General features: G+C 38.2%; 49 protein-coding genes (1 of these 49 running past the window's edge). 22 read left to right on the plus strand and 27 right to left on the minus strand.

Annotated features, from left to right (window positions below):
- Positions 1 to 227: 227 nt before the first annotated feature.
- From J7K05_00540 to tsaD, 10 genes are read right to left on the minus strand one after another with little or no spacing between them, the layout of a single operon-like run.
- A complete protein-coding gene (locus J7K05_00540) occupies positions 228 to 911 on the minus strand; it encodes a C40 family peptidase (protein ID MCD6194681.1) in 684 nt (227 codons plus the stop codon).
- Between the two features lie 3 nt (positions 912 to 914).
- Positions 915 to 2,096, minus strand: a complete 1,182-nt coding sequence (locus J7K05_00545; GenBank protein MCD6194682.1) for a C39 family peptidase — start codon at positions 2,094 to 2,096, stop codon at positions 915 to 917.
- A 1-nt stretch (position 2,097) separates the two neighbouring features.
- Entirely contained in the window at positions 2,098 to 3,849 is a 1,752-nt protein-coding gene (locus J7K05_00550) for an ATP-binding protein (protein ID MCD6194683.1), read from the minus strand.
- Positions 3,833 to 4,528, minus strand: a complete 696-nt coding sequence (locus J7K05_00555) for a hypothetical protein (GenBank protein MCD6194684.1) — start codon at positions 4,526 to 4,528, stop codon at positions 3,833 to 3,835. Before J7K05_00555 ends, J7K05_00550 begins: the two co-directional genes overlap by 17 nt.
- Before the next feature lie 24 nt (positions 4,529 to 4,552).
- Positions 4,553 to 5,134 carry a PrgI family protein gene (locus J7K05_00560; protein ID MCD6194685.1) on the minus strand — a complete coding sequence of 194 codons (582 nt, stop codon included), beginning with the start codon at positions 5,132 to 5,134 and terminating at the stop codon, positions 4,553 to 4,555.
- Positions 5,135 to 5,149: 15 nt separating this feature from the next.
- Positions 5,150 to 7,711 (minus strand): hypothetical protein, encoded by a 2,562-nt coding sequence (locus J7K05_00565; GenBank protein ID MCD6194686.1) that lies wholly within the window; start codon positions 7,709 to 7,711, stop codon positions 5,150 to 5,152.
- Positions 7,712 to 7,729: 18 nt separating this feature from the next.
- Positions 7,730 to 9,166 carry a hypothetical protein gene (locus tag J7K05_00570; protein MCD6194687.1) on the minus strand — a complete coding sequence of 479 codons (1,437 nt, stop codon included), beginning with the start codon at positions 9,164 to 9,166 and terminating at the stop codon, positions 7,730 to 7,732.
- Positions 9,157 to 9,924, minus strand: a complete 768-nt coding sequence (locus tag J7K05_00575; GenBank protein ID MCD6194688.1) for a hypothetical protein — start codon at positions 9,922 to 9,924, stop codon at positions 9,157 to 9,159. Before J7K05_00575 ends, J7K05_00570 begins: the two co-directional genes overlap by 10 nt.
- Before the next feature lie 20 nt (positions 9,925 to 9,944).
- The gene (valS, locus tag J7K05_00580) at positions 9,945 to 12,050 is read right to left on the minus strand and encodes a valine--tRNA ligase (GenBank protein ID MCD6194689.1); all 2,106 of its coding nucleotides are present in this window, start codon (positions 12,048 to 12,050) and stop codon (positions 9,945 to 9,947) included.
- Entirely contained in the window at positions 12,043 to 13,053 is a 1,011-nt protein-coding gene (gene tsaD, locus J7K05_00585; GenBank protein MCD6194690.1) for a tRNA (adenosine(37)-N6)-threonylcarbamoyltransferase complex transferase subunit TsaD, read from the minus strand. Before tsaD ends, valS begins: the two co-directional genes overlap by 8 nt.
- 94 nt (positions 13,054 to 13,147) lie before the next feature.
- Between tsaD and J7K05_00590 the strand changes: the two genes are divergently transcribed.
- The 4 genes from J7K05_00590 to J7K05_00605 are packed head-to-tail and all read left to right on the plus strand — an operon-like array spanning position 13,148 to position 19,067.
- Positions 13,148 to 14,182, plus strand: a complete 1,035-nt coding sequence (locus J7K05_00590; protein MCD6194691.1) for a peptidoglycan bridge formation glycyltransferase FemA/FemB family protein — start codon at positions 13,148 to 13,150, stop codon at positions 14,180 to 14,182.
- A 4-nt stretch (positions 14,183 to 14,186) separates the two neighbouring features.
- Complete coding sequence (locus J7K05_00595; GenBank protein ID MCD6194692.1) at positions 14,187 to 15,449, plus strand: UDP-N-acetylmuramoyl-L-alanyl-D-glutamate--2,6-diaminopimelate ligase; 1,263 nt, start codon at positions 14,187 to 14,189, stop codon at positions 15,447 to 15,449.
- Entirely contained in the window at positions 15,446 to 18,157 is a 2,712-nt protein-coding gene (gene polA, locus J7K05_00600; protein ID MCD6194693.1) for a DNA polymerase I, read from the plus strand. Before J7K05_00595 ends, polA begins: the two co-directional genes overlap by 4 nt.
- A gap of 7 nt (positions 18,158 to 18,164) precedes the next feature.
- Entirely contained in the window at positions 18,165 to 19,067 is a 903-nt protein-coding gene (locus J7K05_00605) for a hypothetical protein (GenBank protein MCD6194694.1), read from the plus strand.
- Here the strand turns inward: J7K05_00605 and J7K05_00610 are convergent.
- Positions 19,000 to 19,302, minus strand: a complete 303-nt coding sequence (locus tag J7K05_00610; protein ID MCD6194695.1) for a 30S ribosomal protein S20 — start codon at positions 19,300 to 19,302, stop codon at positions 19,000 to 19,002. The two genes, J7K05_00605 and J7K05_00610, sit on opposite strands and share 68 nt — an antisense overlap.
- Before the next feature lie 121 nt (positions 19,303 to 19,423).
- Here J7K05_00610 and J7K05_00615 point away from each other — a divergent pair, with 121 nt between their 5' ends.
- The gene (locus J7K05_00615) at positions 19,424 to 20,521 is read left to right on the plus strand and encodes a hypothetical protein (protein MCD6194696.1); all 1,098 of its coding nucleotides are present in this window, start codon (positions 19,424 to 19,426) and stop codon (positions 20,519 to 20,521) included.
- Here the strand turns inward: J7K05_00615 and lepB are convergent.
- Both lepB and J7K05_00625 read right to left on the minus strand, forming a co-directional pair.
- A complete protein-coding gene (gene lepB / locus J7K05_00620; GenBank protein ID MCD6194697.1) occupies positions 20,513 to 21,052 on the minus strand; it encodes a signal peptidase I in 540 nt (179 codons plus the stop codon). The two genes, J7K05_00615 and lepB, sit on opposite strands and share 9 nt — an antisense overlap.
- Positions 21,049 to 22,578, minus strand: a complete 1,530-nt coding sequence (locus J7K05_00625) for a DUF2207 domain-containing protein (GenBank protein MCD6194698.1) — start codon at positions 22,576 to 22,578, stop codon at positions 21,049 to 21,051. The genes lepB and J7K05_00625 overlap by 4 nt, the downstream gene beginning before the upstream one ends.
- Positions 22,579 to 22,623: 45 nt before the next feature.
- Here J7K05_00625 and rpsO point away from each other — a divergent pair, with 45 nt between their 5' ends.
- The 11 genes from rpsO to ppsA all read left to right on the plus strand — a co-directional run bounded on the left by rpsO (position 22,624) and on the right by ppsA (position 35,720).
- Positions 22,624 to 22,887 (plus strand): 30S ribosomal protein S15, encoded by a 264-nt coding sequence (gene rpsO, locus J7K05_00630; GenBank protein MCD6194699.1) that lies wholly within the window; start codon positions 22,624 to 22,626, stop codon positions 22,885 to 22,887.
- An 8-nt stretch (positions 22,888 to 22,895) separates the two neighbouring features.
- Positions 22,896 to 25,013, plus strand: coding sequence for a polyribonucleotide nucleotidyltransferase (locus J7K05_00635; protein ID MCD6194700.1), 2,118 nt, complete (start codon positions 22,896 to 22,898; stop codon positions 25,011 to 25,013).
- 2 nt (positions 25,014 to 25,015) lie between these two features.
- The gene (locus tag J7K05_00640; protein MCD6194701.1) at positions 25,016 to 25,594 is read left to right on the plus strand and encodes a uracil-DNA glycosylase; all 579 of its coding nucleotides are present in this window, start codon (positions 25,016 to 25,018) and stop codon (positions 25,592 to 25,594) included.
- An 88-nt stretch (positions 25,595 to 25,682) separates the two neighbouring features.
- Positions 25,683 to 27,344, plus strand: a complete 1,662-nt coding sequence (locus tag J7K05_00645) for a ribonuclease J (GenBank protein ID MCD6194702.1) — start codon at positions 25,683 to 25,685, stop codon at positions 27,342 to 27,344.
- Between the two features lie 52 nt (positions 27,345 to 27,396).
- Entirely contained in the window at positions 27,397 to 29,463 is a 2,067-nt protein-coding gene (locus J7K05_00650) for a DNA translocase FtsK (protein ID MCD6194703.1), read from the plus strand.
- Between the two features lie 9 nt (positions 29,464 to 29,472).
- Positions 29,473 to 30,144 carry a helix-turn-helix domain-containing protein gene (locus tag J7K05_00655; GenBank protein ID MCD6194704.1) on the plus strand — a complete coding sequence of 224 codons (672 nt, stop codon included), beginning with the start codon at positions 29,473 to 29,475 and terminating at the stop codon, positions 30,142 to 30,144.
- Positions 30,145 to 30,203: 59 nt separating this feature from the next.
- The gene (recA, locus tag J7K05_00660) at positions 30,204 to 31,190 is read left to right on the plus strand and encodes a recombinase RecA (protein ID MCD6194705.1); all 987 of its coding nucleotides are present in this window, start codon (positions 30,204 to 30,206) and stop codon (positions 31,188 to 31,190) included.
- A complete protein-coding gene (locus J7K05_00665) occupies positions 31,187 to 31,768 on the plus strand; it encodes a regulatory protein RecX (protein MCD6194706.1) in 582 nt (193 codons plus the stop codon). The genes recA and J7K05_00665 overlap by 4 nt, the downstream gene beginning before the upstream one ends.
- Positions 31,765 to 32,100: a hypothetical protein gene (locus J7K05_00670; GenBank protein ID MCD6194707.1), complete on the plus strand. Its 336-nt coding sequence runs from the start codon at positions 31,765 to 31,767 to the stop codon at positions 32,098 to 32,100. Before J7K05_00665 ends, J7K05_00670 begins: the two co-directional genes overlap by 4 nt.
- The gene (gene pyk / locus J7K05_00675; GenBank protein ID MCD6194708.1) at positions 32,101 to 33,489 is read left to right on the plus strand and encodes a pyruvate kinase; all 1,389 of its coding nucleotides are present in this window, start codon (positions 32,101 to 32,103) and stop codon (positions 33,487 to 33,489) included. It abuts the gene before it with no gap.
- Positions 33,486 to 35,720 (plus strand): phosphoenolpyruvate synthase, encoded by a 2,235-nt coding sequence (ppsA, locus tag J7K05_00680; protein MCD6194709.1) that lies wholly within the window; start codon positions 33,486 to 33,488, stop codon positions 35,718 to 35,720. The genes pyk and ppsA overlap by 4 nt, the downstream gene beginning before the upstream one ends.
- A 19-nt stretch (positions 35,721 to 35,739) precedes the next feature.
- Here the strand turns inward: ppsA and rpmA are convergent, their stop codons facing one another.
- Positions 35,740 to 36,051, minus strand: coding sequence for a 50S ribosomal protein L27 (rpmA, locus tag J7K05_00685; protein ID MCD6194710.1), 312 nt, complete (start codon positions 36,049 to 36,051; stop codon positions 35,740 to 35,742).
- Between the two features lie 144 nt (positions 36,052 to 36,195).
- On the opposite strand from rpmA, the gene J7K05_00690 reads away from it, so the two are divergent.
- Positions 36,196 to 39,684, plus strand: a complete 3,489-nt coding sequence (locus tag J7K05_00690) for a DNA polymerase III subunit alpha (GenBank protein ID MCD6194711.1) — start codon at positions 36,196 to 36,198, stop codon at positions 39,682 to 39,684.
- On the opposite strand, the gene J7K05_00695 is transcribed toward J7K05_00690, so the two are convergent.
- The 6 genes from J7K05_00695 to J7K05_00720 all read right to left on the minus strand — a co-directional run bounded on the left by J7K05_00695 (position 39,681) and on the right by J7K05_00720 (position 44,247).
- Positions 39,681 to 40,163, minus strand: coding sequence for a PH domain-containing protein (locus J7K05_00695; GenBank protein MCD6194712.1), 483 nt, complete (start codon positions 40,161 to 40,163; stop codon positions 39,681 to 39,683). The genes J7K05_00690 and J7K05_00695 overlap by 4 nt on opposite strands.
- Positions 40,164 to 40,237: 74 nt before the next feature.
- Positions 40,238 to 41,251 (minus strand): undecaprenyl/decaprenyl-phosphate alpha-N-acetylglucosaminyl 1-phosphate transferase, encoded by a 1,014-nt coding sequence (locus J7K05_00700; protein ID MCD6194713.1) that lies wholly within the window; start codon positions 41,249 to 41,251, stop codon positions 40,238 to 40,240.
- A gap of 4 nt (positions 41,252 to 41,255) precedes the next feature.
- On the minus strand, positions 41,256 to 41,726 hold the full coding sequence (ndk, locus tag J7K05_00705; protein MCD6194714.1) for a nucleoside-diphosphate kinase: 471 nt from the start codon (positions 41,724 to 41,726) through the stop codon (positions 41,256 to 41,258).
- Between the two features lie 3 nt (positions 41,727 to 41,729).
- On the minus strand, positions 41,730 to 43,016 hold the full coding sequence (locus J7K05_00710; protein MCD6194715.1) for an insulinase family protein: 1,287 nt from the start codon (positions 43,014 to 43,016) through the stop codon (positions 41,730 to 41,732).
- A complete protein-coding gene (locus tag J7K05_00715; GenBank protein MCD6194716.1) occupies positions 43,009 to 43,482 on the minus strand; it encodes a small multi-drug export protein in 474 nt (157 codons plus the stop codon). Before J7K05_00715 ends, J7K05_00710 begins: the two co-directional genes overlap by 8 nt.
- A gap of 3 nt (positions 43,483 to 43,485) precedes the next feature.
- Complete coding sequence (locus J7K05_00720; GenBank protein ID MCD6194717.1) at positions 43,486 to 44,247, minus strand: undecaprenyl-diphosphate phosphatase; 762 nt, start codon at positions 44,245 to 44,247, stop codon at positions 43,486 to 43,488.
- 121 nt (positions 44,248 to 44,368) lie between these two features.
- Between J7K05_00720 and J7K05_00725 the strand changes: the two genes are divergently transcribed.
- Positions 44,369 to 44,929 (plus strand): hypothetical protein, encoded by a 561-nt coding sequence (locus J7K05_00725; protein ID MCD6194718.1) that lies wholly within the window; start codon positions 44,369 to 44,371, stop codon positions 44,927 to 44,929.
- 35 nt (positions 44,930 to 44,964) lie between these two features.
- Here J7K05_00725 and J7K05_00730 read toward each other — a convergent pair whose 3' ends face one another.
- Positions 44,965 to 45,504, minus strand: a complete 540-nt coding sequence (locus J7K05_00730; GenBank protein ID MCD6194719.1) for a hypothetical protein — start codon at positions 45,502 to 45,504, stop codon at positions 44,965 to 44,967.
- A gap of 254 nt (positions 45,505 to 45,758) precedes the next feature.
- Here J7K05_00730 and J7K05_00735 point away from each other — a divergent pair, with 254 nt between their 5' ends.
- Genes J7K05_00735 through rpoD form a run of 3 tightly spaced genes read left to right on the plus strand, consistent with a single transcriptional unit; the run spans position 45,759 to position 49,560 of the window.
- Positions 45,759 to 46,631, plus strand: coding sequence for a polyphenol oxidase family protein (locus tag J7K05_00735; protein ID MCD6194720.1), 873 nt, complete (start codon positions 45,759 to 45,761; stop codon positions 46,629 to 46,631).
- Between the two features lie 39 nt (positions 46,632 to 46,670).
- A complete protein-coding gene (locus J7K05_00740; GenBank protein ID MCD6194721.1) occupies positions 46,671 to 48,422 on the plus strand; it encodes a DNA primase in 1,752 nt (583 codons plus the stop codon).
- A 7-nt stretch (positions 48,423 to 48,429) separates the two neighbouring features.
- Positions 48,430 to 49,560: an RNA polymerase sigma factor RpoD gene (gene rpoD / locus J7K05_00745; protein ID MCD6194722.1), complete on the plus strand. Its 1,131-nt coding sequence runs from the start codon at positions 48,430 to 48,432 to the stop codon at positions 49,558 to 49,560.
- Between the two features lie 4 nt (positions 49,561 to 49,564).
- Here rpoD and J7K05_00750 read toward each other — a convergent pair whose 3' ends face one another.
- A complete protein-coding gene (locus J7K05_00750) occupies positions 49,565 to 50,590 on the minus strand; it encodes a hypothetical protein (GenBank protein MCD6194723.1) in 1,026 nt (341 codons plus the stop codon).
- 99 nt (positions 50,591 to 50,689) lie between these two features.
- On the opposite strand from J7K05_00750, the gene J7K05_00755 reads away from it, so the two are divergent.
- Positions 50,690 to 51,247, plus strand: coding sequence for a hypothetical protein (locus J7K05_00755; GenBank protein MCD6194724.1), 558 nt, complete (start codon positions 50,690 to 50,692; stop codon positions 51,245 to 51,247).
- A gap of 33 nt (positions 51,248 to 51,280) precedes the next feature.
- Here the strand turns inward: J7K05_00755 and J7K05_00760 are convergent, their stop codons facing one another.
- From J7K05_00760 to J7K05_00780, 5 genes are all read right to left on the minus strand, one after another.
- The gene (locus J7K05_00760; protein MCD6194725.1) at positions 51,281 to 52,015 is read right to left on the minus strand and encodes a PD-(D/E)XK nuclease family protein; all 735 of its coding nucleotides are present in this window, start codon (positions 52,013 to 52,015) and stop codon (positions 51,281 to 51,283) included.
- A 251-nt stretch (positions 52,016 to 52,266) separates the two neighbouring features.
- Positions 52,267 to 52,998: a hypothetical protein gene (locus J7K05_00765; protein ID MCD6194726.1), complete on the minus strand. Its 732-nt coding sequence runs from the start codon at positions 52,996 to 52,998 to the stop codon at positions 52,267 to 52,269.
- Positions 52,991 to 53,947, minus strand: coding sequence for a hypothetical protein (locus J7K05_00770; GenBank protein MCD6194727.1), 957 nt, complete (start codon positions 53,945 to 53,947; stop codon positions 52,991 to 52,993). The genes J7K05_00765 and J7K05_00770 overlap by 8 nt, the downstream gene beginning before the upstream one ends.
- 123 nt (positions 53,948 to 54,070) lie before the next feature.
- Positions 54,071 to 54,874, minus strand: coding sequence for a hypothetical protein (locus tag J7K05_00775; protein ID MCD6194728.1), 804 nt, complete (start codon positions 54,872 to 54,874; stop codon positions 54,071 to 54,073).
- A 178-nt stretch (positions 54,875 to 55,052) separates the two neighbouring features.
- A protein-coding gene (locus J7K05_00780) for a type I restriction endonuclease subunit R (GenBank protein ID MCD6194729.1) crosses the window boundary here: on the minus strand, positions 55,053 to 57,671 show its 3' portion. 378 nt of this gene lie beyond the right edge of the window; only the last 2,619 of its 2,997 coding nucleotides appear in the window; its start codon lies off the right edge, out of view; its stop codon occupies positions 55,053 to 55,055.

Consider the following 57,671-nt stretch of genomic DNA (forward strand, 5'->3'; position numbering starts at 1 on the left):
AGTTGGTGTTGAAGGGGTCGAGGGAGAAGGAGTTGGGGGAGAGGAGGGAGTGGTGGGAGGAGTGGTAGAAGAGGAAGGCGGTGAAGGAAAGGGTGTTTGCCCAGATGTTTTTGGCTGGGTTTGTTTGGGGTTTTGTTCTTGAAAGGTAGGCTCTGAAGATATAGGCTGGTTGTTTTCTGGCTGGTTGTTTTCTGGCTCTGTTGGGTAGTTTGTAGGCATGTTTTTGATTAAAGACAAGCTTTGGGACGAAAATATCTTTGGTTTTCTCTGGCTTTTCGGGTTGTTTTTCTTACTGCACTGCCACCCGGGTCTCCTCCGCCAGATTCCCAGACCACAAATTTTTTAGTGACGTCTCCTTCTACATATATTACCACATGGCGGGGTCGGTCGGAAGGAGCAGAAACAACCAGATCACCGGGTTGTATGTTTTTTGCTGATACTTCTACCAGATATGGGTCACCAGCTAAAATAGAGGCTGTTCTCATACAATGCCCTTTTGGTGTGAGTCCTAAATCCCACAAAACGCGGCTAACATATCCAGAACAATCTAAAGCTTTAACTCCTGTTCTCCCAGTTGTGTTTGTGGGGCCGCACTGGGAAGCAAGAGAATAAGGAATGCCAGCATAGACTGCGGCTTGGCTAAGAATTTTATCACTGCAGCGGTTGGTGGTAGAATTGATAACCCCCTCTTCTTCGTGATTAAAAACATTGGCCATATGAGCCAAAGGTACTTTTACTAATTCTCCCGGCAAGCCTTTTGCCAGTTCAGACACAACTGTCCCCAAAAGAAGGAAAAAACCCAAAAAGATAACAGCTATAACCAGAGTGGCTGTAGAAAAAAGACTGCCAATAACAGTCAAAGTTTGGCCTTTGTTTATTGGTAGGGAGGAAGTGATATTTTTTTTATCCATTGTTTATCTTATTTTAGTTGGGATTACCATTACTCTTTGCCCGTTAAGATAATCAGGCCAATCCCCCCACTTTCTTTTATAATTAAGTCTACAGCCTCCTCTACGAGGGTTGTTAAAGTAAAAGTATCCTTGGGTGTCGTATCCTTTAGCTACAATTATATGACCAAAACGGTTTCGCGAGCTCTTATAAAGACCTGTATAGACAATAACCGGATAGCCAGCGTCAATTGAACGCATAGCCAATATTTTGTTTTGTTTTACTTTTTTCCACCTAGTGTTAGTAAGTTTGTTAAGAGTGGCAACAACGCTAAAACTGCTTAATCCCGCAGCTCTTAAAAGTTCTGTGGTAGTAAAATATTTGCCAGTTAAAAAAGCAATAACCATAGCTGCAGAAGCTCTGCCGCAGTGCATACTTCTATCTTGGGCTATGCAGGGAACAGGAAGGTGTTTACTGGAGAGAGTAGTGTTTTGTCCAGAACAGCTGATTGGTCCAGGAGTAAGGCTTTGGTCTTTGGCAAAGCCGACAATAACGGTATCTCCATGACCTATGCCTAAAGCAGACAAAACTTCAGGTTGGGCGCCAAAAGTGTGGCCAGTAGAAGCGCTAGGCCCCCACTCGTATCCAGCCACCCCTACTACATATTTATTAGTTCTTGGTGAAAAAACAATAACTTTAGTGCCCGGAGGCGGATTAGTGATTTTTCCATTTTTTGTCCAGCGAGAGTTAACTATCCAAGGTTCTAAACTGGCAGGGGGACGGCTAGTGCTTCCTTGACCGCGCCGGCCATTTTCAGGGGGTGTCCATACTTGGCGAGAGCTATCGCAACCAGAGCAGTTTTCTTTAAAGTTGGTTGTATTTAAATGAAAATCTATTCCCTCTCTGCCTGAGGTGGGCCAGTGCTTAAGATGTTGCCAGTCTTCTTGGGTAACTAGGTGGGATTCAAGTGATATTTTACCTTTAACTGCTGGTGCCCGAATTCCCTCGAAACTTTCTGTTGTTTCGCAATTTCCTGTAGATAAACCATAACTTACCCCAGCTGCATCTCTACCAATTAAAAAACTGTAAATATCAGAAAAAGAGAGAGATTTGACTATACTAAAAGCTAAAACAAAAGCACCGATTAAAAGAGCTACAATAATGCCAAACATCAATGCTGATATAATTAGGTATTTTGAGGCTTGCATACTATTTTGGTGATGCGGCTTCAGATATTTCTTCTGGTTTGGTGGTAATGAGTTTATGTTCGTGATAAGAGGCCAAAATATCAATTACTGCTTTTTGTTTTCCTGCAATCATCAGGGTTTGGCCAACATCTAAATAAACCAAAAGACTCTTTTCACCTTGATGCAGGTGGAATACTTCAGTGACTTTATCTGAGGCCGCTGTTGTTTGTTTTAAAAGCATTGTTAAAGCCGAGTTATAAACTACCGCGCGTCCATATTTAGAATTTAAAAAGTCTTCTACATCTTGACTGATAACTGTTAAACCCAACCAATACTTTCTTGCTCTTTTCGCGAGCGCGTAAATAAATTTAGCTGAGTCTTCATGTTGCATCATTAACCATGCCTCATCAATAATCATTAATCTTTTCTTAAAATTTTGTTTTACCATATTCCAGACATAACCTAAAATCATATACATTGCGATTGGTCTTAGTTCTTCCTCTAAATTTTTAATGCCAAAAACAATAAAGTTTTTGTCCAAATCAACATTGGTAGGGTTGTTAAAAAGTTGGGCAAAAGTTCCCCGAGCATATTTGTCTAAAAGTGTTGCCAGACGCCCTCCCCCCTCCATACTGGCTAAAACCTTTTGCAGGTCTGAGATTAAGGGGGGAGGGTTTTTGTGGCTGGAGACATCAGGACCAATATCTTTTAAAGCATAGGTTTCAAAAAGAGCTTTTTCCAAAATGCCTTCTTCTTCAGCACTAAGTTTTCCACCCACCATTAAAGCAATCAGTCCTTTTATTCTAATAATAGCTTCTCTTAAAATGTTTTCTCCTGATTCTTTGGTGTTTTGGGGCAAATCAAAGGGGTTGATATGGTGAGGAGATTTCAAACTAACATCAACAAAGGTGCCGCCAGCAGCGCCAGCTAAATTTTTATACTCACCTTCAGGGTCAAGAACAATTATGTCTGTGCCCTGGATAAGATAACGCAAGGCTTCTAACTTGGCTAAGTATGATTTTCCTGAACCCGAAGTGGCAAAGATAATTGAGTTTGCATTGGGTAGTTTAAAGCGATCAAAAATCACTAAAGACGAATTAAAGGAGTTTATGCCATAAAGAATGCCTGAGGTAGAGGTGATATTTTGGGAAACAAAAGGGAAAAAGGTGGAAAGAGAACCAGTATCAAAATTGCGCCATACTTGTAACTCGTCTATATTAAGAGGCAGAGAAGAGTTAAATCCTTGCAGGTTGCGGAATATAGCTGGTTTAGTAATTATCATTTTTCCTCCTAGATCTGATTCTATTTCTTCTCTGAAAAGCTTGAGTTTTTTTAGACTTCGGGAGTAGATAGTGATGTAAAAACCGACAAGAAAAAGTTTTACTTCTCCTCTTTGCAGAGAAAAACGGATTTCCTCAATATCTTGGAGCGCGGTTTCTAATTCTGGATCAGAAACAAGCCCTTTTTCTTTTTCCATCCGCCAAGTAGCCTCTAGAGAGGCTAAACGGTGTCTTAATTCTTTTAAAATCTGAGCGTTTTTTTGAGGATAAACAAAGATAGAGATGTCTAAAACAGAGTCTTTGTTAATAATGGAGTTAAACCAGCCGGGAGAGAGATAGCGGGGAAAGCCAAAAGCAAAAAGAGTAGTGATATAAAACTCATTAATTTTTAAGTAATTATTGCTTAGGCGCACAAAAGAAGGGGCAATAATATCTTGTAAAGTTATCTTCCCTTTTTCCAATAGTTTTTTGGCTTGTTTATCTGGTTTTTTCATTATTTTTCTTTAGTGATGTCCAAATGCTTTCCAAGTCTTCCAAAGCTTCACCGTTTCTTACTTGGGCACCCGGGTTATAACAAGAAAAGAAAAGCTCTATTAGTTCAGGGTTAGTGAGTTGCGCTACCTGCAAGCCTATGCCAGCCAGACCAGAAGCAGCTACTTTGGTTCGTTCAAACAACTTTCTTTTAGCTTCTTTATAGCGACGCAAAACTATTTCTTGTGGCGGACCTGATATTTGAAAACTTAGTTTTTGCCAAATACTTTTTGGGTGTATGGGTATAGGAGCATATCCTATAATTACATAAAAAGATTTATCCATAAGAGTGCCTAGGCGTCCTAACTGTTGGATAAAGTTAATGTATTCATAAGTTTCTATTCTTAGGGCATCAGTGGGTTGCTGGGGAGCTAGTGTTTTTAGTTTTTCCAGATAGGGATCCAGGTTTACTGGTCGAGATTGAATTAAAATTTGGATGGGAAAATCCAAAGCATTAAGAAAGGTTTGAAAAGCATATAAAATTTGTTCTTTTTCGCGATTAGCGTAGAGGTCAAAGTTGATCCCCGAAACCTTTAAAACTGCCCGCAGTTCTCCGTTTTGGAGAACCACTAAATTATCCCTAATGTCAGCAATAGGGATAATTTGTTGTGTTGCTAAAGCTGAAGGTGTTTTTTTAACCATCTTTTGCTGTTTATTATACCACTTTTATTTTTTGTTTTTAGATAAAATAGAGTTTTGGGAGTGGGGTGTTGCTAGAAAAGTAGAAGGAACCTCTTGCTTTTCTTTTTGCGGCAGGTTTTTAAAAGGTTTTATTTTTATTTTTATATTTAATTTTTTCTGTCTGGCAACAATCCTTTTTCTGCTTTTCTGCGTTGGTATACCGTATATAGATATTTCTTCATGGAGATTTTGCAGACGGCTGCTCAGGCTTTTGGGGGTAGAGAATTTGTGTCTTTTTTTCTTTTTGCTTAATATTTTGACTCTAGGGGAAACAATTGTTGTTTTCCAAATAAATATCTTTGGACTGCGAAAAAAGCTCAAAAAAGCAACAATGATTTGGTCCATGTTTTGTTCTTGGAACTTGCCAAAAGCCAGAAATGAGGCTGAAAGCCATAGAGGCAGGGTCAAAATTATGCCCACAAATATGCTTAGACCAAATATTTCTAAGGTTTTAATAATAATAATAGCGGGGATGCCGCCAGCCAGCAGATAGAGAAATTGGCGGAAGGTTAAAGGGCCAATAACTTTGTCTTCTAGATTAATTTTTTGTGGGACTTTATAAAGCATAAATTGTTATCTTGGTTAATCTTGTTTAGGTTTTTTCATTTCATATTGTACATATTTATCCCTTCCTTTATCTATTTGTTGATAGTATTCATTTCGACTTTGGGGTAGGGGGCTTGATGAAGGTTTAGATTCTGTTTGGGGAGGAGGCAGTTGGGCTTTGGATTGTGCCTCTTTAACAACACCCTGAACAATCTGTCTTAGTTTTTGTTGTTCTTGATCAGAAAGAGGAGAGACTGATTCTGGGGTTTGGCCTTGGGCTATTTTTTGAATATCATTAGAGCTTAAAGAGACGCCCCTTTTACCGGTTATCCTATTGACTATACGTCTTGTTTCTTCATTAATGGTTCTGTTTGTGATTTCTATTTTGTAGTTATGCATAGCTTGTTGTTCATCTTTTTCTTTGGCAGAACTCTCTAAAAAGAGGAGTGCTTTTTCTAAAATTTCATCCGGTTTCTTGGCAGCAGGAAGATGATAGTTTTGCATTATACTAACAGCATCTTCATAATCACCCCTGCTTAAAAGATCTCTAGCCATTTCTAACTCACTTTTTATAGTACTAATAGCTTTTTCCCTGTTGCCTAGGATTGTTTCTCTTTGACCAATAATAGATCTTATTTGATTTCCCAGAATTTGAGCCTTTCCTATTTCAATGTTGATTTTATCAGCTATTTTATCTCCTAATTCTCTAATTGATTCTGGATTAACAGAGACTGCTTGGGGATTTTCAAACTCCTCATTTGTTTCTTCAATAATTTTTTGCACTTGGGGTTGGTCTGCTACTGGAGAATCAGGGCGAGGGGCAGTTTCTTTGGGCATATTGAAGGTTCTTAAATCAGTCATTAAGAGTTGATCAGAAGTGATATTTGCCGTGCTTGCCAATTCCCCCAGTGCTTTTTCGGCATCATTTTTTTCCTTGACATTAAAGCTTGAAAGCTTTCTGATCAAAGCACTCACAACAGCTCTGATCTCGCCAATGTCTTCTGGTTTGACATCACGCAGTAGTGTTTCGTCACCGTTTTTGATTGCTTCAAATAGTTTTCCGGCATTGAGTTGTTCGAGCCTCTTGGACAAAAAATCAACGGGTTGAGAAGCATAGTCAGAAGCTTTGGCTAAATCTTCGCCACCACTGCGTTTAATAGCATCTACCAAAACAGGATCAATGGCTTTTACATTGCCCTTATTTTTAACTAAAGCAGTGAGATAGCGTTTTTCTCTAAATTCTTTGTCTGTTTGTTCTATTTGTTTGGATAGGCCCTCTTCTAATTCTTTATCTTTACCTATAAGATTATACCTCATTATACCCATTGTTTTTCTGACCTGTGGTTTTTGCAAAAGCCCATAGGCCCCTTTCCGCAGGCTTCTTTGCAGTCCGCTGTATTTATAGGCTTTTTTGCCTATATCTTTTAATGGTCCAGTTATTTGTCCCATTTCATTTAATAAGCCGCTAGCCATACCAAAAGGCACCACTACAGCCAAAAGGCTAATAAGAAAACCCAAGCCAAAAGCAAAGTAATCTAATTTATGGGGTGTTTGTTTTGGTTCAAGAGTTCGGATATTAATAATATTGCTGCTGCCTGTTTCTGTATTAGCAGACTCGCTGCCAGAGGATTCGTTTTGGGTTGATTCTTCTGTAGTTGGGGCTTGTTCTTCATTATTTTCCTCTGCAGCTTGGGCTGTTTTTAGCTTTAGGGGAAATAGTGTAGACACTTCTTTGCTGAACTCTCTAGTTTTATTTTGGATTTTGGCTATAGCTGGTTGTTTAATCTGCTGGCTCATTAATCTGCCTCTGGCGGCATTGTTGAGCATAAAGCCAACCCAAAATATCGCAAAAATTATGGGGCCAGTGATAAGCCATCTAATAAACCAGTCCATCCATTTTTGAGAGAGAGAACTCAAGCCCGGTATTTCCAGTTTGAAAAAATAAAGGAAAAAGGCCAAAGGAGAAAATATCACCAAAGCCAAGATTATATAAGCTCTGGTCCAAAGGATAATACCTACAGCCAAAAGCAAAAGTACGGGTAAGAGAAAAAGTAAAAGGATAAAGAAAACAATAGCTATATCTAATGGCGCTACTATAATAGAAAAAGCACCTGCTCCTATTGCGCCAATCCCACCCAAATACCAGAGCCAGCTGTAAAGATCAACCATATTTTGGATAAACTTTTCTGGAGTGCCAATAAAAAGATTGGTTAAATTTTGGGCAAAATCAATAAAAAAGAGACAAATAGAGTAGCTGAGATTGGCTAAAATAATTCCTACAATCAAACCGGGCAAAACTTTTTTGATTTGGTATTCTTCGTATTTAATATGGAAAATATTAGCTAAAGCAAAAACAATAAAGGCAATAAACACCAAAATATCAAGTATGCCAACTACTGACTGCCAAGCGGTTTTAAAAGCCTCTCTTCCTTTAATAAAGTCAGCCAACCGGTATTGTTCTACTCTTTCGGGCACAATTTCAAATACCTTATTTTCGTTTGGCTGATTTTCTTCTTGTGCGCGAACCGCAGCTGGCAGGAATAAACACCCAGACAATAACAGAATGGCAACAATGATTAAACCTATTTTTTGGTTCATTTTAACTCTTTAATTGGTTTATAAAGGCGCGGAAGCAATTACCCCCCAAGTGATACGCAAAAGGGCGGTAAGCAGGTTGCGGATAGTATTTTTTACATAATCCAGTATTTTGTGGAAAAAGCCACTACCAGAGTCAAATTGGTCGTATCCTTCCTGTATTCCTGTGTTAAGAGCGCTTATTTCTCCCTCAATTCTGTTTTTTTCTCGTTCGATCTTGTCTCTTAAGTCCTTAGGAAGGTCTTGGTAGTTTTCTTGTTTTTGTAAACAGTCAAGATAGTCATAAAGTTTGGCTTCGTAGTAAAGGGCAATTGCTGCTCGAGTGAAAGCTTTAGGTAGGTTGGTGCCTGTTATGGCTCTGGCTATTTTATTAATTGCTGATGCGCCCAAACCACAAGCTATTCCTCCTCCTACAGCGCCCCAAGGTCCTGCGGCTAGGCCTGATGCTATGGCTCCTATAAGGCAGCCTTTTATTTGTTGCTCTGAGACTGTTTCAATGTCTGTTTTGTTCCACATTTGTTGTATAGCACTCCCTAGTTGGTCAAGAACTTCACTTATCGCATTTCTTCTCAAGGAGGATTCAGCGACAGGTTCAGCCGGGTCTTTAGGGATAATGCTTCTGAAGAGACTGTTGTTTTCTTGGCCAAAATTTGCTACCGGCACTTTGTTGGTGCTGTTTTCGTTTTTGGCATAGGTTTCATTCCAAGTGTCAAAAATTTGTTTTACATCTGCCGGAGGGTTGTTTAGATCAATAGGATTATCAGGCAATTTGTTTTGGCAGTTTTTAACTATTTGTGGTGTTACCCGTACATAAGAATCAATGCTTGGATCAGATAAATAGCCAACCTCGATATTAAATCTCCCATTAGCGGATACATATTGGCTGTATAGATTTTTATAAGGGGATAGCATAGAGTCAGCGATTTCTTGTGTTATGGGCACAAAAAATGATCTACTATTCTTTTCTCTTTTTAGAAAGAAAATACTGGTGTTGTTTCGGGCAACTTCTCTTTTGGCTTCTTCAAGACTACCAGCAAATAAAGTTCCTATCCTGGCAATTTCGCCATAGATATTATCAGCTTCAGAGGGGGTTACTAACAAAGACATTCTTTTCTCTACAGGGATAGAGCCACTGAGACGGAATAGTTCAGCTTTTTTTTCTGAACATACTTCTTGCACGCTTGTGCTTATGCCTTCTGGATCAGGGTTATAAAGCAAATAACAAAGTTTTCCTGACGTGCCTGTACTTGTCTTAAAAATAAAGGTTGTGTCCCCCTTTTTTGTTTCTATTGTTTCTGTTTTTTTGTTATAAAACCATTTTACTGTAGTTGGGGTTGGGGTTAGGTCAGCTGCTTGGGGTTTGTGATAACGATTAAGCACAGCAATGCCGCTAAACATAAAAAGTAGTAAAACTATTAGGACTAGAGAAATAACCTTTGTTTTTTTGCTTAAATACATAGACTAAATGTTTGCTGATAGGTTTTTAGTTTTTCCCAAACTTTTTTGTTTTTGTCTTTCAGCTCTTTTACTAATTTGCATCCTGTTTCTTCTTGCCCGCTTTTTATCCACCAATAAGCCAAAAAGGCTTTTTTAAATACAGGATTTTTGGATTGGTTGTAGGTTTGGATGATTTTTTGGCTTTTTTTGAATTTAACCATTTTTATTTTATCAATTTTTTCTACAAAAAGCATTAACAAGGTGTAGACAACTTCATAGTTTTCTTGTTTGTCTTTAATTGAGGCGAGTTTTTCTTCTGCTATATCCCATTTTTGAGAATCAATAGCTAAGCTGGCTTCTAAAAAGGCAATTTCAGGGTGTGCTGGTTCAGTGAGTTTGGCTTTATTGAGTGTTTTCTGGGCAATTTCAGGTTTTTTTTGTTTAATTTGAGCTTTGGCTAGCCAAAGATAGGTTTCAATGCTGTTTTTGTTAAGTCTTGTAGACCAGATAAAAAGATTTTCAGCCTGATCGTATTTTTTGTTTGCTAAAGCGATTTTGCCTAATTCTAAATAAGGAGCGTATGAGGCGGGAGTAAGGGCTAAGGCTTTAGACAAAAGGATAGCTTTTTCCTTTTTGGGGGCAGCTTGGGCTTGGCTGAGAAAGTATTTAGCCCATTGGTGACGAAAATCACGCAATACAAACCAAATAATAAGAACAAGTATTAAAAATACCAGCAAAAGAAAAAAGAGAATCTTTAAAACTTTCCTTGTTTTTTGCACAAGACTATTGTATCAAGATTTTAGTTGATTTGGGGCCAAGGCTGAACAATGAGTTCGTTATCAGGTTTAATATAGGTTTTTTTCTTAAGAGCTAAAAAAGCGGCTTCAGTGACAAAAGGCATAAAAGGGTGAAGCATTTTTAGAGAATTAACTAAAAGAAAAACCAAAAACAATGAAGTGGTTTTGTTTTTGTTTTTAAAAGCTTCTTTATTTTCCTCAATGACCTTGTCGCAGAAATAGTGCCAAAAAAAGGTGTAAGCGGACTTAAGAGCTAAGTCAAAACGAAAACTCTCAATATTTTTCTCTACTGACTTAAGAGTGGTTTTAAACTCTTTTAAAGCTTGTTTTTGAGAAGGAGAAAGCTTGAGTTGTTTAATCTCTTTATAAGATAAAACCTTACTTTTTTGAAGATTAAGAATAATAAAGCGGGTGGCGTTCCAGATTTTGGTGGCAAAATTGCGGCCAGCAGTATAATCTTCTTCTTTAAAACGAATCTCTTGGCGCCAACCTGCTTTAATAGCCAGACCAAAACGAACTCCATCAGCTCCGAATTTTTCCCATAGTTCTAAAGGATTAATTCCTGTGCCAAGAGATTTGCTCATTCTTTTGCCCTCAGGATTAAGGATTGTGGAATGAATATAAACTTGGCTAAAAGGAATTTTCTTTTTAAAGAAGAGGCCAGAAAAGATCATTCTGGCTACCCAGAGATAGATAATATCTTTGGCTGTAAATAAAGACGAGGTGGGGTAGAAGTTCTTAAGGTCTTTGTTTTTAGCATCTTTTTTAGGATTTCCTGTCCAGCCCAAAGCAGCAAAGGACCAGAGAGCAGAAGAAAACCAAGTGTCTAAAACATCGTCCTCACCTTTTAAAGGTATTTTATGCCCCCACCAGATTTGGCGGGAGATGCACCAATCCTTAATGTTTTTCATCCAATCAAGATAGACTTTTTTATAGCGCTTGGGGATAAACTCTATTTCCCCTTTTTCCACTACTTGGGAGGCCTTTTTGGCCAAAGGCTTCATTTTTACAAACCACTGCTTAGACAGTAGGGGTTCAATTTTGGTTCCACAGCGATAACAAAAAGCAACATTGTGTGAGTAAGCTTCTTTTTTGGCTAAAATCTTTTCTTTTTTAAGATCAGCTTCAATTTTTGCTCTAGCTGTTTGGATATCAAGGCCCTTGTAAGGAGTGGGCTTTATAATTTTTGCTTCCTCATTAATTACTTTAATAGCTTTTAATTTATGAGTTTTGGCAATCTCAAAATCTAAAGGATCGTGGGCTGGTGTAATTTTTACTGCGCCAGTGCCAAAATTTATATCTACACGTTTATCAGCAATAACGGGGATCTTGCGGCCAACAAGAGGTAAAATAATCTTTTTACCAACTAATTTTTGGTATCGTTTGTCTTTAGGGTTAACAGCTACAGCTGTATCTCCCAGCATTGTCTCTGGTCTGGTGGTGGCTACAGTAATAAATTTAGTTTTGCCCTCAGGTTTAACTAAAGGATAGTTAATATACCAGAGAAAATTTTTTTCTTCTTTGTATTCTAGTTCAATATCAGAGAGAGCGGTTTGGCATCTTGGACACCAATTAATTATGCGTTCTCCTTGATAAATCAAGCCTTTTTTAAGATATGCTTTAAAGGCGTTTTTTACTGCTTCTTGGTAGCTGGGGTCAAGAGTAAAGGTTGTTCGGCTCCAGTCACAGCTTGCTCCTAAAATTTTGAGCTGGTCTAAAATAATCTCTCCATATTTTTCCTTCCACTCCCAGATTTGTTTGATGAATTCGTCTCGTCCCAAATCTTGGCGCTTTTTTCCTTGTTTTAAGAGCTCTTTTTCCACTACATTTTGGGTAGCGATCCCAGCGTGGTCAATACCTGGGACCCAGAGAGTTTTAAACCCTTTCATTCTTTTATAGCGGACAACAATATCTTGGCAGGTAGCGTTAAGGGCATGCCCCATATGTAAAGAACCAGTGATATTAGGAGGCGGAAGCATTACCGTGTAAGTTTTTTTGCGGGCTAGAGATTCAGGTAGTTTGTCAGGATTAAAATAGCCCTTCTTTTCCCAAAGGTTGTAGATTTCTTTTTCTTGATCTTTTTCAAAACGAGATGGGATTTTATTCATAAAGAAGAGAGTTTTCTGCTAATGCTTTTACACTATACCAGGGGACTTGATGTTTTTTCAAGAAATAGCCAGCCAAAGCAATAATAGAGGCATTGTCTCCAGCGTATTTTTTTTCACAAAAAAGAATCTCTTTTTTGGGAAGAGCTTTTAGTAATTTTTGGTAAAGAGCGTCTCTAAATGCCTGATTAGCAGCTACCCCGCCGCCCAAAAGAAAACTCTTTGGCTTATATTTAGCGACCGCTGAAAATGTTTTCTCTACTAAGGATGTAATTATAGCGTCTTGAATAGCTTTAGCTAATTCTTTTTTATTTTCCGCAGTAATTTTTGTCTTTTGCACAGTCCGTACCACCTCAGTTTTTAAGCCTGAAAAAGAAAAGTCAAAATCTCCTGAGTTAAGCATTGGTGGAGTGAAATGAAATCGGCTTTTTTTAATTTTAGCAGCTTCTTTTTCAATAGCTGGACCTCCGGGGTATCCCAATTTAATCAGGCGGGCTGTTTTATCAAATGCTTCACCGGCAGCATCATCGCGGGTAGAGCCAATAACTTTAAACTTATCTTTCGCGTTCGCTAAAATTAGTATTGTGTGTCCCCCACTCACTACTAGCCCTAAAATTGGGAACCTGAGTGTTTTTGTTGGTTCAGAAAGTAAAGCAGAATAAAAGTGAGCAATGAGATGGTTAACTGGTATAATAGGTTTTTGCCCCAAAAAAGCTAACGTTTTGGCAAAATTGACTCCTACAAGTAATGAGCCAAGCAAGCCTGGAGAGTGGGCAACTGCTAAAGAGTCAATTTTCTTGATATTAATTTTTTGTTTGAGTTCGTGGATCATTATTGGCAGTGTTTCTGCGTGGATTCGTGAAGCTACCTCAGGGATTATACCTGAGGTTTTTTGGTGAATTTTGATTTGGGTGGCTGTTTTTTCCCAGATTATTCTTTTTTGGGAGGAGTCAAAAACTGCCACTCCTGTTTCATCGCATGATGTTTCTATCCCCAATATTTTCATAGGTTTTACTTAAGATTTTAAGATAAGGAAAAGAGAAGAAAAAAGCAATCTTTAAACTTGAAGACTCTTTGTTTTTGCCTTAAGCTTAATCAAAATGAAGGTGGAATTTGTAGACGAAAGATGGAGAAAAAAATGGGATCTCTTGCTTGCTGGTTCAAAGGGATCGTTTTTGCAGTCGTTTGCTTGGGGAGAGTTTAAGAAGGCTTTGGGGAAAAAAGTTTTTAGATTAGTGGTTTTAGAAACTACATCCAAAGCAGAATCTCCTTTTGAGGGTTCTACTAAGGTTTTGGCTTTAGCTCAAGTAATAAAGGAAGAGTTGCCTTATTTGGGGAGTTTTCTCTATATCCCTCATGGTCCTGTTTTTTTTAGTGCAGACAAAGAAAGAGTTTTTGAGAAGATAAAAGAAAAGGTATTTGCTCTTGCTCTTAAGGAGAAATCGTTTTGTGTGAGGTTTGAGCCAAAGGAGTCTTTGGATTTTGCTTGTAACCTTAAACACTATCGGAGTTCAATTCAGGCTCTTTATACCCTAAAAGTTGATTTAAAACCTTCTCTGGAAGAGATAATGGCTTCTTTTAAACAAAAAACCCGTTATAATGTGCGTTTGGCTACACGTAAAGGAGTAAGAGTAAAATTAGGCAAGGATAAAGACTTGAGGGAATTTCTGCGTCTTTTAAAGATTACTTCTAAAAGAGATGGTTTTAGTATTTATACAGATGAGTATTACCAAAGGCTTTATAAGGTTTTTAAAAAAGAAGATATGGTAGAGCTTTTGGTTGCTGAATACCAGAATGAAGTCTTGGGTGTGTTTTTTTGTGTTTTTTTTGGCAAGGAATCTACTTATTTGCATGGAGCTACAAGCAACAAGTATCGCAACTTAATGGCTCCTTATGCTTTAATGTGGGAGGCAATAAAGAGAGCCAAAGAAAGGGGCTGTCGGGTTTTGGATCTTTGGGGAGTGGCGCCGGAAAATGAGATTAACCATCCTTGGTATGGGTTTACTCGTTTTAAACGTGGCTTTGCCCCCAAAGATCCTGTTGTTGCTTATCCGGGAACCTACTTTTTAGTTGTTAACAAACTAAAATTTTGGTTTTATCTTTGGCAAAAAATAATCAGGGGCAGGAGGATATAGATATATGAAAGCAGTGAAAAAGATTTATTGGCATCTTAAAGCTTGGGTGGCTAATTTGATTTTTGGTTATCCGGCAAAGTCTTTGAAAATTATAGGGGTTACTGGGACTAATGGGAAAACTACCACCTGTTTTTACCTTGATAGTATTTTGCAAGCAGCTGGTTTGAGCACTGCCAGAATGACCACAGTTGATTATCACTTAAATGATTCCCCAAAGGTAAATCCGGTTCATTTAACAACTTTTGACGCCTTTAGATTGCAGCGGTTTCTTAAGCAAGCCAAACAGAAAAAAATTAATTGGGTTGTTTTAGAACTTTCTTCACATGGCTTGGCTCAAGATAGGGCTTTGGGGATTGAATTAGAAGGCGGGGTAATTACCTATGTTTCCCGTGAGCATTTGGATTTCCATATTTCTTTGGCTGATTACTTTAGAGCTAAGGCCAAGATACTGGCAATGATAAAGCCGGAAGGATTTGCAGTTCTTAATCGTGATGATCGTAACTTTAATTACTTTAAATCTCGCCTAAACGGAAAAAAGCTTCTTACCTTTGGCCTTTTGCGAGGGGACATCAGGGCTGATAGGGTTAAATATCAGGCTGACGGCGTAGATTTTCTTTTGGTTACCCCTTTAGAAAAATTAAGAGTCAAACTCAAGTTGCCGGGGAGGTTTAATCTTTATAATGCTTTAGCTGCTTCAGCTGTTGCTTATGGTTTGGGTATTAAAGGAAATGATATTCGTAAAGGGTTGGAAAATTTGGACTATGTGCCGGGAAGAATGGAGGAGATAAAGGTAAAAAATCAGCCTTTTAGGTTAGTGGTTGATTATGTGCACACACCTGACGCTTTGGCTTTAGTTTTGGAGGAAATGCGTCAATCTGCTAAGGGGCGCTTAATTATTGTTTTTGGTATGCCCGGAGAAAGAGATCCCAGCAATCGCCCATTAATGGGCGAGGTGGCGCAAAGAGCAGACATTGTTATTATTACTAATGAGAATCCTCGTTCAGAAAAACCTGAAGATATTATTAACCAGATTGCTTCAGGGGTAAAAAATAAACAGGAAGGTAAAAACTTGTTTAAAATTGTGGACAGAAAAAAGGCTATTAAAAAGGCTATTGAACTTGCACAAGCAGGAGATCTTATTTTAGTGGCTGGCAAGGGACCGGAGAACTATATAGAGACCAAAAAAGGGATGATTCCTTGGGATGATCGTTTAGTTTCCCGTCAGCTTATTAAAGAACATTTGGCTCAGCAAAAAGATTTTTCATGAAAAGAAAAAAATTTATTTTAATTGATGGGCATGCTTTGCTTCATCGAGCTTTTCATGCTTTGCCAGAACTGACCACTTCCAAAGGAGAATCAGTCAATGTGGTTTATGGATTCTTTTTAATTTTTTTAAATGCTATAAAAGAGATTAAGCCAGATTATATTGCTGTTTGTTTTGATCGGCCAGAGTTAACTTTTAGACATAAAAAGTTTAAGGCTTACAAAGCGCATCGTCCCAAAACCCCTGAGGATCTTTTGCAGCAGATTCCTTTAGTTAAAGAGGGCTTGGAGGTTTTTGGGGTGCCGGTTTTAGAAAAAAAGGGTTTTGAGGCTGATGATTTAATCGCTTCTTTAGTGCGTTTGATTAAAGAGAAGTATCCTTGGATAGAGGCGATTATTGTTACCGGAGATTTAGACACTTTGCAAGCAGTGGGCAAAGGGGTAAAGGTGATGACTCTACGTAAAGGGATCACTGATACTGCTGTTTATGATGAGGCTGCAGTAAGAGAGAGGTTTGGTTTTGCTCCCAAGCTGTTGGCTGACTACAAGGCTTTGCGAGGTGATCCTTCTGATAATATTCCGGGGGTAAGAGGCATTGGAGACAAGACTGCTAAAGAGTTGGTACAAAAGTATGGTTCTTTGGAGGAAATATACAAACATTTACAAAAAGGCACACTGAATGTTCAGGATAGAATTTTAAAACTGCTTCAGGAACAAAAAAAAGAGGCATTTTTAAGCAAGGAGCTGACTCTGTCTCAAGACAACTTAAAAATTGATTTTGGTTTAAAAGATTTTGCTTTTAAGGGGTTTAGTCAGGAAAGAGTTTTTCGCTGGTTCCAAAAAATGGAGTTCAAGTCCTTACTAAACAAGATACCTCATTTCAAAGAACAACCTTCCTTGTTTGGGGAAAAGAGTCCTGAGAGTGAAAAAGAGTGGGAATTGGTTGTTTTAGAACCATCTTCTCTTAAGAATTTTTATCAAAAGCTTAAAAAACAAAAAAGGTTTGTTTTTGATGTGGAGACATCATCTTTAGACAGGGATTTGGTAGGTATTTCTTTTTGTTTTTCTAAAGACAGAGCTTACTTTTTACCTTTAGCTGATTTTTCTGATTTTAAATTTAAAAATAAAAAGAAGGTTTTTTATTGGCTGAAAAAGATTTTTGCTCTTAAGATACCTAAAATCGGTCACAATCTTAAGTATGATTATAAGATTTTAAGACGTTATGGGATTGTAGCTAAGCCTCTTTTTTTTGACACTATGATTGCTTCGTGGCTTTTGGATCCGGAGACAAGAAACCATAGCTTAGATAGACTTAGTTTTGTGGAGCTCGGGTATCAAAAAATTAATAAGGAAGAGTTTTTTGCTAAGGGCAAGAAGTTTGATCTGCGTCAACTTCCTCTTAGCAAAATCGCTGCCTATTCCGCTGAAGACAGCTGGGCAACTTTTACCCTTTATCGCAAACTATACCCAAAAATTAAGAATTTAAATTTAAAGTTTGTTTTTCAAAAAATAGAGATGCCTTTGGTTGAGGTTTTAGCTTTAATGGAAGAATGGGGCATTAAAATAGATGTTGGTTTTCTAAAAAAGTTGGAGAGAAAAGTTGATAATCAGATTGAAAAAATTAAAAAAGAGGTTTTTCATTTAGTTGGACAACGTTTTAACCTTAATTCCCCTTTACAGCTTCGGGAAATTTTGTTTCAGCGTCTCAGGTTGGATAGCACGAGAATCAAGAAAACAAAAACAGGGCTTTCTACCGCTGCTTCTGAGCTTGAAAAAATGAAAGGAGAGCATAAGGTCATTGATTTGATTTTGCGTTATCGCGAATTAGCTAAACTTAAAAATACTTATTTAGAAGCTTTACCTAAAATGGTTGATTCTTCCCAAAGACTTCATACCAATTTTAACCAGACAGTTACTGCTACCGGCAGATTAAGTTCTTCTGAGCCGAATTTGCAAAATATACCTGTGCGGACAAAATTAGGATGTTTGATTAGAGAGGCTTTTGTGGCTGACAAAGGTAAGGTTTTGGTTGGGGCTGATTATTCCCAAATTGAATTGCGCATTGTTGCTCATTTGTCCAAAGATCCTAATATGATTAAAGCCTTTTTAGCAGATGAGGATATCCATACCGCCACAGCCTCTTTAATTTATAAAGTGCCTGCAAAAAAGGTAACTTCAGAAATGCGTCGGGTAGCCAAAACAGTTAATTTTGGTGTTATCTATGGTATGAGTCCTTATGGTTTAGCACAATCTTTAGGTGTGTCTCAACAGTATGCTCGCCGCTTTATTAAAAAGTATTTTATCTTTTTTCCTAAAGTCAAGGCTTATACAGAGAAAACAATTAAAAAAGCAAAGAAATTAGGTTATGTTGAGACTTTGTTTGGGCGGCGGCGCTATTTGAAGGATATTAATTCGCGCTTACCTGATTTAAGAGCAGCGGCTGAGAGAGCGGCTATAAATATGCCTGTGCAGGGTACGGCTGCTGATATTATTAAGTTAGCAATGATAAAAATTTTTCGAGATAAACGCCGTTTTCCCTCTTTAAAAATGCTCCTTCAAGTGCATGATGAATTGGTTTTTGAGGTGGACAAAGCTGATGAAAAAAAAGCCAAACAATGGGTTAAGGAAATAATGGAAGATATAGTGAAGCTTTCAGTGCCGCTAAAAGCTGAAATATACTCAGCTTCTTCTTGGGGAAAGATGAAAAAATAATTTTTTTATGTCTGTTTTAATTTTTCTTGGTGAAGACGAATTTTTAACCACAGAGTTGGCTCGTTCAGTGGCAGAAAGATTTAAAGCAGACAGGGTAATAGTTGAAAGCGAAGAGGATTGGGCTGGTTTTAATTTGCGTCAAGAGGGCTTATTTGCTCAAGGGACAAAAAAGGTAGTTTTTATTAAAAATCAATTGCGCCGGAAAAATAAAAAAAGAATAGAAAACTTAAAAAATAGTTTAGATTCCAATCATTTTATTTTTATTGAAAATGAAAAGAAGAAATTTTTTTGCCCTCGCTTTATTAAGCAAAAAGCCAAACTTTTTAATGTTGATGTTTTGAGTCGTCGGTACTCTTTTTGGAAAAAGGTTGCCGGCAAAATGGGTGCAACTTTAAGTTATGCTGAGTTTCAGGAAGCAGTAAGTTCTTTGGGCGGCAACCTTTCTTTGCTTTGGACATTATTAGCGCAAAAGGCGCTTATTGGTCGGCCTTTGTCGTACTTATTAAAAAGTTGGTCTTGGGGCAATGTTTTTGCTTTGATAGAGGCTTTTCACCAAGGATCTTTAGTCCGGGTTTTGCAAGAAATAAGATCACTGAGGCTTAGTGAAGCAGATCCTTTGCAGGTTTGGTATTTGCTGGCAAGTGAATTTGTTCGTCTTTATCAATTCAAAAACGGGGTTCCTCTTACTGTCCATCCTTTTGTTAAACAGAAATTGAAACAAACAATAGGTCTTTATAGTTTAGAGCAATTAGAAGATATTTTGGGCCAACTTTATGAGACAGATCTAAAATTAAAAACCGGCTTTTTTGCCGGGTCTTCTTCCCAAAAACATAACTGGGAAGTTATTTTGAGTTTTGTTTTTTGGTGGTTTTTTTCTTTTGATTCAAAGAAGTATTCAGCCAGATACTGATCCTTTTTTTAAGACGGGATCCTTTGTTGCGGTGAAAAACCTTTTCTTTGACCGCTTTATCCACGTATTTGTAAAAGAGTTTTAAGCTTTCAGTTGCATCTTTTTTCTTTTTCTTGGCTAAAGCTTGGCGTATCTGTTTCCTCAAGAGGCGAATTTTTTTCAAATAATAAAGGTTTTGTCTACGATTGCGTAGGGATTTTTTCAGAGCTTTTTTAGCTGATTTTGTTTGTGGCACAGAGATATTTATTTTTGAACAAAGCTATCTTAAAGAAAGATTAAACAAAAATCAAGGTTTTTAAATTTGCCCCTAATTTTTATTGATTAAAAATTATGTTTAATATATATTAAAAGCGCATATGGCTATTGAGGCGAAACAGGAGGTAGTAAAGATTTTGCAAGAGAAAGACAACTTTTTGATTTCCACTTGTGAAAGCGGACGAATTAGCGCTCTGGCTTCTATTTTAGCTTTGGGGCAAATTTTAAAACAATTAGGCAAACGCTATATCCTTTTTGTGCCAGAGTTACCTAATAAAAAGATAGATTTTTTGCCTTATTACCAGGAACTCAAAACAGAGATTGTTAGTGAAAATTTAGTTGTTTGGCTGGCAGAAAAAAAAGCCAGATTAAGAAAAATTGTTTGGGAGAGAAAGGATAAAAGACTAAAGCTGGAACTTGTTCCTTTAGAGGGGCAGTTCACTCCTCAAGATGTTTCTTTTGCTTATAGCAAACCAGATATTAACTGTTTGTTTTTTGTGGCTTCACCGCGTTCCTGCGCTTTTAAAGAGATTGAAAAGTTTAAAGAAAAATTAGTGGTTAACTTGGACTATCATCAAGACAATGACTTTTTTGCTGCCCTTAATTGGGTTGATAAAAAAAGCGTTTCTATGGCTGAAATGATGGTGGCTTTAATTGAGTCTTTAGAGTCAGCAACCAAAAAGACTATTCATAGTCCTGATATTGCCACCTTGCTTTATTTTTCTTTGTATTGGGCAACCAAAGGTTTAAAGGGAAAGATTCCAGCCAAAACTTTTTCTGTTGCTGCTCAGCTGATTTCCTGGGGGGCGGAAAAAGAAAAGGTGGAAGAAAGTTTTGAAAAGAGGTGGCCAGCAGATTTTTTCTCTCTTGTAGCTCGAATTTGGCAAAAAGGAAATTGTCAGAATAAACGTTTTGTGGGTTCTTTAAGAATTAAGAACAAAGATGAGGTTGCCTTGTGGGAGAAGCACCAGAAACATATTTTAAGAGAAATCCGAAACAAAACAGCAGAGATAGACGAGGTTTTTTTAGTGGTAAAAAACTCAGGACAAACTGAGCTTTGGGTATATTCTCAAGACGACCCTCAAAAGTTTATTTGTTTAGAGGCAGATTGGATTTTTAAAAAGCCCCCTTTATTCCGTGCTCAACTCAAAGTGCCTTTTGAAAAAGCAGCAGAGAAATTAAGCAAAAGCTTATTTTAAATTATAAAGCGGGACCCAGGTAAAACGGCGTCTATTTAGTGGCCAGAAAACAAAAGAGAGTTTGCCAATAATAAATTTTTTAGGCAGAGGTCCCCAGATGCGTGAATCATTGCTTGCTGGCCGATTATCTCCTAAGACAAAGTATTCGTCTTTCCCTAGTTTGATCTTTTGAAAACCAAAGCTGGGAATCTCGCCTTGGTAATAAGATTCACCTAAAAGTTGATTATTGATGTAGATTTTATTTTCTTTTATTTCTATTGTTTCTCCGGGTAGACCAATAACTCTTTTAACGTATAAATCCTGTCGGGTGCCGGGAAAGCGGAAAACTACCACTTCTCCCCTTTTGGGATTTTGGAAAAAATAGCTTGTTCTGTCTATCCAAGCGAATTCATTGTTTTCAAGATTTGGATACATACTTTGACCGCTAATTGCCATTGGTGCTCCCACAAAAAAATAAACAAAAGCTAAAAAGCTGAAACCTATACTTATTCTCTTGATAATACCCCAGATGATAATTGTCTTTTTGTTCATAAGCGGCTGACTGAGTTAATAAACTCCCCTAACTTTAGTGATGCTTTAATAACTTTTTCAACTTTCTGATAGGGTAGCTCCAAAGTGTTAAGACTGATTAAAAAAGGAGGGTTTCGGGGTGGTGCTACTTTCAAAAGCTCAATGAGTTTTTTTTCTTCTTGGAAAAAAATAAACCAAGGAAGTGTTTTGTATAGAGACTGCCAACTAGGTTGTTGTTTTAATATTTCTTTTTGCTTCTTTTGTAGTTGGTGTCGTCCAGCCTTTCCCAGTCTGGTAAAAAAGGTTAGAACCGGAATGCGTTCTCCCAAAAATACAAAAACAAGATTAGCAACAATGGCTGGAAGAACTAACCACGGTAAGTTGCTAATCCAGGCAGAGATAGCCAAAAGAATAAGAGAAGCAAGACCAAGAATTGCAAGAATTGTTCTGGTATCCAGAAAACCTATTTTTGCCTGTTTAAGATATCCTTGGTTTTGCATTTCTAATAAAAGAAGGTCCTTAAGTCGCAAAAGAGAATGGGGGATTATTTCTTTCTCTGCTTGTTTTTCTATCTTTTCAAGATTAACTCTATTTTGGTTAGCAAAGAGGAAATCCCAAAGAATTTTTTCTGGATAAGTCAGCGAAGGGTCGCTTTTGTTTTTGCCAATAATGATTTTGCCTTCTCTTTCTATGAAAATAACAAGATTTTTTTGGGCCCAGTCAGCTAAGGTGGCGGCAATAGCTTCTGGGGTAAGGCGTTTATAATAAAGATAGCTGTTGGCTAAAAAAGATTGGGGTATTGAGGTGCCATAAGAGGAAGAGGGATAGAAGTAGTGTCTCCAAAAAAAGATTGCTGTTCCCAATAAAAAGATTAACAAGAGGGCTGTGTAAAGATAAAGGTACTCCTGAATAGTATTGACAAGTGTTTGGGTAAAAGGAAGATGGAAATCAAAATCGCTTTTTGCTTCCCAAGAAAGAGAAGAATAGGGTTCAAGTGAAGCCTGGGCTTGGTAGGTGTTTTTGGTTGTCTTTTGAGAGTGTATAGAGCCGCCATGAATAAGGTAGAGACGGGGTTTTTTGATTGTAGCTTGCTGGGGCAAAATAATAGAAAGATCAAGGGTGGGAATATAGGTGTGGGGTTCTTTAGTGAGGGGAACAAATATTTCCCAGAACTTTTCTTTATCTTTTTGAGAGGTGAGTCTGGTTTTATAACTTAAAGATAAATTAGGGAGATTGGGAAATAAAACTATTAGGCGGTCTTTTTGATGAATTAGGTTAAACTTGGTTTTTCCTTGAGCGGTGTTTACCGAGACATTAAAGGCATCTTTGGGTATAGACCAGCTTAACGCTGGTAAATTACCTGGTACTTCAGAAATCTCAACTTTTGTTTCTGTTTCAAAATTATCTTTAATCTTGACTTCTATCTTGACTTTATTTATGATTGAAAAAACTCCAGAAAGGTTTTGAGCGTTAACTATTTGAGATTTAAGAAAAAAGATAACTATCAAAGGTATTAAGAAAGCTAAAGTGAGTTTTGACTTGATCATTTAGGTTTATTATACTAAAAACTCTGCTAATTTAATTTTTAACTTATGCCCCAGACCATTTTCGAGAGATTAAAAAAGAAGTATCAGAGAAACAAAGAAGATACTGGTTCCCCAGTAGTACAGATAATTGTTATTTCAGAAAAAATTCAGGATTTGTCACAACACCTTAAAAAACATCCTCATGATATTGACGGGCGTTTAAGTTTGCTTAAGTTTTTAGCCAAAAGAAGAAGGCTTTTGGCTTATCTTTCTAAATTCGAAACTAATGTTTATAAAAAGGTTGTTAAAGATCTGGGCCTTAAGGCTTAAAGTTTTATATGAAGCAAAAAACGTACTCTAAAGAGTTTGACTGGAAGGGTAAAACTCTAAAACTGGAAACAGGCAAATTGGCTCATTTTGCTGATTCAGCAGTGCGGATAGATTTTGGCAAAACCACTGTGCTTTGCACAGTAGTGGTCAGCAAAGAGCCGCGTGAAGAAGCTGACTTTTTTCCTTTACTTATAGATTATGAAGAAAAATACTATGCTTCAGGAAAGATCTCAGGGAGTCGTTTTATTAAAAGAGAAGGTCGGCCTTCTGAGGAAGCAGTTTTAAACGCCCGTTTGATTGACAGGCCTATTAGGCCTCTTTTCCCTAAATACTATCGCAATGATGTCCAGGTAGTGGTTACTGTTCTTTCTTATGACCCCCAATGCCCGCCGGAAATACCTTCTATAATTGGTACTTCTTTGGCTCTTTCAATCTCCCAAGCTCCTTTTCAAGGTCCAGTAGGGGCAGTCAGAGTAGGGATGAAGAATAATGAAATAATATTGAATCCTTCTGATGAGATAGAGGGATTAGAGCTTGATCTTAAAGTGGTAGGAAACCGGGAAAGAATTTTAATGGTTGAGGGTTGGGCTAAAGAGATTTCAGAAAAAAGGATGCTGGAGGTACTGCGTTGGGCTCATAAGCAACTTCAATTTGCCATAAAGGTTCAAGAGGAATTTTTAGCTAATTTAGATATTAAGAAAGCCGAGTTATTAATATCTGAATCTGATATCCATGTTAAACTTTCTAGTTTGTTGGGTAGTAAAATTAAAAAAACACTCCAGCTTAAAAACGAAGAAAAACGTCAAGAAGAGCTTAACCGGTTTGAGGAAAGAGTCCTTAAAGAGTTTGAAGGGGATTATAAACAGATAGAGATTCAAAATGCTTTTAATGATCTTATCAAAAAAGAAACCCGCCGCCTAATTATTGAGAAGGGATTCCGCCCTGACGGAAGAAAATTAGATGAGATTAGACCACTTAATATTGAGGTGGGCGTTTTGCCGCGTACTCACGGCAGTGCTCTTTTTTCTCGTGGGGAAACACAGGTTCTTAGCATTACTACCTTAGATTCTCCAGCTAAAGAGCAGTTGGTGGAAACAATGGAAGAAGAGAGATCCAAACGCTTTATGCACCACTATAACTTCCCCCCTTATTCTACTGGAGATATTCGGCCATTGGGTTCTCCTTCGCGCAGAGAGATTGGTCACGGTGCTTTGGCAGAAAAGGCTTTGCAAAATATTATTCCTGACAAAACCTTTTTTCCTTACACTATTCGTGTTGTTTCTGAAGTGCTTTCTTCTAATGGCTCAACTTCTATGGCGGCAACTTGCGCTTCCACTCTTTCTTTAATGGATGCTGGTGTGCCAATCAAAAGTCCTGTTGCTGGAATTGCTATGGGTTTAGTTACTGAAGAAAAAGATGGCAAGATTACAAACTATAAAGTACTGACCGATATTCAGGGGGTAGAAGATTTCTCCGGAGATATGGATTTTAAAGTAGCTGGCACCAAAAAAGGAATTACTGCTATTCAGCTTGATGTTAAAATTTCAGGTATTAGCTTTGAGATAATAGAAGAGGTATTTGTCCGTGCCAAAAAGGCTCGCTTGTACATTCTTGAAGAAATGGCAAAGGTTCTTCCCCATTATCGTAAACAAGTTTCTCCTTTGGCACCAAGAATTGAGGTGTTAAAGATTGATGCTGAAAAAATTAGAGATGTAATTGGTCCAGGCGGAAAGACTATAAGAGAGATTATTGCCCAGACTGGTGTTGAGATTGATATTGAACCAGACGGTACAGTCTATATCTCTTCTGAATCAGACAAAGGCAATATCAAACAGGCAAGAGAGTGGGTAGAGAATCTAACTCGCGAAATTAAGGTGGGCGAGATATTTAAAGGCAAGATAACTCGGATAGTAGATTTTGGTGCTTTTGTTGAAATTTTACCCGGTCAAGAGGGTTTAGTGCATATTTCTGAATTTTCTGAAAAGCGCATTGACAATATCCGCAATTTAGTTAAGGTTGGTGATATAATTCCAGTTAAGGTAATAAAAATTGACGAATTAGGTCGGATAAATCTTTCTGTTAAGGCTTTGCCTTCTAATTTAAAAAAAGGTTTGCCTTTTAGCTAACAATGACTCGCTCTTGGGATAAGTTGAAAAAAGAGGTTTCTGTTTGTCAGCAATGCGGTCTTTACAAAACAAGAACCAAAGTTGTTTTTGGTGAAGGAGGTTTTGAGAAAAAGGTTGTTCTTATTGGTGAAGCCCCTGGCAAAAATGAAGATTTACAGGGTCGTCCTTTTGTGGGTTCAGCTGGCAGGGTTTTAGACAAAATGTTGGGGCTAGCAGGTCTTTCCCGCAATGATGTTTTTATCACTAATGTAGTTAAATGTCGGCCGCCGCACAATCGGGATCCTTTGCCAGAAGAGATAGAATCCTGTTTTCCTTTTTTGCGAAGGCAGCTGTTTTTAATTAAGCCAAAATTAGTTATTACTCTGGGTCGGTTCGCTTTGTCTCGGTTCAGTTCAGGCTTAATCAGTCAAGTGCATGGAGTGCCAAAGAGGGTAAAGTGGAGGTTTAAAAATAAAGAAATTAGTTTTATCCTTTTTCCTGTTTTTCATCCGGCGGTGGCTTTGTACAGGGGAGAATACCACAAGATGTTGGTCCAAGATTTTAAAAAAATAAAACGAATTATTAATTTAACTAAAGAGTGATTTAAAACTAAAAATTATTATGAGTCAAATTCAGGATTACCATCCAAACGGGCAAAACAACCAAAAGACAGTTCTTAATTTTGAGGAAATGGACGTATTGCGCATTATTCCTTTGGGCGGCTTAGGAGAGATTGGCCGCAATATGTTGGTTTTAGAGTATGGCAATGACATTATTATTATTGATGCCGGTATTATGTTTCCTCCGGAGGAAATGTTGGGTATAGATTTTATTATTCCCAACACCCGTTATCTTGATGACAAAAAAAAGAATATCCGCGGTATTATTATTACCCATGGGCATGAAGATCATATAGGAGCTTTACCCTATGTTTTGCCTCGTTTGGGAAACCCAGTGATCTATACTGCTCCTTTAACCAAAGGTTTAATTGAGGTTAAGTTGAGCGAGTTCAGTTTGCAGGCACCCCGGATCGAAGTTGTTAAACCGGGTCAAAAGATAAAATTAGGAGTTTTTGAGGTTGATCCTTTTGAAGTTAATCACTCTATCCCCGACACTTTAGGTTTGGCCATTGATACTCCGGTAGGTCTGCTAATCCATTCTGGTGATTTCAAATTTGATTTTACTCCTGTGTCTGGTTCACCTATTAATTTGGCCAAATTGGCTGAATTGGGCAAAAAGAATGTTTTAGCTTTATTTTCAGATAGCACAAACGTGGAAGTTCCGGGCTACACCTTGAGTGAAAAAACTGTGGGTGAGAACTTTTTCAATATCTTTAGTCAGGCAGAAGGAAGGGTTATTGTTTCCAGTTTTGCCTCCCTAATTAATCGTATCCAGCAGGTATTTGACGCCTCCAAGCGTTTTAATCGCCATGTTTTTCTCTCTGGAAGAAGTTTGATTGGCAACGTAAAGGTAGCTTTAAAACTTGGCTATCTTAAAGCTCCAAAAGATCTTTTAATTGACGCTCATCAATTAAAACAACTTCGTGATGATCAGGTAACAATTATGTGTACTGGTTCTCAAGGGGAAATGTATTCTGCTTTAGTGCGTATGGCTTCTGATGATCACCCCCATATTAAGATTAAACCCGGTGATACAGTAGTAATTTCTGCTTCCCCCATACCCGGCAATGAAACAGCGATTAACAGAACAATTAATAATCTTTTTCGGCGAGGAGCAAAGGTTATTTATGGTCGCGAACTGGATATCCATGTTTCTGGACATGCTGCCCAGGAAGAGTTGAAGATTTTTTATGAGATAGTTAAGCCCAAGTATTTTATACCTGTACATGGTGAAGATAGGCATCTGATTTTGCATTGCCGTTTGGTTCAAGATATGGGTCATAGCCCCAATGCTGCTTTTGCTTTAGAAGATGGTCGGGTTTTAGAAATTGATAAAAACCAAAATGCGAGATTGCGGAAGGAGGTGGTTCCTTCTGGATATGTGCTTGTGGACGGATTGGGAGTTGGCGATGTGGGTGATGTTGTTTTGAGGGATAGGCAGGCAATGAGTAAGGAAGGAGTTTTTATGGTAGTTTGTATTGTTAATAACCGCACTAAAGAATTAGTCAGCAGTCCAGATATTATTTCTCGCGGTTTTGTTTATATGCGCGCTCACGAAAAATTAATTCAAGAAGCTAGAGGCAGGGTGCGAAGTATTATGCAAAAGTACAGCCAAAAACATCGTGGAGATTGGAGCCATGTCAAAAACGAACTAAGGGACAGAATAGGTGAGTTTTTGTTTCAAAAAACTAAGCGCCGTCCTTTGGTTCTGCCAGTGATTATTGAAGTTTAGATTTTTAAAAGTTTGGTTTGAGTTAAAATAACAAAAAAGCTATAATAAGCAGGTGGCAAGAAAGAGAAGGAAGAAGAGTGAAGAAAAAGAAATAAAGTCTCTCGAGTCCCAAAGAGAACTTTTTGGGATTATTCTTTTGGCTTTAGCTCTTTTCTTTTTGTTTTCTCTTTTGAATAAAGCTGGTATAGTTGGCTATTACTTTAATCAAATCCTTTTCTTTTTGGGCGGCTGGGCTGCTTGGTTGTTGCCTTTTTTGCTGCTCCCTCTTATTTATATGCTATTGCGCAAAAAAGAGGTTTCTTTAAATATCCTCTTGGGCGAGCTATTTATATTTCTTTCCGCAGCTTCTTTGCTTTCTCTTTTAGGTATGGAGAAAGCTGTTATTAATTGGCAAGGATTAGGAGGGACTGTTGGGGGAGTTCTGGCTTTTGTGTTTTTTAAGCTTTTTTCTTTTTGGTTTAGTTTTTTCCTTTTGGTTCTTTGGTTTTTGGCTGGGCTGATTTTGAGTTTTAACTTTTCTTTGAGTTCTCTGGTTTCAAAATTTAAGCCTGTAACAAAGACTGAAAGAGAAAAGAAGAAAACAGAGGAACCTGTGGTGGCTTCTTCCCCTTTTCAAAAAAGAGGCCTTACTCTTTTTCCTTTTGCCAAAAAGCAGACCGAGACAGAGGGAGATAAAGAAGGCAAATACAGTATTGCAGTAGTAGACAAAGATTGGAACTTTCCTCCTATTGATCTTTTGGATGTTGAAGAAAAGAAACCTGATGGCGGTTCAGTTGAAAAAAGAGCTGAGATTATTAAAAAAACTTTGGCTGATTATGATATTGAGGTGGAAATGGGGGAGATTAGTGTGGGCCCAACTGTGACCCAGTTTACCCTAAAGCCTAAGACTGGGGTCAAGTTGAGTCAAATTGTTTCCCGGGCTGATGAAATCGCTTATGCTTTGGCTGCTCATCCTATTCGTATTGAGGCTCCTATCCCTGGCAAATCAGCTGTCGGCGTGGAAGTGCCTAATCAAGAGCAGGCAATTGTCAGGTTGCGCAGATTATTACAATCCAAAGAGTTTGCTCAGCAAAAATCTCCCCTAGCTTTTCCTTTGGGCAGAAATGTGGCTGGCAAGCCTTTTATAACTGAGCTTACGCGTATGCCTCATCTTTTGGTGGCTGGAGCTACTGGCACAGGTAAGAGTGTATGCTTAAATAGTATTTTGACTACTTTTCTTTTTCGTAATTCACCCAAAACTTTTAGATTGATTCTGGTTGATCCTAAACGGGTGGAATTTACTCTTTATAATGATATTCCCCATCTCTTGACCCCAGTTATTTCTGAAGTTGATAAAACCATTAGTGCTTTTAGATGGGCCACAGAAGAGATGGACAGACGCTATGTTCTTTTACAAGAAAAAGGCAAGCGGAATATTTTAGAGTTTAATCGTTCTGCCAAACCTGATGAACGTTTGCCTTATATTGTAATTATTATTGATGAGCTGGCTGATTTGATGGTTCAGGCCAGACGCGAGGTAGAAGCTTCAATTGTGCGTTTGACCCAGATGGCTCGGGCTACAGGAATTCATTTGATTTTAGCTACTCAGCGTCCGAGTACAGATGTTATTACTGGTTTAATTAAAGCCAATATTACTCACCGTATTGCTTTTCAAGTCGCTTCCCAAATTGATTCCCGCACAATTTTGGATCAAGGAGGGGCGGAGAAACTTTTGGGTCGGGGAGATATGCTTTATCTTAGCGCTGATTCGCCTAAACCAAAGAGGCTTCAGGGTCCAATGGTTACAGAAGAAGAAGTACGCAGAATAACTAATTACCTCAAAGAAAAAGGATCGCCTCACTATCAAGAAGAAATTACTTCTGCCAAGCCTCAAAGTGTTGGTTTAGGTAGTGATGGAGATGAATTGTTGGAGCAGGCGATTGAAGTGGTTTTGCAGGAGCGCAGAGCTTCAGCTTCATTGTTACAAAGGCGGTTGCGTATAGGTTATGCTCGCGCCGCTCGTTTAATTGATCTGCTGGAAGAAAAAGGAGTTGTTAGTCCCCAAGAAGGTTCTCGTTCGCGTCAAGTTTTAATTGATGAGCAAACCTTTCAAGATATGAAAGAAAAAGGTTTGTTTTAAATAGGTATTATGGAAGCAAAATTTTCTCGCCGCACAATTGAGACACCCAAGAGTTTGGGTCGGACCTTGCGGAGCAGACGTCTAAAAAAGGGGATAACTCTCAAGGAGGCGGCTCAAAAAACAATGGTGCGCAGGCACTATCTTTACTATCTCGAGACTAATCAATTTAAGCTTTTGCCTCCAGAACCTTATGGTTCTTATTTTGTTAAGCGGTATGCTGATTTTTTGGGACTTAACACTGAGGAAATAATGGTATGGTATCAGCAGGAGATTGGTGCCAGACAGAAAGATTCTGGCATAGTTAATCCTCCTGAGGAAGTACGTTTTTCAGTTCTTGGCTTTTTCCGCCAGCGTTTACGTTATTTTATTTTAGGTGGCTTGGCGATTTTGCTTTTGAGTTCTTTTTTGGCATATGAAGTAGTAGGTTTTACTCAAGGTCCCTACCTAAATATTGTTGCTCCCGAGCAAGAGGAGATAAGCACTAAGGAAGTTTTATTTACTATTAGAGGGGTAGCTGACAAGGAGTCATCTTTAACTTTAAATGGTGAGCTGATAGAGCTTGATTCGGGTGTATTTGAGAAAGAGGTAGTTCTTAAACCGGGGCAAAATCGCTTTGTTCTTGAGGCTCAAGATAATTTAGGGAAGAAAACCAAAAAGGAAATTGTTATTTGGCGTCTTTAGTTTGACGAGCTACTTGGCTCTGCTCTAAAATTAAAGTTAGAAAAACATAATTTTTAACTATGCGAGACAAACGCAAGGAAGCGATTAAGATGGCTTTAGAACAAATTGAGCGCAACTTTGGCAAAGGCGCAATTATGCCTTTGGGCGCCAAAGAGGCGTTGGATGTAGCCACTATACCCACCGGTTCTCTTTCTTTGGATTGGGCTTTGGGAGTTGGGGGTTTGCCGCGAGGAAGAATTGTCGAGATTTATGGCCCTGAGTCTTCAGGAAAAACAACTTTAGCTTTGCATGTAATTGCTGAAGCCCAAAGAAAAGGAGGTTTAGCTGCTTTTATTGATGCTGAACATGCTTTTGATCCAGAGTACGCCAAGCGTATAGGCATTAACCTTGAAGATCTTTTAGTTTCTCAGCCTGATACTGGTGAGCAGGCCTTGGAGATTGCTGAAACATTAGTGCGTTCCAATGCTTTAGATGTCATTGTGGTTGATTCTGTAGCTGCTTTAGTGCCTCGGGCAGAAATTGAGGGTGAGATGGGTGAGTCGCAAATCGGTCTTCAGGCGCGGCTTATGAGTCAGGCTTTGCGCAAATTAGCTGGAGCTATTTCCAAATCAAAGACTATGGTTATCTTTATTAACCAGATTAGAATGAAGGTCGGGGTTTTGTTTGGCAATCCTGAGACAACTCCGGGTGGTTTGGCTTTAAAATTTTACTCTTCAGTTCGTTTAGAAATTAGACGTATTGGTCAGATTAAAAAAGGAAATGAGATTATTGGTAATCGTATAAGGGTTAAGGTGGTTAAAAACAAAGTGGCTCCTCCTTTTAAAACCGCTGAGTTTGATATTCGTTACGGTCAGGGTGTTGATAAAGTAAGTGAAATTTTAGATGTAGGCGAGGAAACAGGAGTTCTTTCGCGCAAGGGAAATACTTATTATTTCGGCAAACAAAAATTAGGCGTTGGTCGTGAAAAAACGTTGGCATTATTAAAGGAAGATAAGCGTTTGGCTCAGCGTATCAGGAAAGAAATAGTGGCAAAAATGGAAAAATGAAATGGTCTGTTAAGAAGAGAGGGCGTTTTTGGTTGGTTCAAGGGGGTAGAGAAAAGTTTTGGCTAACACCGTATTTTTTTAAAAAGCTTTCTCCTTATTTTAAACAAGGGGTTGGGGCTGAAAAGATAAAAGAGCTTATTCTTTCTTTGCTCAAAGAAAGAGTGATTTACTTTTTGAGCCTTAGGGACAGAAGCGAGTTTGAAATTAAAAACTATGTTTTTAGATTGCGGCAGGAAAAGTTTTTACCCCAAATTATCAAATGGCTTAAGCATTTAAATCTTCTTAATGATTATAGTTTTGGTTTAAAGTTTGTTGACTATCAAAAACAGCGGCTTTTTGGCCCTTTTTATATTGCCCGCCAGCTTAAGAACAGGGGGTTGAATGAAAAACTTGTTGAGGAAGTTTTGTTAAAGAGCTATACTAAAGAAGAAGAGAGAAAAAAAGCAAGAGCGTTGTTTAAAAAATACAGCCCCAAGAAGCGGCTTAAAAATATCAAAGAAAAGGCAAAAATGCTGCGTTTTTTCTCTGGCCGGGGTTTTAGCAGAGAAATAATTTACGAACTAATGGAGGATTTATGAACAAAGAGATTAAAGAAAAAATATACGCTTCCCTTTATTATCTTGGTGGTTTGGGTATTATTTGTTTTTTGAAGAGATCAACTTCTTTTGAGAAGTTCCATGCTGTTCAGGGTTTGAGTTTATTTTCTTTTTTCAGTCTTTTGGTTATTTGGCTGTTTGTATCTTTATGGTTAGTGCCTATTTTATCCTTTCTTTCTATAATAGGATTTTTAGGGGTAATATTTTGGCTAGGTTATGGTTTAAGTTCAGTTTGGCGCGGTCAAAAACTTAATCTTTCAGGATTGGAGTTTGTATCTCGTCCCTTTTCTTCTCGTTTGATCGAGGAGGTTTAGATGAAGGTTAAAATTGTTGCCACAATTGGTCCTGCCTCTGGAGATTTAGAGGTGCAAAAAGAAATGGTGGAGGCCGGGCTTTCAGTAGCACGGTTTAATTTTTCTCATGGTCAAAGAGAAGAGTTTAAAGAGTGGGCACAAAACTTTAGGTCCCTAAGCTCGCAAACAAAACAACCAGTAGCTATTTTACAGGATCTTCAGGGTCCACGATTAAGATTAGGAGAGTTAAAAAAAGAAAAAACTCTGTCTTTAGGGGAGGTTCTAAAAGTGGGTGTGCGTCGTTCGGGCAATGATTTGGTTTTAGATAATCCTGAAGTATTTGCTGATATTAAGCCTAAAGAACGCATTTTAGTTAATGATGGAGTAGTGGTTTTGCGGGTAAAAAAGAAAAAAAACCATAGTTTGGTTTGTGAGGTGGAAAGAGCAGGCAAAGTTAGAAGTCATAATGGAGTTAATCTGCCTGATTCCAAAATTTCTTTCCCTTCTTTAACTGAAAAGGACAAGGAAGATGCTTTGTTTGGTTTAGAACTCAGAGTTGATTACATGGCTTTATCTTTTGTTCGCAAAGCTGATGATATTAGACAGTTCAAAAAATACCTTGGTCATCGTAGTAATTTTAGGCCTCTTATTATTGCTAAAATAGAAAAACGAGAGGCAGTTGAAAATATAGAGGGAATTTTAAAGGTAGTTGATGGAATTATGGTTGCCAGAGGCGATCTTGGTATTGAGATGCCGCGAGAGGAAGTACCCTTGGTGCAAAAAGAGCTAATTAAAAAAGCGATTGCTGCCGGCAAAGCAGTGATTACAGCTACGCAAATGTTAGAGTCAATGGTTAAAAGACCTTTGCCAACGCGGGCAGAGGTAAGTGATGTTGCCAATGCAATTTTAGACGGGACAGACGCGGTAATGCTTTCAGAAGAAACTTCTATTGGCGATTATCCAGCGGAGGCTCTAAAAGAGATGGTTAAAGTGATTAAGGAGGTTGAGGAGGCTTATGATAATAACAGGTCAATTGGCCAAAAGCTTATTTCTGAAGTAGATGTTTTGGGTGAAGCAGCTTGTCGAATGGCTCAGGAGGCAAAAGCCCGTTATATTGTCTCTGTTACTAATTCAGGCCACACTGCCAGAATGATTGCTAAGCATAGACCAAAGACTCCTATTTTGGCTCTTACTCCTTACGAAACAGTGTGGAGACAGCTTAGTTTGGTGTGGGGAGTTACGCCTTTGCTTCTGCCAATGTTTCATACTACTGATGAGTTAATTTATCAAGCGACTAATTTGGTTAAAACTAAAAAATTAGTGAAACCTAAAGATAAGATAATAATCGTTGCTGGTCATCCAGCTGGCAAAAGAGGGCGGACTAATCTTTTGAAGCTTCAAATTGTATGAGAAACAAAATTATTTTTTGGTTTCCGGAAATTTCTCGTCGGGATATATCTTTGGTTGGGGGCAAAGGGGCAAATTTAGGAGAATTGAGTCGAGCCAACTTTCCTGTCCCTGAAGGTTTTTGTCTTTCCACTAAAGCTTACTTTGATTTTATTCGCCAGTATAAAATTGACGAAATTATTGAGGAAGAGCTGACAGCTCTTAATTATGAAGATAGTGAATTATTGCACAAAGCTTCTGCTGTTATCAAAGAAGCGATTTTAGATGCTCCTTTACCCAAGAAAATTGAGGAAGAAATTATCAAAGCTTATGAAAAAATAGACAATAGTTTTGTAGCCGTACGTTCTTCAGCTTCAGCTGAGGATTTGCCAGAAGCATCTTTTGCTGGTCAGCAAGCTACCTTTTTGAATGTTAAAGGAAAAGATAAGCTTCTTGAAGCTGTTAAAAAGAGTTGGGCTTCTCTTTTTGAGGCAAGGGCGATTTACTACCGCTTTGTAAATAATTTTGATCATCTTAAGGTTGGCCTCTCAGTAGTGGTACAGCGAATGATTCAATCTGAGGTTTCAGGAGTGATGTTTACTGTTGATCCTCTAACAAATAGAAAGGATCTAATTTATATTGAAGCAGCCTATGGTTTAGGAGAAGTAGTTGTTTCTGGTGCAGTTAGACCTGATCGTTATTGGGTTAAAAAACGTTCTTTTACTATCAGTAAAAAAGATATTTCGCGGCAAAATTGGATGCTGAAAAAGCAGGGTTTGGGGGACAGGCGGGTACCAGTAGCTTGTTCTTTGCAGAATCAACAAAAACTTGCTAATGAACTAATTATTCAGTTAGCCCGCTTGGGAAAAAAGATTGAAAAACATTATGGTGTGCCTCAGGATATTGAGTGGGCAATGGAGAAGGAGAAACTCTACATTGTTCAGGCTCGTCCTGTTACCACATTGGAAAGAGGGAAAAAACAAAAGGAGGTTAAGGCTAAACATATTTTACTTAAAGGTCAGGGTGCTTCCTCGGGCCAAGTTTCTGGCAAAGTGGTTATTATCTCTTCACCAAAAGAGCTGAATAAGGTCAAGAAAGGGGATATTTTGGTGGCAAAAATGACTAATCCCAGTTATGTGCCAGCAATGAGAAAAGCTGCCGGTATTATTACTGATGAGGGTGGAGCAACCTCCCATGCCGCTATTGTTAGTCGGGAGTTAGGTATTGCTTGTGTGGTGGGCACAGAAAAAGCTACAAAAGTGCTTAAAAACAATGAGTTGGTTACTGTTGATGGAGAAAGGGGGTTGGTTTATGCCGGTGATGCTGTAATTAACAAAGAAGTTTCGGTAATAAGCCACAAAAAACTCCCTAAAACAAAAACTAAAATTTATGTCAATTTGGGCGAAGTGGCAGCTGCCAAAAAAGTGGCTAAACTTTCTGTTGATGGGGTCGGGCTTTTGCGGGCTGAGTTTATGATTGCTGAAATTGGAGTTCACCCCCGTTATATGTGGGAAAAGGGGGAAAGTGGGAAATTTGTTAAGCGTTTAACTGAAGGAATCAGGGTTTTTGCTCAAGCTTTTAACCCCCGGCCAGTGATTTATAGAGCGACAGATTTTAAAACCAATGAATATCGCAATTTAAAAGGGGGGGAGAAGTATGAAAAAACAGAATCTAACCCAATGCTTGGGTATCGAGGGGCAATGCGCTATATTCAAGAGCCGGATCTTTTTGGGTTAGAGCTGGAAGCTTTAAAGAGGGTTCGCCGTCGCTACAAAAATGTTTGGTTAATGATTCCTTTTGTGCGCACTGTTGATGAGATGAAAAAAGTTTTGTTTTTGCTCAAAAAAGCAGGTTTAAAACGCAGCCAAAGTTTTAAGGTTTTGGCTATGTGCGAGGTTCCTTCTACCGTAATTTTAGCTGATAAATTTATGGAAACTGGCATTGATGGTTTTTCTATTGGCTCCAATGATCTCACCCAGTTGCTTTTAGGTTTAGATAGAGACAATGAAAGATTAAGTTTTGAATTTGATGAGAGAGACCCGGCTGTAATCTGGGCAATTAGGAGAATTATTCGCTTAACGCATCGCAAAAAAGGCTTAGTTTCTATCTGTGGTCAGGCTCCTTCTCGGTATCCGGAGTATGTTAGATTCTTAGTTAAAGAAAAAATTGATTCAATTTCAGTTAATCCCGATGCAGTGGAAAAAACTAAAAAAATGGTGGCTGAAATAGAAAAAGAGCTTAAAATTAGCAAATAGGAGCCGAATTTCAAAAGGGTTATTTAGCAGCAGAAGCGCTGCTTTTTTTTGTGTTCGTGGGGATAACGCTGACAAAGGTTTTTAGACGAGTTTTTCCGTAAAAATTGCTTTTCTTTTTTTTAAAAAACTTCACCCGGCCCTGTTTAAGAGCAAAAATGGTAAAATCTTTACCTAAAGCAACGTTCTCGCCCGGGTTATATTTAGTCCCTCTTTGGCGGATAATAATTTCTCCAGCCTTAACTATCTGGCCGTCAGTGCGCTTAACGCCCAGCCTTTTGGATTCGCTGTCTCTACCCAGCCTAGTTGATCCTTGCGACGCCTTATGAGCCATAACCAAATTTAGTTTAGACAAAAAAACAATAAAGGGGAAATCTCTTTTTGTCAAGAGTTTTATCAGGGTATTTTAAAACTATTTTTAGTTTTAAGATTCCCCACTTTGTTTTGTTTTTAACTTTTTGTTAAATTTAAATACAGTATGGCTCGACCTGAATTTGTTCATCTTCACGTGCACTCGCATTACTCTATTTTAGATGGATTAGGCAAAATTGACTCATTGGTAGAGAAGGCAAAGAAGCTAAAACAGAAAGCTGTGGCTTTAACTGACCATGGCGTGATGTATGGAGCGGTGGAATTTTTTCTTAAAGCTAAAGAAGCGGGTATTAAACCAATAATTGGTTCTGAAGTTTATCTTGCCCCTAAGTCAATGGAAGATAAAAGCAGGGAGGACACTAACCCTTACCACCTTGTTCTATTGGCTAAAAACGAAGAGGGCTATAAAAATTTGATGCATCTTTTAACTTTGGCTCATCTTAAAGGGTATTATTATAAGCCGCGCATAGACAAAAAAACACTTAAAAAATATGCTAAAGGATTAATTGCCCTTTCTGCCTGTTTGCAGGGGGAAATCCCCCGTTTAATTTTAAGCGGCGCTCAAGACAAGCTCAAAAAGTCTTTGGATTTTTATCAAGAGGTTTTTGGCAAGGATTTTTATTTAGAGATACAGCACCATCCTAATATTGAGGAACAAGCTAAAGTAAATCAGGAAATAGTAAAAATAGCCAAAAAGTTAGGTATCAAGGTTGTAGCCACTCAAGACGCACACTACCTTGATATTGAAGACAAGGAGGCGCATGAAGCGCTTCTCTGTATTCAGACAGGCCGTTTTCTTTCTGATAAAGACAGAATGTCAATGGCTGAGGATAATTTTCATTTGGCTTCTACTGAAGAAATGGCAGAGGCTTTCAAAGAATATCCTCAGGTTTTAAAAAATACGCTGGAAGTGGCAGAAAAAATCGAGTTGGAGATCAAGCCTTCTGGAAAATTGCTTTTGCCCAAATTCCCTCTTCCTAAGGGATATACAGCAGAAAAGTATTTACGGGAGTTGGCTTTAAGGGGTTTGCGTTGGCGTTATGGCAGCTGGTCGCGCGAAAAGGCTCAAGCCTCTGAATCAAATAATTTTGAGGTTTCTAAAGAGGTTATGGACAGGTTGAATTATGAGCTTTCAATTATTGAAAAAACAGGTTATGCTTCCTATTTTTTGATTGTTGCTGACTTTATCAACTTTGCCAAGAACAAAGGCATAGCTGTAGGGCCGGGTAGAGGAAGTGCTGCTGGTAGTTTGGTTTCTTATCTTTTGGGTATTACTGACATTGATCCCTTAAGATATGGTTTAATTTTTGAACGTTTTCTTAACCCAGAAAGAGTTTCCCCGCCTGATATTGATATTGATTTTGCTGATGATCGACGAGATGAAGTTATCCAGTATGTTCGTCACAAATATGGCGAGGATAAGGTGGCCCAAATTGCTACCTTTGGTAAAATGGAGAGTCGTCAGGTTGTCAGAGATGTAGCCAGAGTAATGGGTTTAAGTTATTCTGACGGAGATCGAATTGCTAAAGCTATTCCTTTTGGCAGCAAACTTGAAGAAGCTCTAGAGGTTTCACCAGAATTAAAAAAGATGTATGAGAGCGAAGATCAGGTGCAGAAGGTTGTTGATTTGGCTAAGCGTTTGGAAGGGGTAGTGCGTCAGACTGGTATTCACGCTGCCGGAGTAGTTATTGCTCCTGAAGAGTTGCCTAATTTTACCCCTCTTCAGCGTGCGCCCAAAGGCGATCTTTCTATTACCACCCAATACTCAATGTACGATATAGAAAAGCTTGGTTTGGTAAAGATGGATTTTTTGGGTCTTTCTAATCTTTCCATTATTCAGCAAGCTTTAAGGGTAATCGCCAAAACCAAAGATACAAAAATCGATATTTCTAATTTGCCCCTAGAGGATAAAAAGACATTTAAACTTCTTTCTCAAGGTTATACAGTTGGTGTTTTTCAGCTTTCCAGTGAAGGGATGAGGCGTTACTTAAAGCAGCTTAAGCCTTCCCAGTTTGAGGATTTGATTGCTATGGTTGCCCTTTACCGTCCGGGGCCAATTGAGTTTATTCCCCAATATATTGCTGGCAAACATGGCGCCGAAGTCAAATATTTACACCCAAAACTTGAGTCAATTCTTCAAGAAACCTACGGGATTGCTGTTTATCAGGAACAGGTGCTTGAAATTGCTCGTCAGCTTGGAGGTTTTACTTATGGTGAAGCTGATATTTTAAGACGGGCAGTAGGCAAAAAAATCAAAGAGCTTTTATTAGAACAAAAGAAAAAGTTGATTAGCGGTATGCTTAAAAATGGGGTGAATAAGGGAGTAGCTAAAAAAATATGGGAGTTTATCCAGCCTTTTGCTCGTTATGGTTTTAATAAATCTCATGCTGCTGGCTACGCTATGATTGCCTACATCACCGCTTACCTAAAAGCTAATTATCCATCAGAATTTATGTCCGCTCTTTTAACTGCAGATCAGGAGGATTTGGATAAAATTGCCAGGGATATCGCTGAGTGTGAAAGAATGGGGATCAAGGTTTTGCCGCCTGATGTCAATGAGTCATTTGTTGAATTCGGCGTAGTTAAGGATACAGGAGATATTAGATTTGCTTTAGCGGCAATTAAAAACATAGGGGAGACACCAGCTGAGGTGATTGTGGAAGAGCGGAAGAAAAATGGTGCTTACAAAACTTTAGAGGATTTTCTTAAAAGGCTTTCGCCAATAATAAACAAAAAAATTTTGGAAAGCTTAATTAAAGCTGGAGCGCTGGATAGTTTTGCCGAAAGGCAACTTCTTTTGCACAATTTGGAAAAACTACTTCGGTATGCCAGCTCCTTTGCCCGACGTAACCAGAGTAATCAGACAGATCTTTTTGGTATGAGTGAAAAACCGATTTTAAAGGAAAATTTAGATCTTGAGCCGGTAGAACCAGCTAGTGAATCGCAAAAGATGAGCTGGGAGCGGGAACTTTTAGGTATTTATCTTTCTCTACATCCTTTAGATAATCATAAAAAACTTCTCAAGTCTCTACCTTATCAGATTAAGGATTTAGCACAAATGCCAGAGAACAAACAGGTTATTGCTGTGGGTGTTATTACTGAAATTCAAAAGATATATACCCGTTCTCAAGAACTTATGCTTTTTGTCCGTATTGAAGACAAAACCGCTTCAGTTGAGGCTTTAGTTTTCCCAAAAGTTTTGCAGGAATTTGGCGATGTTTTCCAAATGGATAGTGTCATTGGGATCAAAGGGCGTTTAACTTTTAAGGAGAGAGGAGAAAGAACAACAGAACCTAAAATTATTGTGGAAAAAGCCAAAAGAGCTGAACACATTCAGATTAAGACAAATGCGAAAAAATTGGACACACCTCAGCGTCAGGCGCTAATCCTAAAACTCTCCCATTACTCTCGTCCCTTGATGGAGTCCTTGAAAAATATCATTACTTCCCAAAAAGGAGATCTCCCTGTTTATTTAGTAGTTAGGGAGAATGGGATTGATAAAGAGATACGTCTGCGTCAGGGAGTTAATTGTTCCAAAAAACTGCTAAAAGAGATGCGTTCTCTTTTGGGTAAAGAAAATGTTTCTTGGCGTTAAACATTGTGTCTTAGCCAATATTCTTTGAGATTTAAAATTTGGCGCTTGAGTTTTTCCGGGTTAGCTACTTTTTCTAATTTAATTTTGCCGCCCGGTGTTTTAATAATTAGGTCTCCAAAACCAAGTATAGATGCTTTTAAGCCTTTGATTTTATACTCTACCTCTAAAATATCTTTGAGGGCAGTCTCTTTTACTTTAGTTTCAAAGGCTCCTTTTTGGGTTTTGGACCATAATCTTTTATTGGTCAAAAAAGCTTGATTGCGGTAGAAACGAGAATAGCTAAAGATGGCGTAGGTTCCTAAAACGCCAACACAGATTAAAAAAACAACAAAGAACCAAAAAGAAAATCCTGCTTTAGCTAAAGTAAAAGCTAAAAGAAAAAAAGCTAAACTGAGAGACCAGAAAAGCGGCCAAACTAAAAAATAAGAATGAGGAGTGATTTCCAGAAGTATTTTTTCATCTTCGTCCAGATCAAACATAGTTTTAATGTATAAAATATGGCAAAAGAAGACCCAAAGCAACTATGACAATAATAACAATCCAGATAACGCGCTTAAGTTCTTTCATTGTTTCTTTTTTCTATTATATCTAAAACTGCGAAAAAAATGAGGCAGACTCCAGAGAGAATAACTAAACCAAAAAATTTAATTTGGGTTGAAGCAGGAATAATCAGCAATCCAAAAACAAGCGATATTAGCCAGAAGAAAAAAGTTGTCTGTTTTTCGCTTAGTCCCAATCTGAGCAGGCGGTGATGGAGGTGGCGCTTGTCTGCCAAAAAGATATTTTTTTTGCCTTTAATCCTTTGCATTATCACCCATAATCCGTCTAGTATAGGCAGACCCAAAACTAAGAATGAGGTTGCTAATTTGGAGCCGCCCAAGATAGAAGTAAGGGCTAGCATAAAGCCCAAAAAATTGCTGCCTGAATCACCCATAAAAATTTCTCCTTTAAGAAAATTGTAAGGCAAAAAGGCTAAAAGGATACCGATTAAAATGCTAGCCAAAAGTACAGCAGGAAAGGCATTTACCCAAGGTAGAAAGGCGGTGTAAATAATAGCTAAGAAGGCAATAATGCTGACTCCGGCAGCTAAACCGTTCAGCCCGTCCAGCCAATTAAGGATATTGATAAGCAGAACAACCCAAAATATAGTAGCAAGAGCTGAAAACCAAAAATTAAGAGTAATCATGCCCAGCAAAGGGATATTAATAACTTCTATTCTAATGCCTAGTGCTACCAACAGCCCGGCGCCAAGCAGTTGTCCCAAAAGTTTAATTTGTGGAGAGAGATTAAAGATATCATCCAAAAGTCCAACAACAAAGATAATCAAAGCCGGCAGAAAAATTTTTCCCAAAACAGCTAAACTAAGATAAGAAAAGTGAGAAAAAAAGGAAACAGCAAGTAAAACAAGCCAAAAAGCAGAAAAGAAAATAATTCCTCCTGTGCGGGGAACAGGTTGTCGGTGGATTTTTCGTTTTGCTGGCTGGTCTAAAATCTGAATTCTTTTTGCCAGCGGGTAGCCCAGCAAAGAGGCAAAGAAGCTGGCAATTGAAGCAAGGATATAAATCATATTTTTAGGATAGATCCTCTTTAGAATAAAGTATATTCCAATCTATCCGTTCATAAGGGAAAAGCTCTCTCTTTTTAAAGAAGCGCTCTATCTCTTTTTTGGCTGTTTCAGGTGAGTCTGAGGCGTGGACCACATTGTGAGATATTGAGATGGCAAAATCCCCCCTGATTGTGCCCGGAGGTGCTTCAACACCAAAAGTAGGCCCAGTAATTTTTCTCACTACTGAGACCGCTTCATTGCCCTCCAAAACTATCAAAATTGTAGGAGAGAGTTTCATAAAATCCACCAAATCTTTGAAAAAGGGCTTGCCGCGATGGTGAGCATAATGTTCGTGCAATACCTTGTCTTTTAGATGGACCATTTTTAGACCAATGATTTTTAGCCCTTTGCGCTCAAAGCGGTGGATGATTTCGCCAATCAGCCCGCGGTTGACAGCATCAGGTTTGACAATAACCAGCGTTCGTTCTAAAGCCATAATTTATTTTATTTTCTGAATTAATTCTAACAGGCCTTCTTTTTCTTTCAAAGGTCCTAAAAGAGTAAGAGCTGTGTTTTGGGGTTTAATTAGTTCTCTAAGGACCCTGTCCATGTCTTTTTTGGTGATTGCCTGAGTGGTTCTTTTTATTTCCTCTATGGATAAAGGACGGTTAAACAGCCTGATGCCTTCTAAGGCAAAATGAGCAATAGTTTGAGGGTTGTCTAAGCTTGTCTCTAGTTCTCCAAGATTGCCTTTTTTTGCCTCCCTGAGTTTTTGCTCGTCAATACCAGAAGTTTTTAGTTTTTGGAAAATCTTTCCCATTTTCTGGATTGCTTTTTTTGTTTTTTCCGGGGCAAAGCCGCCAGATACAGAAAGAAGCTGAAAACTTTTAAAGTCAAAACTATGGGCACTAATGTCATAGCTTAGGCCAAGTTTTGTTCTGATTTCAGAGAATAAAATCGAATTCAGACCTTGCCCCAAAATTTTTGCCAAAAGTTGTATAGCAATGTTTTCTTTGAGGTTTGCTGGCTTTACTCTTTCAAAAAGCCAAACAAGGTTAGTCTGCTTAATTTTTTTGTAATGCACAGCAAGGCGTGGTTTTTGGGGAGAGACGTAAGTGGGGATAGAACGTTTCCGCTCTAGCGGCTTTTTGTTGGGAATAAGTTTTTCTACTTTTTCAGCGAATTTATGTGTCCCGGGGCCAGAAAGAGTTATAACGCAGTTTTGGGGAAGATAGTTGTTTTGCCACCAATTTGTAAGTTTTTTTTTATCAATGCTTTTGATTGTTTTTTGGTAGCCAATAGTTGGTTGCGAAATTGGATGGTTAGTATTTAAATTTTTATCTGCCAGTTCATCTACATAGCTGTCCGGCCTGTCTTTATACATTTTTCTTTCTTCTAAAATTACCTGTTTTTCTTTTTCTATCTCTTCTCTTTTTTTGATTGCTAGGGGATTGAAGACAACATCAAAAAGCACAGGGAGGGTTTTTTCAGTGTATATTTTTGGGCTAACTAACCAAAAAATAGTGCGTTCAGCGCTGGTAAAGGCGTTGATTATTCCCCCGTATTTTTCTACCGCAGCTCCTATTGCTTGTTCGTTAGGGTGTTTTTTACTTCCTTTGAAAACCATATGCTCTAAAAAATGGGATATGCCGGCTTCTTTTTTGTTTTCCAAAAACGATCCCACCCAAAAATTAATGTTTAGAGCCAGAGAATGCAGATGGTTTAATTCAATACTAATGATTTTGGCACCTTTTGTTTTTTTTAGCCTGAATTTTATTTTAGACATAACTAAGAGTTAGTTGTTTGCCTATTTTGAGACTCAAGACAATAAGGACTGCTTGGATTATAAGTCCCAAAAAAATTAAAAACAAGGATGTGCTTTTTTTAGGATTAAAAAGATAAGCAACTAAGCCTGCTGTATAACTCCCTCCTATGATAGGTATGGGTACAGCAGCAAGAAGAAAGATTAACCCCAGTCCCAGACGGCGAAAGTTTTTCTCGTGTTTTTGCCGGGTATAGAGAAAAATCTTTTCTTTTATTTTCTTTAAAAAAGGAATAAAGTCAATCAGTTTTTCTATTTGCCCCAAAAGCAAAATTGTGATCAACCCCCCCAGCCAAGCACCAATAATGCTGATTGTCATTGCCGCTAAAAGAGGGAGATTGTATTGAAGTAAAGCCAAAGGGATTGAGCCTCTCATCTCAACTACAGGGGCAAAAGCCAGAAAAAGTATTTTTAGGTATATTGCTAACATTGGTTAAATTAAAAAATAGATTATTATCCCTGAAGCGACCAAAAAGCGCCAGATAGCGAAGGGCCAAAGGCGGTGATGTTCTAAATAGCGGAGGAGCCAGGCTACAACTAAATAGCTAAAGGCAAAGCTGGTTAAAAAGCCTATTAGATAAGGCACAAGAAAAGAGTGGTTTAAGGAAATAATTTTTGGAGCTTCTAAAAGAGTTGCCCCCAGTATGGCTGGTGTGGCTAAAAGAAAGGAGAACTTGGCTGCTTCTTTTCTTTTTAGACCTAAAAATAGGGCTACAGAAATTGTAATGCCTGAACGGGAAACACCCGGGAAAAGGGCCAAAGCTTGGGCTAAACCAATTAGCAAAGCATCTGTTAAAGTAAGCTGTTTTGCTGTTTTTTCTCCGGTTTTTTGGTCTGCCCAAATCAGAATCAAGCCAAAGAAAATAAGATTAAAGAGAGTCAGACTGGTTATGCGCCAAAACGATGGCTGGGTTTTTTCCAGAACAATACCTAAAACCGTAGCAGGGATTAAGGCTAAAAAGAGTTTGAAAATTAAGGAAGAAGACAGGGGGCGTTCTTTAAAAAGAGCTGGCCACTTTTTAGCAAAATAAACAATTAGAGCTAAAGCAGAACCAAAGTGGATAAAGACATCAAAGCTCAAGTCAAAAGAAAGATGAAATAATTTTTCAGTTAAAAAAAGATGGGCTGAAGAAGATATAGGTAGAAACTCAGTTAAAGCTTGGATTAAAGCTAAAATTACTGCCTGAATACCCATTACTTAGATATCATACATTTTTTAAGAGATAAAATTCAAGTTTCTCTTGATGAAAATAAATTTTTTATTTAGTTTAAAAATCACTTTGACAAGTTAGTGTTTGACGAAGGAGGGGACACACATGGCGGTTTTGGATCGGGCTGTGATTGTCGCCGGCAGGAGGATTCTGGCCGGGGACAAGAGGGTACTAATCAACAACCTCGTTATTTTCGAGAAAGGATCAAAGGGGTGGCACTTTGACCCCAGCGGCTGGTTGCTTGCTGGGGAGGCAGGGGTGACGTCAGACGAGCTCTGGCACATACTCACCCATCCTCCATTCAATTTTCCTTTAGATTCCTGCTGGGACAACAAAAAATGCTCGGAGGATAAGTGTTGTAAGATTCCTCCGGGGCTGACAGAAAAAGAGTTCACCTCTTTTTTGGAGGCAGGCTACGATTGGGACCTTTTTGACTTTAGGACTTACATGGTCCGTCCTAGGAAAGGCGAGGACGGCTACTGCATTTTTCACAATTCAGAAGGAGGTTGCCAGCTCTTTGGCAGCCCCTTGCGCCCCCAGCAGTGCCGTTGGCGTTACTGCTGGGATGACGTTTTAGACAACGGGCCGGATCTGTCCCGTTACATTTTGAGCTGGTACCCACCGGCACCCTCAGATAGGGTGCGCCAGCGCTATAATCTAAGGTAACCAAAGCAAAAGACCCTGCTTATTAGCAGGGTCTTTCAGTTTATTGATATTTCTGATAAGTGCTCTCCCAAATTAACCACTGTATTAGCTTCTATCTCCAGCCAATAGTTAACAGGAGAGACAGAAGGTTCGGGTGAAGAGGATACATATGGAAATGGCAGATAAAACTCTGGAATTACTATTTCTACATTTGGATTGATGTTTTTGACCTCTTGAACACTTTCAACAAAATCGCCGTCCCGCGACATAAGAGCCAACTTCTCTCCTTTAGACAGGGTTCGCCCCTTTTCTACAATTAGCTCTTTTATTTTTTGATCTACCCACGCATCTTTTTTTTCAAAAATAATAGAGTCCCTATCTTTGAGAAAGGTTATAACACGTGGGTCACAAGAGATAGCATAAACAAAGCTCTTGTAAGCTTCACTTATAGGTTCTAAGGAAACATATAAGAACTCAAACTTTTTTCCTACCAACAGTTCTGCCACCTTAATTATATCTAAGTTGCAGCCGCAGGTCTCCATTATCTCCCGCCGCCAGTAGTTCCAGTTGGGTCCGTCCACAATAACAACATTCACTTTTATCTACCGCCTTCTGCCTTGTTTTGAATGTCCTAATGTTGTATCAGTTTTAGCACTTTTTATATTTTTGTCAATGTTTATTTAAAAAATAAAAGCAAAAATAAAGCAAAACACTTTAAAAACACAGATGCTTAAACCTAATTTACAAGTTTAAAACTTTTTGCTTTAGCTGTTTGAAAATTTTTAAATAGTTTATTTTTTTAGTTTTTGTTTTTTGTTATGCTATTTTTAAAGACAAATTAATTTTTATTATGGCAAGTAAAGAAACAGGGATGATTTCTGAAAGTTTGACACATGAGCGCGAACGGGAGGAGCGAATAAAAGATGGGGTTTGGCGGCCAAAGATTTTAGCCCCTTTTAGAGAAGTGGTTTGCGGTGCTTCTACAAAGAGTTTTCCGGGTTTAATTTATCTGCGAAATCCTGATCGTTTTAAGGAGCCTTTAACAGAACCACAAAAAGTAAGGGCAGCCAAGAGTTTGATTTCTTTTATCAGAGCTCTTGATCCTGATCTTGATCCTAAAAAAGTTGCTTATCCAGAGCTTAGCCATTCAACTAATATGGTAGTTTTAGATGAACAAACAGCAAAAAGACACGTTGAACCAAGAATAAAGATTGAAAATACCGATGGTTTAATTTCTCAGCTTAAAGGCTACACCTTAATGATTTTAGGAGCAGATTGTCCTTCTATAGCTCTTTTTGATCCTAAAACTCACTCTGTGGGTGTTTTTCACTCAGGTTGGCGGGGAACTGCTCAAGGCATTGTAATTGAAGGGGTAAAGAAGATGCAGGAAGTTTTTGCTGCTAATTCTAGTGATTTTTACGCCGTAGTAGGTCCGGGCTACAGCCGCAATTATGAAGTTCGCGAAGATGTACTGGAGGCATTTAGAGCCAGCCAAATTTTTTCAGAAGAAGAGCTGAACCGCTTTTTTGTTCGCAAAGACGAAGAACACTTTAATTTAGATCTTCACCAGGCTTTAGCTCTTGAGCTCCAAAAAGCAGGTGTCCCTGAAAATCAAACAGAGATAACCTCTTTGCGAACAGATTTAGATAATGATCTTTTTCCTTCTTATCGTTTGGAAAAAGATCAAGCTGATCGTTTTGCCTTTGCTATTGCTTTAAAATAACTTTACAAGCAAGTTTTTTGTTTTTACTCTTAAAGGGCAATGCCAGATCCCTTAGAGGAGATTAAACAAAAAGTTGATATTGTTGATTTAATCTCTTCTTATATTTCTTTAAAAAAGGCAGGTCGCAACTATAAAGCCCTTTGCCCTTTTCATCAGGAAAAAACCCCTTCTTTTATGGTTTCCCCGGAAAAACAGATTTGGCACTGTTTTGGTTGTGGTCGCGGAGGTGATGCCATTTCCTTTGTTATGGAAATGGAGGGTTTGGAGTTTTATGAGGCTTTAAAGTTTTTAGGGGAAAAAGTGGGGGTAAAAGTAGAGCCCCTAAACCAAGAGGCTTATTCAGAGAAAAAGCGCCTCTATGAGCTAAATGAGATAGCGGCTAAGTTTTTTCAGTATGTTTTATGGAAAACTGCTCCCGGCAAGAAAGCACTGAAGTATTTGCGTGATCGCGGACTAAAAGATACAACTATTGATGAATTCCACATAGGTTATGCTCCTAATCAAAAAGATGCTTTAAGCAAATTTCTGCTTAAACGTAAATACCCTGTTCCACTTTTGGTAAAATCAGGTTTAGTTATTAAAAAAGATAATCCGTCTCCAAAAGAAACTCCTATTTTTGATAGGTTTCGCGGTCGCGTAATCTTTCCTGTATTTAATCAGGGGGGTTCAATTGTGGGTTTTTCTGGAAGAATTATGCCTCATTTGGAAAGCGACAATTTAGCTAAATATCTTAATTCTCCTGATACCCCTGTGTTTAATAAAAGTTTTGTTTTGTATGGCTTAAACTTTGCCAAGCAGGCAATTATGAAAAAGGGTTTTGTTGTTTTAGTAGAGGGACAGATGGATGTTATCTCTGCTCATCAAGCAGGCTTTTTAAACACAGTGGCTTCTTCTGGCACTTCCTTAACTGAACCTCAGCTTGATTTGCTCCGCCGATTTACTAATAAGATATATTTTGCCTTTGATCAAGATTCAGCTGGGCAAGTTGCTACTGAAAGGGGGATTGAGTTAGCTCTTAAGAAAGGTTTTTTGGTATATGTAGTGTTTATTCCTAAGCCGTATAAAGATGTAGATGAGTGCGTAAAGTCTAACCCTAAAAAATGGGAGGAAGCCTTATCTAAAAAGCGCAGTATTATTGAATACTTTTTTCAGATTTATGCCAAAGGGGCCAAGACTATTGAGCAGCGCAAAGAAGCAGCAGAAAAAGTTTTGCTTTGGATTAAAGTGATCCCTGACCCGATCTTACAGGGAGAGTGGATGCAAAAGCTGAGTTCTGCTCTTGATATTGGAGAACCCTATCTTTATGAGGCTTTACAGAATCTCTCTAAAGATAAAGTTAAAACTCAACCAGTCGGGGGAGACAAAGCTAAATCTTCTTTTGGCAAAGAGGAAGTAAAAAAACGAATTGTGGCTTTTTTGTTTGTTTTTCCTTCATTCTATAAAAGATCAAAATCTAAACTAAATAGACTTTTGAAGCAAAACAAACTTTACAATCTTTGGTTTAAATTCTACAATCAGAAAGATAGAGTTAAAGATAGTTTTTTGGCTCGTCTTAAAAGCCCAGAGTTGCCTTTAGCAGTACTGGAAGTGGAGAATGATTATGATCAGGGTGACAAAAAGTTGGCTTGGCAGGAATTTAATGATTTAGTGCAGTTTTTATACAGAGAAGCAAAAGAGATGCAGATTGCTAAGCTTCAGCGTCAGATTAAAATCTGTGAGAAGAAAAAAGATTCCCTTCATCTTAAAAAACTTCTTAGAAAATTGCAAGATTTAATTATGGATAAACAATAAAATTTTTATGGTTGATCCCAATGTTTTACGTTTTCATCCAGAGAATCTTCATGATGTCCCCCCGCGCTTTCAGGAATTGATTGAGAAAGGGGATAGGGACGGTTTTGTTTCTGCTAAAGAGATTTTAAACCTTATCCCTAATCCTGAATCTCGGCTTAAAGATGCTGACTATCTTTTTCTTTTATTGCAAGAAAGGGGAATTGAAATGATAGCCGGAGAACCAAAGCGAATTTTGGACAGATTTATGGAAGATGAAAAACGGGAGGAAGAGGAAGCTCTTTCTTCAATACGCATTAATGATATCTCTGATTATATTGATGACTCTGTTAGGCTTTATCTGCGGGAAATAGGTAAGGTTTCTCTTTTGACGCCTGTGTCTGAAAAAGCTTTAGCCAAAAGAGTGGCTTGGGGAGATGAGGTAGCCAAAAGAAAATTAGCGCGAGCGAATTTGCGTTTAGTTGTTTCTATTGCCAAAAAATATATTGGCAGAGGTTTGGGTTTTTTGGATTTAATTCAAGAGGGCAATATTGGTTTAATGCGCGCGGTCGAGAAATTTGATTGGAAAAGAGGTTATAAGTTTTCTACCTATGCTACTTGGTGGATTAGACAAGCAATTACCAGAGCCATTGCTGATCAGGCGCGTACTATTAGAATTCCTGTACATATGGTGGAAACAATCAACAAAATCCATAAAGCCCAAAGGATGTTGGTTCAGGAATTAGGTAGGGAGCCCCTGCCTGAAGAGATTGGAGCTGAGATCGGTTTGCCTGCAGAAAAAGTTGAACAGATTTTAAAAATGACCCAAGATACAGTTTCTTTAGAGGCTCCTGTGGGTGAAGATGAAGACTCAATTTTAGGAGATTTTATTGAAGACAAGCAAGCTGCTACTCCTGAGGATGCTGCCTCCCAGCAGTTTTTACGCCAACAGATCAGAGATATTCTTAAATATCTGACTCCGCGGGAACAAAAAATTTTAAGGATGCGTTTTGGCCTTGAGGACGGGGAGACTCATACTCTTGAAGAAGTAGGAAAAGAGTTTGGGGTAACCCGTGAAAGAGTGCGCCAGATTGAAGCCAAAGCCTTGGAAAAGCTAAGAGAGATGAAGGTTCATCGTCGTCTAAAAGAATACTTGCACTAAGTTTTTATTCTTCTGTCCATCTTTTTTTCAGCATTTCTCGAACATCTTTTCTTTTGCCAAAATGGTCATCCTCATCAGCCCAATAGCCAATAAAGACACCTGAAAAGTTGTGCTTTTTTAAAATATCAAGTCCTATACTAATAGCTTGGGCATAGATTTGAGCATCAGGCAGAGGGCTGTGTTCAGCGCTTCCTTGCCAGTAATCCAAACCCATAGGTACTGCTAACTTACAAGAGATGTTGTATTTTTTAGCTAATTTGTCAATGGTTGTTGTTTCTTTTTCAATATAATCTCTGACGTCTTCAAAGCTTCTAATATCGCTTATGCCGTCATACTCTTTACGCGGATAAAAAGTAAGGCCCAAACAGTCATAGCCCCAAAAAGACTGGCTTTTATCTAGGATTTTCCATCTTTCTGCGTCATAGTGTTCAGCAGTAATGACTTTGCCGCTGTAAATTTCTCTTATTTGAGGCAGGATTTCTTTAAGCCACCTGCCTGATATTTTTTCATCTAAAATAAGGTTCATCTCTACTCCCGGAGCAAACATTTCCACCTCATTTTCTTGGGCAAACTTAGCCCAAGTCAGCACTGTCTCTGTCCAAATATCTTCAGAAAGCCGCCATTTTTTATTAACCCAATATTCTCTGGATTCTACATATGGCACAAGAAAAATTTTAAAGCCTTTTTTATGGGCTTCGTTGATTGCTTTTTTTAGAACTCTTTGGGCTTTTTCTGTATTGCCTTCAAGGCCGCCATCTGGGGTGCCGTTGTAAAAAGCTCTTATTAATAAAAAATTGGCTCCTGTATTTTTAGCTTTGTTTAAAATGCGTTTATTGGACAAAAAGTTGTAGCCTTGTTTATAAATAAAGGGGTTGTAATAATAAGAATAGGTGCGCCAAGTTAGTCCTTGGATATCAAACTCTTTTTTTATTTGGACGGTTGGTTCTTTTTGAAAGTAAAAGTAACTAGATGTTGCTATTAAAACGAGGGCAACAAGAGTTAAAATAATCCAAATCCAGATTCTTTTCACTCTTCTATTATAGATTTTAAATATTTAAATGTCAGTTTGGATTCTTTTTGGTTCTCAAGAAGGGTTATGTTATTATTGAGGCAGAAAATAAAAGTAATTATGAAAACTAACAAGGTGCTTATTTTGGTCTTAGTGATTGTGGGTGTTTTGATTTTAGGTAGTTTATTGTCTTTTGTCTTTATGGGTCAGATGTTTTGGGCACGTTTTGTTCCAATACTTTCGCATTCAAGCAAGCAATCAGTAAGTTCAGAGCAACAGAGTTCTGAAAGTAGTGAGCAATCTGCGAGCCAAACAGAAGAAAGTTCTTCTTTTTCTTCAGCCAATGAGGTGACGCCCACAGGTTCAGCTGTTAGCTGGGATAGTGAAGTGAAACCTATTATTGAATCTGTTTTTGGCGGAGCCAGTTTGATTGAGTTCACTACTGCTAAAGGTCAGAATGCTTACTTAAAGTATGCTATCCCGCGTCGCGCCAGCTCAAGTGATTTAGCCAAAATTTTAAGCTTATTTAAACAAAAAGGATACAGCGAAGTAGTTTCCGGATCTAACAGCGGCACCAACACAGCCATTATGAGCAAAGGCGATACTCAGGCAGTTGTCACTTTTGAAGATAATAGCGACTACGTAGAGGTGACAATTGCTGAGACCCCTTCTTATTAAAGCCTCTGTTTTTAAATTAATATTGTTAGTCTATCAGTATCTTTCTATTTCTCCTGCTTTTTGGCGGTATTGGCAGTATTCGCAAGTTGTTTTTGGCTTAGGGAGTTTATCGCTTTGCAGTATTTTTTTGATTTCTTTTAGTGTTGGCTCTATCCAAGAGGTTGAGCCTTTATAAGGCAGAAGCTTAACATCAAACTCCAGTTTGCCGTCAAAAGCTTTGCGGTCACGCTTGGCATTAACATAGACAAAGTAGGCAGTGTCTGAAACCTTAAAGCCATTGTTTCTAAAAAGCCATTGATAGATTTCCAGCTGTCTTTTGTATCCTTCTTTCCATTCTCCGTCTAAGGTTACCTCCCCGTTAATACTCGTAGCTTTATAATCAACCACAATCAGCTCTTCTTTTTTGCTGATCCAAATGTCGTCAATAGCTCCATAAACCAAAAAATTAGTTTCAGGATCATGGTACTGAATACCTTGCCTGAAATTACGCCAGTTTTCCAATTCTTGATGCTGAAATGGTACTGCCTCTAAGCCGTAGTTTTTGAGTAGGGGGTGAGTGGAGTTTTTAGCGCGATGAATATCAAACTCTTTTTTAAGCAAATGATCAACAGCGCTGTTAAGAGTGAAAGCCGGCCACGAGGGTCGTCTGATGCCTAGTTTTACATCTAGGTAGAAACATCTTGGACACTCCACAAACAACTCAATTTTTGACCGACTGAGTTTGAAGGGGCTTTTTGGTTTTTGAAAGAAAAGATTTTGCTGCGGCATAGTTTTAATTAGTGGTAATTTTTATATCCTTTTTTACTTTTTCGGGTTTGCTTTTGTATTATTTTGCGTTGCGGATTTTTTGTCAAAGCCTAGAACCGCTTGGACCAATCATCTCAAGGGTGAGCAGAACAACGAGAATAATAAGAATTTTTATCATCCTTCTTTTTTATTTTCTCTTTTATTGTATATTTCCATCTTGACTTTTGGGACAAATAGTTACAGAGAGAGGATTTGTTACGTCTTTTGTCTTCTTAAATCCTTTTTAGGTATTTTTCTATTCTTTGTATTTTTTTATCATCCAACTTATCAATTTTCTCCAGTATATATTTTAGTAAATAATGTAGTTTGTGGCTTAAGGCATTTGAGTCAATTCCTATTTCATTTTTTCTTGTTAATGCGAATACATCTCGACTTTGATAAAAGAGAACAATAGAACGGAAGTCAGCTTTTGGCATAAAAGGCAGACCTGCGGCCGGTATATTTTTTGGTGTAAATTCATGTACGAGACTATTCCTTACTCTTAAAAGCTTTTCAATTTCTTCATCATTTAAATTTGTCAGTCTTTTCGTCGCCTTGAGGAGCTTTTTAATTTTTTTGTGCGTTCCTACCTTTAATTCTCCTTCTTTTGGCATCTGGCCAAAAGGTCTTAATAAGAAATCTGTTATCCATTTTTTACTTCTGCTTCTATATAATTTTGTTATTTTTATTTTTGCTTCTTCTAATTCTTTTATTTCTTTTTTGCTCCAAAAATCTTTTTCTTTGCTTTCTACAATTGCGTTAACTGTTCCAAGAAACTCGATAGTTGCCAAGGTAGATAAAAGAACTGTGAAGTTGCCCCCTCCGATTGGTATTTCTCGGCTATCTTTCTCAATGGTGGATACACATTTTGTGTATAGAAAGGTATTGCTGTCAGCAATGGAATAGCTTACTATTTTTGCGATTTTTTTGCTTACCTTATTTTTGAGAATCTTTTTTTTATTCACAGACTTCTTTTTTTTTAATACTCAAAGGGAAAAATATAAGTTTGAGCAAAAAGGTTATGATGAAAATTATGCTTAGTATAGCTAACGTAATTAGAGATAGTGTAAGTGGTAGCCAGGGAATTTTGGCAAGCAAAAAACCTAGATATGCAAGGCTAGCAGGGAATAGTTGCCGGATTAATAACAATATACCGAGACAAATTATGATCCATGCTGATAACAGAAAGAATTTGTAAGTCCAGTATGGCCATTTATCCTTCATCAGTTTTTCTCCGCATACAATTTTGGTAGTTTCCCAAATAACCTCTCCCATTAGCAGTCCTTCTTTAGTTATGAGTATGCCATCGCGTGTGTCTTGACCATTTGCGAATTTGGCAAATCCGCGCATAACTAAATTTTTTAGGATTCTATCTCTGCCGATCTTGTCTACTTCTTCCTGTTTGATTTTCATATCGTCTAGTTTTGGAGAATAACTATCTATATCGGCTTGTTTTAAATTGACTATAAGATTAGAAATTATCTTTTCTTTTGCTTCGGCAGGCAGTCTTTTTTCATCTGGTGGCAACCGGTCTTTGTCATTTCTAAGCTGTTTTTCTAACTTTCTTATATCTTCCAAAAAAATCAGCCAACTCTTTTCCAATACATCCAAAACAGCCTCGGCAAATTGTTTCTCTTCCTGTGTATCGAGATCCTGGTTTAGTTTTTCGCGCTGTGCGAGTAGATGGTGTTCGTATTTCTTTTTTCTTGCCTCTATGGTTTTGGCTTTTTCAAAGAGATCAAATTCAAATATAGGACTGCCCAGATGTTTATGTCCCCAATAAGTCCACCGTAAGATTCTTTTTTCAATAGGCCAAAGGCTTTCTTTTTGGTGGTCTGCTTGGGCATTTAATTGTTGGAGGGTCTGGAAAAGTTCCAATTTTTTGTAAAATTTAATAGTAAAAGGCAGGTTCATGCTGTATTTATTTTACTACAAATACTAATCTGTCAAAGTTAGAGCTAGTTCCGCGTAGCTTTTCCATCTGCTGTTACTTTACAAATCTGCCTCCGAAGTCTGCTATCTCTTTAAAATGTTTGCTCAACAATCCTCTCTAGCTTCCTGGCCCAACAGCCATTTTTCTTTCTTCAGAACTGCCTCGTAGGTTTTTTTGTGCCAATAGAACAGCCTTTTGTCAAGTTCATCTGATATATGATAAAAATGAAGATGGGCATACATTTCGGTTAATTTTTTTGCAAAAATCTTTTCCTTAGGTTTAAGCTCTTGAGGTTTTTTCAGCTTCTTCAACCACTGTCGGGCTTCAACATGCTCCGGCACATTGAGTTTTAGATGTAATACTATATTTTTATACGCATCGCTGCTAAATTTAAATCTCCGGATTTCTTCCAATGTGTTGTTAAAACTTCGAATTTCTTGATTAAGTCGTGCAAGATATTCATTAATTTTGGGGCCCAGTTTCGCGGTTCCTGGCAATAAAAGTGTTTGTCCAAGCACTGTATGAACATCAGGATTAAAGATATTATAGAAAGGATTGCCCCACTCTCTCAGCTTGCTGTCCGCTGTTCTTGCCATGTCGTACCGGTGATATCCCCCTTCTTCATATTTCGTCCAGCTTCCCAGAATCTCTAATTGTTTCTTCAATAGATTAATCGCCTGCATTTTTTCTTCGAAAGTTTTTTTCTCATAAAGGTAAAAAGCTACCTCCACAGAGAGTCCAGGTATAAGAGCAGGAATAATACCTGAAAGAATATTCTGCAATGAAAAAATATATCCAGTTTTCACCCATCTTGCCCATCCAAGAGCTAGTATCAAGAGGACTAGGAGTGTGGCAAACCAAAGAGTGGCTGGGTAATTTCTCAATGTTTTCTTCCACAAACTGCACATAGCGACTTTTAGCTTGCGTTTTTGCTGACAAACCTCTACTGGTAATTCATCTAATCTATCATATCTCTTGGGCCTAGGTCAATAATAGTATTTTTTACAAAAAAGGGGCTCTGCCGAACCCCTTATTCTTATTCTTATCTTTCTCACTTCATCCTCTCCGCCACCACTTCGGCGAATTTTAATCTGAAGAACCAGCATCTTCAAACAAAAATTGAGCTTGTTTTAAAGTAACCTGAGCAATGGGCTCAGCCTCCTGTGGCGGAATTCCCGATCGATAAAGAATCCTTTTAATTTTGCCTCTAATCCTAGCAAGCAACACGTCATTATTCGTCCAATCTACCGCCAGATCTTCTTTAATTGCCTGTACCACTTCCTTTGCTAACCGTCTCAATTCTTTATCCTCTTTTATATACTTTTTCCCTTTTGTCAATGCGTCATAAAAAGCTAACTCTTCCTCACTCAAGCCTAATTTTTGCCCCTTTCTCTCTTCTGCTTTTATCTCCTTTGCCAAGTCAATCAACTTATCAATAGTTTCGGCAGAATCTATAAATTTCTTCTCATATTTCTCAATTACCTCTTCCAATCTTTCTCTAAGAGAGTCATACCGCACTATATTTTTCCTTAATCGCGAATTAATTTCATCACTTAGCAATTTTCTTAATACTTGAATCGCCAAATTGGGGTAGGCCATCTGCTTTAGTCTTTTCAAAAATTCTTCATCAAAGATCGAAACCTCCGGCTTTTTCTTGCCTTGCATCTCTAAGATATCTATTGGTTTGTCAGCTGCAATGCTCTCGGCAATCAGCTCTTTAACTGTAGTTTCTATTTTCTGCTCCACCGTTAGTGGCCGAACAATTACTCTTTTAACAATATTTTTCTTAATCGCCTGAAAGAACTCTACTTCTTTTTGAATTTTATCTGCTTCGGGATGGGGCCGAATAAAAGCCCACAATTTAAACAATGCTGTTGCCTCTTTTATAAAACGTTTTTGTTTTTCTTCATCAATTCTCCCTGTTTCTTCATCAGTAATAACTTTGTTAATCGCCCGCTGAAAGAGTCGAGCCAATTTCCTTCCTGGTAGCTTGTGCCAGCTTTTGTATCTCATCCCAGCAAAATAAGAACGAACGATATCGTATTTCTCGTGCATTCTCTCAATTAACTCCTCTAGAGGGATCAAGGCTTCTTTGACCTCTTTTTCACTATAGATGTTCAATGCTTTCCTCAAATCATCCGCAATCCCAATATAATCAACGATTAAACCTCCCTGCTTATCCTTAAAAACCCTGTTCACTCTCGCAATCGCCTGCATCAAAGTATGGTTTTTCAAAGGCTTGTCCATATACATTGTGGCCAAGCAAGGCACATCAAACCCCGTCAACCACATATCGCAAACAATCACCATTTTGAGCGGATCATCTGGATCCACAAATCTCTCTTTTAGCTGTTCCACATCCAAATCATCCTGAACCTTTCCTTTAAAATCAGTCAACCCGGAAACAGCCACTGCACACTCTGGAGCCTCAGGGTTTTTAGAAATTAGTTTATACATCTTGACCGCTACTTTTCGACTAATGGTCACCACCATCGCTTTTCCTTCAACTGCCCGATGGTTGAAATGCCAGACGATATCTCGGGCGATTTTCTCTAGCCGGTCAGGGTCACTGATCAGCTTTTCTAATCTGGAATACCTCTTCTTAAGTTCTTCTTTTGCCTCTGTATCTAAATTCGCCGTAAGATGGTCAAAATCTTCATCTATAAACTCGTTTGTTAAATGCAAAGGCACAAGTCTTCCTTCGTAATAGATAGGAACGACTGCTTTATCTTCCACCGCTCTATCGATAGGATAAACACTAATATAATCTCCAAAAACCAACCTCGTATCTCTATCCCGAAGGCTGATTGGAGTCCCAGTAAAACCGAGAAAAGAAGCATTGGGCATTGCCTGACGAGCATTGCCTGCAAGTTTTGCGTATTGCGATCGATGAGCTTCGTCAGCAATAACAATTAGATTATGCTTCTTAGAGAGAAGAGGGTATTTTTCTTCTTCACGCTCGGTCTCAAATTTTTGAATTGTGGTAAAGATTATGTCTCCACTTGCTCTTTTAAGTCTCTCTCGTAAATCTCTGATTGACTTTGCCTGTTTAGGAAAGAGGCCACACCTTTTAAACTTCTTAAAAAGTTGGTTGTCAAGATCGTTTCTGTCAGTCAAAAATACAAAAGCTGGATTTTTAAGTTCTTTAAGTTGTCGTACTTTGTTCACATAAAAAATCATTGAAATAGATTTTCCCGAGCCTTGCGTGTGCCAAAAAACTCCAATGCGACCATCTCCTTTAGGCTTAACTTTTGTCTTTGTGGCTTCAATCGCTTTGTTCACCCCAAAGTATTGGTGATAAAGGGGCATCTTTTTGACAAAAGTGCTCCCTTCTTTCTCAAAAATGATGAAATTTTGAACGATATCTAAAAAACGAGCCTTGTGGAAAATGCCTTTAATCAAAACCTCAAGTTGGTTCACTCCTTTTGTTTTTTCGTTTTCATTCTCAATTTTTTTCCAAACCGAGAACCATTCGCGGGTAGAACTAATTGTACCGTGCTTAGCTTCTAAAAGATCAGAAATAACAATGACTTGATTGTATTTAAAGATATCGGGGATATCTTTTTTGTAACCTTTCATCACTTGATCGTAAGCATCATCGATTGTGGCATTTTCTGTAGCCGGGTTTTTGAATTCAAAAAGAGCCAAAGGCAAACCATTTACAAAGACTATGAGATCGGGCCGCCTTACTTTTTCTGTGCCTTG

Source organism: bacterium (assembly GCA_021157605.1).
In the GTDB taxonomy this organism is placed as follows: Bacteria; Patescibacteriota; UBA1384; order JAGGWG01; family JAGGWG01; genus JAGGWG01.

Coding starts and splice junctions, on each gene's coding strand:
- J7K05_00540 (MCD6194681.1), bottom strand. CDS start 911: ATGGATAAAAAAAATATCACTTCCTCCCTACCAATAAACAAAGGCCAA.
- J7K05_00545 (MCD6194682.1), bottom strand. CDS start 2,096: ATGCAAGCCTCAAAATACCTAATTATATCAGCATTGATGTTTGGCATT.
- J7K05_00550 (MCD6194683.1), bottom strand. CDS start 3,849: ATGAAAAAACCAGATAAACAAGCCAAAAAACTATTGGAAAAAGGGAAG.
- J7K05_00555 (MCD6194684.1), bottom strand. CDS start 4,528: ATGGTTAAAAAAACACCTTCAGCTTTAGCAACACAACAAATTATCCCT.
- J7K05_00560 (MCD6194685.1), bottom strand. CDS start 5,134: ATGCTTTATAAAGTCCCACAAAAAATTAATCTAGAAGACAAAGTTATT.
- J7K05_00565 (MCD6194686.1), bottom strand. CDS start 7,711: ATGAACCAAAAAATAGGTTTAATCATTGTTGCCATTCTGTTATTGTCT.
- J7K05_00570 (MCD6194687.1), bottom strand. CDS start 9,166: ATGTATTTAAGCAAAAAAACAAAGGTTATTTCTCTAGTCCTAATAGTT.
- valS (MCD6194689.1), bottom strand. CDS start 12,050: ATGAATAAAATCCCATCTCGTTTTGAAAAAGATCAAGAAAAAGAAATC.
- tsaD (MCD6194690.1), bottom strand. CDS start 13,053: ATGAAAATATTGGGGATAGAAACATCATGCGATGAAACAGGAGTGGCA.
- J7K05_00590 (MCD6194691.1), top strand. CDS start 13,148: ATGAAGGTGGAATTTGTAGACGAAAGATGGAGAAAAAAATGGGATCTC.
- J7K05_00595 (MCD6194692.1), top strand. CDS start 14,187: ATGAAAGCAGTGAAAAAGATTTATTGGCATCTTAAAGCTTGGGTGGCT.
- polA (MCD6194693.1), top strand. CDS start 15,446: ATGAAAAGAAAAAAATTTATTTTAATTGATGGGCATGCTTTGCTTCAT.
- J7K05_00605 (MCD6194694.1), top strand. CDS start 18,165: ATGTCTGTTTTAATTTTTCTTGGTGAAGACGAATTTTTAACCACAGAG.
- J7K05_00615 (MCD6194696.1), top strand. CDS start 19,424: ATGGCTATTGAGGCGAAACAGGAGGTAGTAAAGATTTTGCAAGAGAAA.
- lepB (MCD6194697.1), bottom strand. CDS start 21,052: ATGAACAAAAAGACAATTATCATCTGGGGTATTATCAAGAGAATAAGT.
- J7K05_00625 (MCD6194698.1), bottom strand. CDS start 22,578: ATGATCAAGTCAAAACTCACTTTAGCTTTCTTAATACCTTTGATAGTT.
- rpsO (MCD6194699.1), top strand. CDS start 22,624: ATGCCCCAGACCATTTTCGAGAGATTAAAAAAGAAGTATCAGAGAAAC.
- J7K05_00635 (MCD6194700.1), top strand. CDS start 22,896: ATGAAGCAAAAAACGTACTCTAAAGAGTTTGACTGGAAGGGTAAAACT.
- J7K05_00640 (MCD6194701.1), top strand. CDS start 25,016: ATGACTCGCTCTTGGGATAAGTTGAAAAAAGAGGTTTCTGTTTGTCAG.
- J7K05_00645 (MCD6194702.1), top strand. CDS start 25,683: ATGGACGTATTGCGCATTATTCCTTTGGGCGGCTTAGGAGAGATTGGC.
- J7K05_00655 (MCD6194704.1), top strand. CDS start 29,473: ATGGAAGCAAAATTTTCTCGCCGCACAATTGAGACACCCAAGAGTTTG.
- recA (MCD6194705.1), top strand. CDS start 30,204: ATGCGAGACAAACGCAAGGAAGCGATTAAGATGGCTTTAGAACAAATT.
- J7K05_00665 (MCD6194706.1), top strand. CDS start 31,187: ATGAAATGGTCTGTTAAGAAGAGAGGGCGTTTTTGGTTGGTTCAAGGG.
- J7K05_00670 (MCD6194707.1), top strand. CDS start 31,765: ATGAACAAAGAGATTAAAGAAAAAATATACGCTTCCCTTTATTATCTT.
- pyk (MCD6194708.1), top strand. CDS start 32,101: ATGAAGGTTAAAATTGTTGCCACAATTGGTCCTGCCTCTGGAGATTTA.
- ppsA (MCD6194709.1), top strand. CDS start 33,486: ATGAGAAACAAAATTATTTTTTGGTTTCCGGAAATTTCTCGTCGGGAT.
- rpmA (MCD6194710.1), bottom strand. CDS start 36,051: ATGGCTCATAAGGCGTCGCAAGGATCAACTAGGCTGGGTAGAGACAGC.
- J7K05_00690 (MCD6194711.1), top strand. CDS start 36,196: ATGGCTCGACCTGAATTTGTTCATCTTCACGTGCACTCGCATTACTCT.
- J7K05_00695 (MCD6194712.1), bottom strand. CDS start 40,163: ATGTTTGATCTGGACGAAGATGAAAAAATACTTCTGGAAATCACTCCT.
- J7K05_00700 (MCD6194713.1), bottom strand. CDS start 41,251: ATGATTTATATCCTTGCTTCAATTGCCAGCTTCTTTGCCTCTTTGCTG.
- ndk (MCD6194714.1), bottom strand. CDS start 41,726: ATGGCTTTAGAACGAACGCTGGTTATTGTCAAACCTGATGCTGTCAAC.
- J7K05_00710 (MCD6194715.1), bottom strand. CDS start 43,016: ATGTCTAAAATAAAATTCAGGCTAAAAAAAACAAAAGGTGCCAAAATC.
- J7K05_00715 (MCD6194716.1), bottom strand. CDS start 43,482: ATGTTAGCAATATACCTAAAAATACTTTTTCTGGCTTTTGCCCCTGTA.
- J7K05_00720 (MCD6194717.1), bottom strand. CDS start 44,247: ATGGGTATTCAGGCAGTAATTTTAGCTTTAATCCAAGCTTTAACTGAG.
- J7K05_00725 (MCD6194718.1), top strand. CDS start 44,369: ATGGCGGTTTTGGATCGGGCTGTGATTGTCGCCGGCAGGAGGATTCTG.
- J7K05_00735 (MCD6194720.1), top strand. CDS start 45,759: ATGGCAAGTAAAGAAACAGGGATGATTTCTGAAAGTTTGACACATGAG.
- J7K05_00740 (MCD6194721.1), top strand. CDS start 46,671: ATGCCAGATCCCTTAGAGGAGATTAAACAAAAAGTTGATATTGTTGAT.
- rpoD (MCD6194722.1), top strand. CDS start 48,430: ATGGTTGATCCCAATGTTTTACGTTTTCATCCAGAGAATCTTCATGAT.
- J7K05_00755 (MCD6194724.1), top strand. CDS start 50,690: ATGAAAACTAACAAGGTGCTTATTTTGGTCTTAGTGATTGTGGGTGTT.
- J7K05_00760 (MCD6194725.1), bottom strand. CDS start 52,015: ATGCCGCAGCAAAATCTTTTCTTTCAAAAACCAAAAAGCCCCTTCAAA.
- J7K05_00770 (MCD6194727.1), bottom strand. CDS start 53,947: ATGAACCTGCCTTTTACTATTAAATTTTACAAAAAATTGGAACTTTTC.
- J7K05_00775 (MCD6194728.1), bottom strand. CDS start 54,874: ATGTGCAGTTTGTGGAAGAAAACATTGAGAAATTACCCAGCCACTCTT.